This window comes from Nocardia arseniciresistens (assembly GCF_046764875.1).
Classification (GTDB): Bacteria; Actinomycetota; Actinomycetes; order Mycobacteriales; family Mycobacteriaceae; genus Nocardia; species Nocardia arseniciresistens.
In genome coordinates this window covers 55,643-101,314 of sequence record NZ_JBKORD010000027.1, presented here as the reverse complement: position 1 = coordinate 101,314, position 45,672 = coordinate 55,643, and the positions used below count along the sequence as shown (strand labels likewise).

45 protein-coding genes and 1 pseudogene (1 of these 46 running past the window's edge) are annotated in these 45,672 nt (G+C 63.9%); 12 read left to right on the top strand and 34 right to left on the bottom strand.

Annotated features, from left to right (window positions below):
- Nucleotides 1–127 precede the first annotated feature (127 nt).
- From ACLMAJ_RS35775 to ACLMAJ_RS35760, 4 genes are all read right to left on the bottom strand, one after another.
- Entirely contained in the window at nt 128–1,288 is a 1,161-nt protein-coding gene (locus tag ACLMAJ_RS35775) for a lipase family protein (protein ID WP_412018336.1), read from the bottom strand.
- Between the two features lie 411 nt (nt 1,289–1,699).
- Nucleotides 1,700–2,071, bottom strand: coding sequence for an alpha/beta hydrolase (locus tag ACLMAJ_RS35770; protein WP_412018335.1), 372 nt, complete (start codon nt 2,069–2,071; stop codon nt 1,700–1,702).
- Nucleotides 2,008–2,715: an alpha/beta hydrolase fold domain-containing protein gene (locus tag ACLMAJ_RS35765; protein WP_412018328.1), complete on the bottom strand. Its 708-nt coding sequence runs from the start codon at nt 2,713–2,715 to the stop codon at nt 2,008–2,010. The genes ACLMAJ_RS35770 and ACLMAJ_RS35765 overlap by 64 nt, the downstream gene beginning before the upstream one ends.
- On the bottom strand, nt 2,712–3,029 hold the full coding sequence (locus tag ACLMAJ_RS35760; RefSeq protein WP_412018327.1) for a hypothetical protein: 318 nt from the start codon (nt 3,027–3,029) through the stop codon (nt 2,712–2,714). The genes ACLMAJ_RS35765 and ACLMAJ_RS35760 overlap by 4 nt, the downstream gene beginning before the upstream one ends.
- 123 nt (nt 3,030–3,152) lie before the next feature.
- On the opposite strand from ACLMAJ_RS35760, the gene ACLMAJ_RS35755 reads away from it, so the two are divergent.
- The 3 genes from ACLMAJ_RS35755 (at nt 3,153) to ACLMAJ_RS35745 (ending at nt 9,004) form a co-directional block, all read left to right on the top strand.
- Complete coding sequence (locus ACLMAJ_RS35755; RefSeq protein WP_412018325.1) at nt 3,153–5,468, top strand: ATP-binding protein; 2,316 nt, start codon at nt 3,153–3,155, stop codon at nt 5,466–5,468.
- 170 nt (nt 5,469–5,638) lie between these two features.
- Nucleotides 5,639–6,424 carry a Zn-ribbon domain-containing OB-fold protein gene (locus ACLMAJ_RS35750; RefSeq protein WP_412018323.1) on the top strand — a complete coding sequence of 262 codons (786 nt, stop codon included), beginning with the start codon at nt 5,639–5,641 and terminating at the stop codon, nt 6,422–6,424.
- A 222-nt stretch (nt 6,425–6,646) separates the two neighbouring features.
- Nucleotides 6,647–9,004 carry an arylsulfatase gene (locus ACLMAJ_RS35745; RefSeq protein WP_412018322.1) on the top strand — a complete coding sequence of 786 codons (2,358 nt, stop codon included), beginning with the start codon at nt 6,647–6,649 and terminating at the stop codon, nt 9,002–9,004.
- A gap of 42 nt (nt 9,005–9,046) precedes the next feature.
- Here ACLMAJ_RS35745 and ACLMAJ_RS35740 read toward each other — a convergent pair whose 3' ends face one another.
- From ACLMAJ_RS35740 to ACLMAJ_RS35730, 3 genes are read right to left on the bottom strand one after another with little or no spacing between them, the layout of a single operon-like run.
- Nucleotides 9,047–9,982 (bottom strand): formylglycine-generating enzyme family protein, encoded by a 936-nt coding sequence (locus tag ACLMAJ_RS35740; protein WP_412018321.1) that lies wholly within the window; start codon nt 9,980–9,982, stop codon nt 9,047–9,049.
- 5 nt (nt 9,983–9,987) lie between these two features.
- Nucleotides 9,988–10,716 (bottom strand): PDC sensor domain-containing protein, encoded by a 729-nt coding sequence (locus ACLMAJ_RS35735; protein ID WP_412018320.1) that lies wholly within the window; start codon nt 10,714–10,716, stop codon nt 9,988–9,990.
- Nucleotides 10,713–11,441, bottom strand: coding sequence for a FadR/GntR family transcriptional regulator (locus ACLMAJ_RS35730; protein WP_412018319.1), 729 nt, complete (start codon nt 11,439–11,441; stop codon nt 10,713–10,715). The genes ACLMAJ_RS35735 and ACLMAJ_RS35730 overlap by 4 nt, the downstream gene beginning before the upstream one ends.
- 431 nt (nt 11,442–11,872) lie before the next feature.
- On the opposite strand from ACLMAJ_RS35730, the gene ACLMAJ_RS35725 reads away from it, so the two are divergent.
- Both ACLMAJ_RS35725 and ACLMAJ_RS35720 read left to right on the top strand, forming a co-directional pair.
- Entirely contained in the window at nt 11,873–12,127 is a 255-nt protein-coding gene (locus tag ACLMAJ_RS35725; RefSeq protein WP_412018318.1) for a hypothetical protein, read from the top strand.
- A gap of 375 nt (nt 12,128–12,502) precedes the next feature.
- Nucleotides 12,503–14,449, top strand: coding sequence for a glycoside hydrolase family 15 protein (locus ACLMAJ_RS35720; RefSeq protein WP_412018317.1), 1,947 nt, complete (start codon nt 12,503–12,505; stop codon nt 14,447–14,449).
- A 159-nt stretch (nt 14,450–14,608) separates the two neighbouring features.
- Here ACLMAJ_RS35720 and ACLMAJ_RS35715 read toward each other — a convergent pair whose 3' ends face one another.
- Entirely contained in the window at nt 14,609–15,418 is an 810-nt protein-coding gene (locus ACLMAJ_RS35715; protein WP_412018334.1) for an MspA family porin, read from the bottom strand.
- Between ACLMAJ_RS35715 and ACLMAJ_RS35710 the strand changes: the two genes are divergently transcribed.
- A complete protein-coding gene (locus ACLMAJ_RS35710; RefSeq protein WP_412018338.1) occupies nt 15,314–15,664 on the top strand; it encodes a hypothetical protein in 351 nt (116 codons plus the stop codon). The two genes, ACLMAJ_RS35715 and ACLMAJ_RS35710, sit on opposite strands and share 105 nt — an antisense overlap.
- A 452-nt stretch (nt 15,665–16,116) precedes the next feature.
- Here ACLMAJ_RS35710 and ACLMAJ_RS35705 read toward each other — a convergent pair whose 3' ends face one another.
- Entirely contained in the window at nt 16,117–16,317 is a 201-nt protein-coding gene (locus ACLMAJ_RS35705) for a response regulator transcription factor (RefSeq protein WP_412018316.1), read from the bottom strand.
- Nucleotides 16,318–16,322: 5 nt separating this feature from the next.
- Nucleotides 16,323–17,475 (bottom strand): annotated as a pseudogene (locus tag ACLMAJ_RS35700) (ATP-binding protein); the annotation flags it as partial.
- 249 nt (nt 17,476–17,724) lie between these two features.
- On the opposite strand from ACLMAJ_RS35700, the gene ACLMAJ_RS35695 reads away from it, so the two are divergent.
- Together ACLMAJ_RS35695 and ACLMAJ_RS35690 are read left to right on the top strand one after the other, a co-directional pair.
- Nucleotides 17,725–18,519, top strand: coding sequence for a Zn-ribbon domain-containing OB-fold protein (locus ACLMAJ_RS35695; RefSeq protein WP_412018315.1), 795 nt, complete (start codon nt 17,725–17,727; stop codon nt 18,517–18,519).
- A gap of 455 nt (nt 18,520–18,974) precedes the next feature.
- Nucleotides 18,975–19,331, top strand: coding sequence for a hypothetical protein (locus tag ACLMAJ_RS35690; protein ID WP_412018314.1), 357 nt, complete (start codon nt 18,975–18,977; stop codon nt 19,329–19,331).
- 131 nt (nt 19,332–19,462) lie between these two features.
- Here ACLMAJ_RS35690 and ACLMAJ_RS35685 read toward each other — a convergent pair whose 3' ends face one another.
- The 19 genes from ACLMAJ_RS35685 to ACLMAJ_RS35595 all read right to left on the bottom strand — a co-directional run bounded on the left by ACLMAJ_RS35685 (nt 19,463) and on the right by ACLMAJ_RS35595 (nt 36,217).
- Entirely contained in the window at nt 19,463–19,912 is a 450-nt protein-coding gene (locus tag ACLMAJ_RS35685; protein ID WP_412018313.1) for a hypothetical protein, read from the bottom strand.
- A gap of 530 nt (nt 19,913–20,442) precedes the next feature.
- The gene (locus tag ACLMAJ_RS35680) at nt 20,443–21,183 is read right to left on the bottom strand and encodes a DUF6390 family protein (RefSeq protein ID WP_412018312.1); all 741 of its coding nucleotides are present in this window, start codon (nt 21,181–21,183) and stop codon (nt 20,443–20,445) included.
- The gene (nicT, locus tag ACLMAJ_RS35675) at nt 21,183–22,250 is read right to left on the bottom strand and encodes a Nickel transporter NicT (RefSeq protein ID WP_412018333.1); all 1,068 of its coding nucleotides are present in this window, start codon (nt 22,248–22,250) and stop codon (nt 21,183–21,185) included. The genes ACLMAJ_RS35680 and nicT overlap by 1 nt, the downstream gene beginning before the upstream one ends.
- A gap of 98 nt (nt 22,251–22,348) precedes the next feature.
- Nucleotides 22,349–23,434: a hydrogenase expression/formation protein HypE gene (hypE, locus tag ACLMAJ_RS35670; protein ID WP_412018311.1), complete on the bottom strand. Its 1,086-nt coding sequence runs from the start codon at nt 23,432–23,434 to the stop codon at nt 22,349–22,351.
- Nucleotides 23,427–24,539, bottom strand: coding sequence for a hydrogenase formation protein HypD (gene hypD, locus ACLMAJ_RS35665; protein ID WP_412018310.1), 1,113 nt, complete (start codon nt 24,537–24,539; stop codon nt 23,427–23,429). The genes hypE and hypD overlap by 8 nt, the downstream gene beginning before the upstream one ends.
- Nucleotides 24,536–24,877, bottom strand: a complete 342-nt coding sequence (locus ACLMAJ_RS35660; RefSeq protein ID WP_412018309.1) for a HypC/HybG/HupF family hydrogenase formation chaperone — start codon at nt 24,875–24,877, stop codon at nt 24,536–24,538. The genes hypD and ACLMAJ_RS35660 overlap by 4 nt, the downstream gene beginning before the upstream one ends.
- A gap of 18 nt (nt 24,878–24,895) precedes the next feature.
- The gene (gene hypF, locus ACLMAJ_RS35655; RefSeq protein ID WP_412018308.1) at nt 24,896–27,223 is read right to left on the bottom strand and encodes a carbamoyltransferase HypF; all 2,328 of its coding nucleotides are present in this window, start codon (nt 27,221–27,223) and stop codon (nt 24,896–24,898) included.
- The gene (locus tag ACLMAJ_RS35650) at nt 27,220–27,462 is read right to left on the bottom strand and encodes a HypC/HybG/HupF family hydrogenase formation chaperone (RefSeq protein ID WP_412018307.1); all 243 of its coding nucleotides are present in this window, start codon (nt 27,460–27,462) and stop codon (nt 27,220–27,222) included. The genes hypF and ACLMAJ_RS35650 overlap by 4 nt, the downstream gene beginning before the upstream one ends.
- Before the next feature lie 4 nt (nt 27,463–27,466).
- Entirely contained in the window at nt 27,467–27,943 is a 477-nt protein-coding gene (locus ACLMAJ_RS35645; RefSeq protein ID WP_412018306.1) for a hydrogenase maturation protease, read from the bottom strand.
- Between the two features lies 1 nt (nt 27,944).
- Nucleotides 27,945–28,064 carry a DUF6893 family small protein gene (locus ACLMAJ_RS35640; RefSeq protein WP_412018305.1) on the bottom strand — a complete coding sequence of 40 codons (120 nt, stop codon included), beginning with the start codon at nt 28,062–28,064 and terminating at the stop codon, nt 27,945–27,947.
- Nucleotides 28,065–28,081: 17 nt separating this feature from the next.
- Complete coding sequence (locus tag ACLMAJ_RS35635; RefSeq protein WP_412018332.1) at nt 28,082–29,401, bottom strand: hypothetical protein; 1,320 nt, start codon at nt 29,399–29,401, stop codon at nt 28,082–28,084.
- Nucleotides 29,402–29,409: 8 nt separating this feature from the next.
- Entirely contained in the window at nt 29,410–30,060 is a 651-nt protein-coding gene (locus tag ACLMAJ_RS35630) for a DUF6084 family protein (RefSeq protein WP_412018304.1), read from the bottom strand.
- Nucleotides 30,057–30,692 (bottom strand): DUF5947 family protein, encoded by a 636-nt coding sequence (locus ACLMAJ_RS35625; protein WP_412018303.1) that lies wholly within the window; start codon nt 30,690–30,692, stop codon nt 30,057–30,059. Before ACLMAJ_RS35625 ends, ACLMAJ_RS35630 begins: the two co-directional genes overlap by 4 nt.
- Entirely contained in the window at nt 30,689–31,624 is a 936-nt protein-coding gene (locus tag ACLMAJ_RS35620; protein ID WP_412018331.1) for a NifU family protein, read from the bottom strand. The genes ACLMAJ_RS35625 and ACLMAJ_RS35620 overlap by 4 nt, the downstream gene beginning before the upstream one ends.
- 32 nt (nt 31,625–31,656) lie before the next feature.
- The gene (locus tag ACLMAJ_RS35615) at nt 31,657–33,453 is read right to left on the bottom strand and encodes a nickel-dependent hydrogenase large subunit (RefSeq protein WP_412018302.1); all 1,797 of its coding nucleotides are present in this window, start codon (nt 33,451–33,453) and stop codon (nt 31,657–31,659) included.
- Nucleotides 33,454–33,464: 11 nt separating this feature from the next.
- Nucleotides 33,465–34,520, bottom strand: coding sequence for an NADH-quinone oxidoreductase subunit B family protein (locus ACLMAJ_RS35610; RefSeq protein ID WP_412018301.1), 1,056 nt, complete (start codon nt 34,518–34,520; stop codon nt 33,465–33,467).
- A gap of 88 nt (nt 34,521–34,608) precedes the next feature.
- Nucleotides 34,609–35,445 (bottom strand): hydrogenase nickel incorporation protein HypB, encoded by an 837-nt coding sequence (gene hypB, locus ACLMAJ_RS35605; protein WP_412018300.1) that lies wholly within the window; start codon nt 35,443–35,445, stop codon nt 34,609–34,611.
- On the bottom strand, nt 35,403–35,777 hold the full coding sequence (hypA, locus tag ACLMAJ_RS35600) for a hydrogenase maturation nickel metallochaperone HypA (RefSeq protein ID WP_412018299.1): 375 nt from the start codon (nt 35,775–35,777) through the stop codon (nt 35,403–35,405). The genes hypB and hypA overlap by 43 nt, the downstream gene beginning before the upstream one ends.
- A 155-nt stretch (nt 35,778–35,932) precedes the next feature.
- The gene (locus ACLMAJ_RS35595; protein WP_412018298.1) at nt 35,933–36,217 is read right to left on the bottom strand and encodes a serine hydrolase; all 285 of its coding nucleotides are present in this window, start codon (nt 36,215–36,217) and stop codon (nt 35,933–35,935) included.
- A gap of 115 nt (nt 36,218–36,332) precedes the next feature.
- Between ACLMAJ_RS35595 and ACLMAJ_RS35590 the strand changes: the two genes are divergently transcribed.
- Complete coding sequence (locus tag ACLMAJ_RS35590; protein ID WP_412018297.1) at nt 36,333–38,294, top strand: flavin-containing monooxygenase; 1,962 nt, start codon at nt 36,333–36,335, stop codon at nt 38,292–38,294.
- A gap of 178 nt (nt 38,295–38,472) precedes the next feature.
- Here ACLMAJ_RS35590 and ACLMAJ_RS35585 read toward each other — a convergent pair whose 3' ends face one another.
- Nucleotides 38,473–38,988: a flavin reductase family protein gene (locus ACLMAJ_RS35585; RefSeq protein WP_412018296.1), complete on the bottom strand. Its 516-nt coding sequence runs from the start codon at nt 38,986–38,988 to the stop codon at nt 38,473–38,475.
- 327 nt (nt 38,989–39,315) lie between these two features.
- Between ACLMAJ_RS35585 and ACLMAJ_RS35580 the strand changes: the two genes are divergently transcribed.
- From ACLMAJ_RS35580 to ACLMAJ_RS35570, 3 genes are read left to right on the top strand one after another with little or no spacing between them, the layout of a single operon-like run.
- The gene (locus tag ACLMAJ_RS35580; protein WP_412018295.1) at nt 39,316–39,804 is read left to right on the top strand and encodes a nuclear transport factor 2 family protein; all 489 of its coding nucleotides are present in this window, start codon (nt 39,316–39,318) and stop codon (nt 39,802–39,804) included.
- Nucleotides 39,801–40,667: an enoyl-CoA hydratase-related protein gene (locus tag ACLMAJ_RS35575; protein WP_412018294.1), complete on the top strand. Its 867-nt coding sequence runs from the start codon at nt 39,801–39,803 to the stop codon at nt 40,665–40,667. Before ACLMAJ_RS35580 ends, ACLMAJ_RS35575 begins: the two co-directional genes overlap by 4 nt.
- Before the next feature lie 13 nt (nt 40,668–40,680).
- Nucleotides 40,681–41,457: an enoyl-CoA hydratase-related protein gene (locus ACLMAJ_RS35570; RefSeq protein ID WP_412018293.1), complete on the top strand. Its 777-nt coding sequence runs from the start codon at nt 40,681–40,683 to the stop codon at nt 41,455–41,457.
- Between the two features lie 31 nt (nt 41,458–41,488).
- Here the strand turns inward: ACLMAJ_RS35570 and ACLMAJ_RS35565 are convergent, their stop codons facing one another.
- From ACLMAJ_RS35565 to ACLMAJ_RS35550, 4 genes are all read right to left on the bottom strand, one after another.
- Nucleotides 41,489–42,169 (bottom strand): TetR/AcrR family transcriptional regulator, encoded by a 681-nt coding sequence (locus ACLMAJ_RS35565; protein ID WP_412018292.1) that lies wholly within the window; start codon nt 42,167–42,169, stop codon nt 41,489–41,491.
- Between the two features lie 88 nt (nt 42,170–42,257).
- A complete protein-coding gene (locus ACLMAJ_RS35560; protein ID WP_412018291.1) occupies nt 42,258–42,941 on the bottom strand; it encodes a carboxymuconolactone decarboxylase family protein in 684 nt (227 codons plus the stop codon).
- The gene (locus ACLMAJ_RS35555; RefSeq protein ID WP_412018290.1) at nt 42,938–44,602 is read right to left on the bottom strand and encodes a class I adenylate-forming enzyme family protein; all 1,665 of its coding nucleotides are present in this window, start codon (nt 44,600–44,602) and stop codon (nt 42,938–42,940) included. Before ACLMAJ_RS35555 ends, ACLMAJ_RS35560 begins: the two co-directional genes overlap by 4 nt.
- 4 nt (nt 44,603–44,606) lie before the next feature.
- Nucleotides 44,607–45,672: the 3' portion of a 3,4-dihydroxy-2-butanone-4-phosphate synthase gene (locus tag ACLMAJ_RS35550; protein WP_412018289.1), read on the bottom strand. The gene runs 83 nt beyond the window's last position; only the last 1,066 of its 1,149 coding nucleotides appear in the window; the start codon falls outside the window, past its right edge; its stop codon occupies nt 44,607–44,609.

Below are 45,672 nucleotides of genomic sequence, written 5' to 3'. Positions count from 1 at the left end.
GTTTCTTTGTTTTTTCACTGGGTGGGCGGGGGGCCCCCGCCTGGCGCCCCCCCCCCCGTTGGGGGGGGCCGCGCGACCGTCGACATAGCGGAGGGTATGTGGGACCCCTGACGATCCCCGTCGGATCTCAGCAGTTGGCGGGCGCGGGCTCGCCGCGAACCCGGCCGTCGAGCCACTGCAGTACCGCGGGGGCGCCCTCTACTGCCGCGGTCAAGTGTTCAGGCGCGGACACCCGCAGCGTCTCCAACCGCACCCCCGCCGCGCACCAGCGGCGGTCGGTGTTGTCGATGGCGTCGACAGGAATCAGCGGGTCGCTCGGCGAATGCCATTCGAACATCGGTATTTCCGGCACCCCGGAGTAGAGCTCCAGACTGTTCTCCTCCACCACCGACCGGGCCGCGGGAATGTCGAAAACCGACATGGTGGTGGCCACCTCGCGAGCGCTGCCGTTGGCGCCGATGGCGAGGATATTGTTGGTGCAGCTGTTGGCCATGGCGTCTCGGATCGCAAGGCCACGCGGGCTGAGATACGAGCTGACCGGCAGTCGATCCGGGTACTCCCGCTCCAGGCCGACCGCCGCTGCCATGGCCAGCCCGAAGGCCGGGTGCGGTTCGTAGCCCAGCGCCTGCGCCATCGTCACCAGGTTCGCCGGGAAGCCGCCGATGGCCGCGCCCACGAGCTGCAGCTCACTTGCGTACGACGGCTGCAGAGCTGCCGCCCATGCCGTGGCCAGGCCGCCACCGGAGTAGCCGGCCATCGCCACTGGGCCGTGCTGCACGGCGAGTTCGGGCAGCCGTTTCACCGCCCGGATGCCGTCCAATACGATATGGCCACCCAAACGCGCGGCTCCGAGGGCGAACTGCGGGCCGAGATGATCCGGCAGCGCGATGCTCCACCCCTGCTGCAGCACCGCGTTCAACATCGGCGTCGTCGCCGTCAGATTCAGATCGCCGTCGTACAGCGTGTGCGATACCGCGCAGCCGGTGCCGAGCGCATTGATGAAATGCTGATACGACAGCAACGGTGCGTCCGGCCGATGACCGGCGGGGGTAAGGACCGTTGTGGTCGCCGCGATCGGCGCACCATGTGAGTCGGTGGACCGGAACTTGACCAATGTGACGGTGGCGCCGGGGAAGAGGGGCAGCGGCGGCATTCCCCGCACGCCGAGCACGTCACCGGGTCCGTGCGCCGCCAGATCCGCCGGGGCGGCGTAGAACGGGTCGGGATCGGGATTCGGATACAGCGGCTCCGCGGTTGCCGCAGTCGCCAGCGTCAGCGCGAGCGCCACACCACCGAATGCACCGAGGACACGGGCGCAACCGCTGCGCCTGCTGCCGAAGGTAAGAAGATAGGGACGAGTCAAGACCTTGACCTCCACGAGTTGTGCGTGACATTCGTCGAGCAGTCAGGCTGAATTCAAGCGCTACTGCTAGCAAACCTCCAGCGACACGCCGAAGAGAGAGCAGAAGATATCGAAAAGAATGACACTGTGTATCCGATCTGCCCCTCGGCCGATGGCACTGTCGTCGAGCATTTCAGGGCAACACGGCAGATACGACACAACTCGGTGATGAAATCCTCGCAGCTCGGATCACCGCCACGCGGACGACCAAGCCGAGCGAGCACAGTGACCGTGGTAAGCCATCCAGCGGCACCAGGATCCGCACGAAACCAGCAATAAGCTCGGCGCGGGCGTGCCTCAGGACGCAGAGTCCAGGCGTACGGCGCTCACTTGGCGGTGGAACTGCCCCAGGTCGCGGATCGCGGCTCTGGCATCGGAGAGGAGATCCGCGGCGACATGGTGCACGTGCGGCGCACGGTCCCAGACCTGCAGCCGGACCGGGACATTCGCTTGGACGCAGCGCCGGGCCAGCATCACGGCGTCGGGCAGCAGGCATTCGGTGGAGCCGACCTGGATCAAGACCGGTGGCAGACCGGTGAAGTCGTGGTTGACCGGCGACGATGTCGGGTCGAGTTCGCCGTCGCGGGCAACGCCGTGCCGCGCGATCAAATCCAGGGCCCGAGTGGGTATGTAGGAATCGCGGTGTCGGTTGGGATGGGCGTTGCGGATCTTCGAGTCGAAGTCCGCCCACGGTGCGATCGCGGAAAACCGCCTGGCATCGGCAACCCACGTTCCCGGATTGCCAGCGCCAGCCGGAAGGCGAGCCCGCCGCCGGCCGAATCACCGGAGACGATGATGCGCTCAGGCCGGAATCCCTGCTCGAGCAGGTATTCATACGACGCGACGGCGTCATCGAGCGTCTCGGTGAAATGCGCGCTGGGTAACTGTCGGTAGTCGACGTTCAGTGCGGGCATCCAGCTGGCACGACCGATTTTGGCGACGAGGCGCCGATGAGTATTCAGTCCGCCGCCGATGTATCCGCCGCCGTGGAAGTACAGCAGTGCCGAATCTTGTTGTTGTCGCGGGTCGGCCAGCTCGTCGTGCCACAACCATTCGGCGCGGAAATTCTTCAACTGAACGGTCCGGCGTTCGGTGCCGTTCGGAGGGACGAGCGCGGCGGCCGGTAGGTCGATGAGACGGCTGAGCCAAAGCAGTTGCTCGAGCTGACTGTAACCACCGATCCGCGTCAGGACAGCCAACCCGAGCCCGACCGTGCCACGCAACAGTGGATGGGCGAGCCTGGTTCCGATACTTGCAGAATTGGATCGCTCTACGATCGACGGCGATGCTTCCGGCCACGCAATGGCTGTCATGCCCATTGCCATCGGATGCCACTACTCGGGCATGGCGGAATGAGAGTGGTCCAGAAGTCGTGGCGCACCGCGTCCCACAGCTTGGTCAGTCCTGGATGTAGTTCTCGTGCTTGCACCAGATCCGGATAGGCGGCGGGGCCGAACGATAGAACCGGTAAGGCGTCGGATGCGTTGTGCACATCGACGATCGAAATCAGATGATTCTGAATCAATCGCCACGTCACGCGCAATCCGTCGAATTCGGTCCGACGTACGTCATTCAACGCCGACCCCCGGTTGTCGTAGGCGTAGCTCGTGCCTTTGGCGACACCCATCGATCAGGCACGCTCGGTGAGATGTCATTGCCCGAGCCTCACAGGTCCCGCGCGTGCGGACATGGGTAAAAACACCCATTCGTGCACCCATATCCGCAGTTCGCGCACGCTAGATTGGATCTCATGGGGCGACGTAAGCCCACTCATGTGGTCGGTAACCTGCCATTCGCGGTGACCAGTTTCGTCGGACGGCAACGGGAGATCCGTGAGGTCCGGGAGCTACTCGCCACGGCACGGTTGGTCACGCTCACCGGTGTGGGCGGTGTCGGAAAGACTCGGCTCGCCAGCGAGGTCGCAGCCGTTTCCGGCCGGTCATTTCCGGACGGGGCGTGGCTGGTGGACCTATCCGGCGTCGGCGATGCCGATCTGGTGGCACGGGCGGTCCTGAGCAGCCTGGCAATTGTCGACGTATCGAACCGAACCGTCGAGGAGCAGCTCGTCGAGCACTTCGCCGATCTGCAGGCGTTGGTCGTGCTGGACAACTGCGAACACCTGGTTGATATGTGCGGGGCGCTGTGCAACCTGCTGCTGAGATCCTGCGCCGAGCTACGGATTCTGACCACCAGTCGCGAATTGCTCGGCGTCGCGGGCGAGCACGTGTACACGGTCCCGACGCTGTCGATGCCCAGCCCGTACGATCCGGTCACGCTCGGGTCGCTGGCTGCCTACGATGCGCCGACCATGCTGGTGGAGCGGGCTCGGGCGGTGCGCCCGGACTTGACGCTGACCGAGCGTGATGCGGATGTGGTGGCGCGAGTATGCGAGCGTCTGGATGGGATTCCGCTCGCCATCGAGCTCGCCGCGTCCCGGCTGCGGTCGCTGTCGCTGCCTGCGGTCCTGGACCGACTCAAGGACCGGTTTGTGCTGTTGGCCGGCGGTATGCGAGGCGCTGCGCCGCGGCAGCGGACACTGTGGGCCCTGATCGACTGGAGCTACGAGCTGTGCCGGCCACCTGAACGGCTGCTGTGGGCGCGACTGTCGGTGTTCGCGGGCGGATTCACCCTCGCTGCGGCCGAGGGCGTGTGCGCTGGTCCCGACCTGCCGCGTGAGCACATTCTGGACCTGATCGACCATCTGGTCGCGCAGTCGATCCTGGCGCCCGTGCCGACCGACGGTCCGCCGCGGTACCGGATGCTGGAAACCATCCGTGAATACGGGTGGCATCGGCTGACCGAGCGGGACGAGACCGACGCCCTGCGCAAGCGGCAATGCGACCACTACCTCGCGCTCGCCGAGCGGATCGCCGGAGCCTGGAACGGACCCGGCCAAGCCGCCGGACTCACCGAGTTGCGCGCCGAGCGCGACAACCTCCGAACGGCGCTGGACTGGGCGACGAGCACACCGGCGGCCGACCGTGAAGCACTGGCGCTGGTCACCGCCATGCGCTATCACTGGTGCGCCGACGGGTTCCTCGGTGAGGGACGGCGGTGGACCGATAGGGCGCTGCGTGTCGCCGACCGATCCGGCCCGCACCGGATCTCCGCACTATGGGTTGCGGGGTGGGTGCGGCTGCTGCTCGGCGACCTCGAAGCGGCCACCGCGGCGCTCGACAGATGCGCGGCGGATGCGACGGCGCTTGGCGACCGCCACGCGCTGGGCTGGGTGAGTTGTCTGCGCGGCACGGCGGAGTTGCTCCCTGGGCATCTCGCACCGGCCATCGCGGCCTTTGAGCAGACTGTCGAGGACTATTCGGACGACGATGATGTGGTCGGCATGACACTGTTTCAGCTCGCCATGGCACAAGCGCACGCCGGTGACCGCAGCGCGGAGGCGACGGCCCGCCGGGGTATCGAACTGGCCGACCGGCGGGGTGAGCGGTGGACCAAATCCTATTCACTCTGGACACTCGGCTACAGCCAGTACATCCATGGCGAATACGACAATGCGGTCGAGTCGACGCGCGCCGCACTCGAGATCCAGCGCGAATTCAATGACCATGTCGGCGCGGCGCTGATGATGGAGTTACTGGCCTGGATCGCCGCCGCCCGCGGCGAATACCGGCATGCGGCGCGGCTGATGGGCGCGATCGGGTCGGTGTGGCGGCGCATCGGCGCATCGCTCGCGGCGTTCGGACCACATCTGGGAGCACAGCACTCAGCCTGCGAGAACACTCTCGCACAGTCGCTGCGGCAGGCAGTGCAAAGCGCGGAAAGAGCGCACGGTGCGGCGCTGGACCATGCCCAGGCGATCCGCTACGCACTCGACCCCAGCCCGATCGCCCAAGAGCCGGCAGAGCAACCGGACACCATGCTCACGGCCCGCGAACGGCAGGTAGCCGAGCTCGTCGCACAGGGTCTCAGCAATCGGCAGATCGCCCAACGGCTCGTGGTGTCGCCGCGCACCATCGATCGTCACCTGCAGAATATTCTCTGCAAACTCGACTACTCGTCGCGGGCACAGATAGCCGCCTGGACCGCGCGTTCACATTTATTGCAATAGCACTGTCGACCGCACAGACCCGGGCCCGCGATGTCTGTCCGATTGGTCCTAATGGCTAGGACGGATCGGCAGAAATGGGTATGCCCGTGGGTAGTTTTACCGTCGTGGTCGGGCACCGAAAACGCGACGCTTGGTGAGGAAGCACAACTAGCTATCACACCGAGGTCTCCATGTCCGAGCACATATACGAGTCCAATGGCAGCACCATCGCCACCAAAACCGTAATGATGATTCGGCGTTGTGGACGCTGTGACAAGTTGTTCGCGCCACTCATCGCCGAGTGTTCGTCGTGCCGGTCCTGGGATCTCGACTGGTCGCCGTCGTCCGGTCTCGGTTCGATCGTGTCGTGGCGGCTGGTAAACCGTAGTGTGAGCGGTCCGCACGCCCAGGTGGTGCCATTGACGATCGCCATCGTGGAACTCGACGAGGGCCCGTGGGTGTACGCGACAATCGAAGGGGTTGTCGCACCGATTTCGGACGGGCCGGTCCGGGTGCGATTCGAGCCGCGTCCTCGGGTGGATCGGTTTCCGGTGTTCGCTGTCTGCCCCGCGCCGCCGGATTCGGAAGGCGCCCGTCCCGCGCCACAGTGCGACAGCGCTTCGAACGATGAGCGGTCGACGCCTCGTCCCGATGTCGAACATCGCTACGACGCGTGGTGGGTACGGACATCGCTTCGCCAATGCGAACTTATGGAGGGCGCGCGGGTCCTCGACACTGCTGCGAAGTCGTTGATCGGTTTCGCAATCCGATGGGCGCCATTCGGCGGCGCCACGACTGGCGAACTGCTCGTTACCTTTGGTGTGACCCGTGGGCGGTTCCTGCAAATGCTGGACGAGGCGCTGCACCCCCAGCAGACCGATAGCGACAATATGCGCGGGCTGAAGCGTCACTTGCAGAACGCCCTGGCACAGGCGTGGCAGGGCAGCACAACCGCGCTCCCGGCCAGTAGCGCCTGATGTAGATACCCACAACTCGCGATGCTGCCAGTGCCCACGCTGAGCCTGCTCGAGGCGATCTGGTTCGTCGATCGGCACGTGATCAGTCATCGGGAGTCGCCTCCAGCAGCCTTCGAGGTAAGTCTTGCTACGCACGTTTACCTGCACTAACAGCCCTGTTCAAGTGGGTTTGGTGGTGGTGTAGTGGATGACGAGGGGGACCCCCTGTACGAGGAGCAAGCAATGGCCAAGCCATTCAGAGGTCTCGTCAATCTCGACATTCGCGACTCGATCCCCGATTGGGGTCCGTACGAGCAACCGAAGGCGCCACCGGGGTCGCCGAACGTGCTGTACATCGTGCTCGACGACGTAGGTTTCGGGGCCATGGGCTGCTACGGCGGCCCGATCGACACCCCGAACATCGACCGGATCGCGGCCAACGGTCTGCGCTACGGCCAGTGGCACACCACGGCACTGTGCTCCCCGACCCGATCCTGCCTGCTGACCGGCCGTAACCACACCGCCAACGGCATGGCATGCATCAGCGAGGCGGCGGTCGGCTTCCCCGGCGCGAACGGGCACATCCCGCCGGAATGCGCCACCCTCGCCGAGGTCCTGGTCGAGCAAGGCTTTTCCACCGCGATGGTCGGCAAATGGCATCTGTGTGCCGAGGACGAGATGAATTTGGCGTCCACCAAAAGGAATTGGCCGATCGGCCGCGGATTCGAGCGCTTCTACGGCTTCCTCGGCGCCGAGACGAACCAGTGGTACCCCGACCTGGTCCATGACAACCATCCCGTCGAGCAGCCCGCCACCCCGGAGCAGGGCTACCACTTCAGTGTCGACATCACCGACAAGGCCCTCGACTACATCGGCGACGTCAAGGCGATCGCCCCGGACCGGCCGGTGTTCCTGTACTACGCGCCGGGCTGCGCCCACGCCCCGCACCAGGTGCCCCGCGAGTGGGCAGACCGCTACCGCGGCCGGTTCGACACCGGCTACGAGGCGATGCGGGAGCAGATCCTGGCCCGGCAGAAGGAAATGGGTCTGGTCCCCGCCGACACCGAATTGCCGCCGCTGAACCCGATCGGCACCCCCGATACCCGCACCGGACCCGATGGGAAACCCTTCCCGGAATTGGACTACACCAAACCGTGGGACACCCTCTCCGACGACGAGAAACGGCTGTTCGCCCGGATGGCCGAGGTGTACGCAGGATTCGTCTCGCACTGCGACGACCAGATCGGTCGGCTGCTGGACTATCTCGAGGACATCGAGGAGCTCGACAACACCATCATCGTGGTGGTCTCCGACAACGGCGCCAGCGGTGAAGGCGGGCCCACCGGGTCGGTCAACGAGAACAAGTTCGCCAACGGTGTACCGGACGATCTGGCGGAAAATCTCGCCAAACTGGACGAGCTTGGTGGCACCAAGACCTACAACCACTACCCGAACGGGTGGGCGATGGCCTTCAACACACCTTTCAAGATGTGGAAACGCTACTCGTTCAACGGCGGCACCGCCGACCCGTGCATCTTCTCGTGGCCCGCAGGGATCGCGGCGCGGGGCGAGACCCGAGACCAGTATCACCACGCGATCGACGTAGTCCCGACGTTGTTGGACTGCATCGGCATCGAACTTCCGGACACGGTCAAGGGGTACACCCAACACCCCGTGCAGGGTGTGAGCATGCGCTACAGCTTCGACGCCGCCAACATTCCCACTGCCAAGCGCACCCAGTTCTATTCGATGCTCGGCACCCGAGGTATCTGGCACGACGGCTGGAAGGCTGTCACCACCCACCCCGCGATCAGCGGCTGGGGCCACTTCCCCGAGGACACCTGGGAGCTCTACCACTGCCAGGTGGACCGATCGGAGCTTCGCGATCTCGCCGCCGAGGAGCCCGTGCGGCTCGCCGAGCTGGTCGGGTTGTGGTTCCACGAGGCAGGTGCGAACCAGGCGTTGCCGCTCGACGACCGTGCCGCCGTCGAGATCGTCACCACCCCGCGTCCGCAGCTCGCGCCGCCCCGCAACCGATACGTCTACCGTCCCGGTGGAGCCGAGGTGCCCGAGTCGGTAGCGGTCAATATCCGCAATCGCTCGTACTCGATCGGCGCGCTTGTCGACATCCCCGAACCGGGCGCGGCCGGGGTGCTGTTCTCCCATGGCGGCCGGTTCGGCGGGCACGCCCTCTATGTCAAGGACAATCGGCTGCACTATGTCTACAACTTCCTCGGCAGCGAGGAACAGAAGATCAGCGCGTCCGAGGACCTGCCGACCGGGCAGAAGCTGATCCTGGCAGCCTCTTTCGAGAAGGACGGTGAGGACCCGCCCGGCACCGCTCATGGCGTCATGAGCCTGTACTACGGTGGCCGCAAGGTCGGTGCGGGACGCATCAAAACCCAGGCCGGTAGGTTCAGCCTCGCCGGCGAGGGTCTGCACGCCGGCCGCGACAGCGGGGAATCGGTCACCGACGACTACCCAGGATCCGCTCCGTGGGCGTTCACCGGTGGCACATTGCACCGGGTGGCCGTGGATGTCAGCGGCGAACCCTACGTCGACCTCGAACGCGAAGCCGTCGCCATGCTCTCCCGCGAATGACCGCTGGTGCCCGATTGAACCTATGTAGAAAGGTTTCCGCCATTACGGTCTGATGATGCATCGGAAACCGATGTGACAGGTGGAGGTCTCCTCGGTCTGGCCCTGACGTGCGGCGGGTCTATATCGCAGGCAGTAGTTCGGCGCGCACAGGTACGAGCCGCCTTTGATCACCCGGCGTGCGTACGGCTCGCCGGGCTCAGGCGTTGGCGCAACTACCTTGCGTGGGTCGGCGGGTATGCAGCAGGCGGTCGGTTCCACGGTCTTGCCCGCCTCGGAGTGGTCGGCGGTGTAGTAGTCAACCGTCCACTCCCACACGTTGCCCGCCATATCGCTGAGTAGATAGCCGTTCGGCGGGAACCTGCCCACTCGCGACGTGCCTATGGCGCCGTCCCCATTGAGGTTCTCCCAGGGAAACCGGCCCTGCCAGACGTTGGCGGCGCGCCTGCCGCCAGGTTCGTGCGTTGCGCCCCACACGAACGGTTGCCGGTCCAGGCCACCCCGGGCGGCGAATTCCCACTCCGCTTCGGTCGGCAGTTCCTTGCCGGCCCACTGGACGAAGGCCGAGGCGTCGAACCAGGACACTTGGGTGACCGGATGGTGTTGCCGTCCATCGAGATTGCTGCCGGGTCCCTGCGGATGGCGCCAATCCGCACCCGGCGTAAACGACCACCAGCGCCGGTAGTCGTCGAGCGGCACCGGTCCCGGGGTGGGGGTGAATACCAAAGAACCGGGCACCAGCAACGACGGGTCTGCTTCCGGGTGCCGCGCCGGATCCGGCGGTGTCTCTGCGGTGGTGACGTGTCCGGTGTCCTTCATGAACCGCCGAAACTCCGCCACTGTTACCGGATGGGTATCCACCCAGAAGCCATCCACAGTGGCCTGACGAACGGGACTTTCTTCCGGATAGAAGTTTTGGGAACCCATCCAGAACGTCCCGCCCGGGATCCACTCCATGTTCTTCGGAGCCGTACCTGTCATGGAATTCAGCGTTGCATAGATCCCAGCGGACGCAACGACCAAGGCATCGCCTCGATCGGGATTGTCGGAACAGATTTGTCCATCCGGCTCGTCTTGGATCCGGTCGTGAAATCGGGATCGGTCCCCATAATGACGCGGCCTTCGCCGTTGACCAACACCACCCGCTGAATGGATGCCTGGAATCGCGGAAGCAAGACCTCCTCGATCGCGGCAACCGGCACATCGGCACCGGCGATTCCGAGGAATGTTCCCGATGTGGTCGTGACCGGTATCGAGAATGTGCAGACGTACTGATCGCCGCACGCGTAATCGAGGTGCGGCCCCTGCACCCATCGCCGATCCTGCTCGCGCGGAATCGAGAACCAGTCCATTTTGGTGTAGTCGTAGAAGTATTCGCTATCGGGATTCAATTCCAGCATCAAGCGTTGCGCGTCCGGAAGCCACCATTCCAGGTGTCGGGGGCGATCCGCGAGCACGCCGTCGGCCATCACTACGCCTGCGCCGCTGAACAGCTTTCCGCGCCGTTCGAGCTCGCCGGCAATGGTCTCGCGCAGCGGGGCCAGATCCGACGACTGGGGAGCGGACCGCAGCTTCTCGGTGAGATCACCCCACAGGGTTGTGAGCGCGGTCCCGATGATCGCCAGCGACAAGTAGATCTCGTCGGCCAGTTTTGCGACGGAATCCGCGAGCGACTCGACAGTTGCCGGGGCCGGGAAGTTATCGGTGTCGCTCATCGATCACTGAGCTCCAAGCGTAGGGCGACGAGGCGGCGGATGCGTGATTCTGTACGCGATTCTGCCAGTTCTCTCGCCTTGGCATCGTCTTCCCGTTCGATCGCGTCCACCAGGTCACGATGGGCAGCCGCCTCAGCCGCCGGGGCCAGTTTCAGCCGCGGCAGCCAGAGCAAGGCGGAGAGCTCGGCCTGCAGACCGACCTCGGCACGGGTCAGCCGGGGGGACTGCGCGCACACCGCCATCTCGATATGAAAGCGGCTGTCGGCGCGGCGTGCTGCGACGAGTTCGGTGCTGTCCTTCAGTCGGTCACTCAGGGCGCGGAGCCGGATTATGTCGGCCCGCACCCCGCGGCGCGCGGCAAAAACAGCAATCGCTCCGGTGACGGCGAAGTGCTCGTCCCCCAGATCGCGCAGTTCCTGGATGCTCATCTGTTGCAACCGCGCCAGCGAGGTGTTCTCGAAGACCTCCGCCGAAGCGCTGATGAAGCTGCCGCCCCCGCGCCCGCGCTTGGTGTGCACGATGCCCTGCTGCCGAAGTATGACCAGCGCCTCCCGCAGGGTCATTGTCGATATACCCAACTGGTTGGCGAGGTCGGTCTCGCTCGGCAACTGCTGGCCGTCGACCATCACACCGAGGCTGATCGCAGCAGACAACCGCTGCACCACGGCATCAGCTTTCGGACCGCTGCCCTCGAGCGGTGACAGTACCGCGCCGAGGGCGCTCAATCCGGCCCTTTCCTGGTGGGGCAATGCGACTCCTCGGATGGCGGGGACATGACATGATTCTAGCCAGCTAACACTTGAACTATGAACTCTAAAGTTAGAGTTTCTCACGTGACCTGCCTCACTCGGCGGTACTTAATGCACTTAACGCGATCTTCACTGCGGAGCTCTTGAACTATGAACTCTAATGTCTTATGTTCAAGAGGTGTGAATTACCCCACCCAGATACCTTGACGCGCAGACGTCACGATCGAAGCAGGAATCACCCATGTCCGAGAACCCGACCTGGCCTAGCGGGCACCTCCAGCGGTGCATCCGCAGCCGTGCCGAGTTGCCATCCGAGAGGGTGGCACACAGCCGGGCGCGGCCGGTTGGCAATGGTCGCCGCGTGCACAAGGTAAGCGTGCGGCGACGAGGTATCGAAAGTGGATGATATGCGTCGAACGGAAGTCGACGGACTGCGTGTGACTTGGCGCTTGGTTCAGCATCATCTGATCGCAATTGTCTCCGTGGACAACGCATCCGACGCCTCGCCGGTAGCATCCTTCAGCCCCAGCAACTACCCGGATCTTGCCCTGGCGCGAGAACTCCTTCCGGAACTGGCGAGGCTGTGGGATGCGGTCCGCCACGAATTCTGGACGAAACTGATTCCGCCGCTGCCTCTGGCCGAGCAGCGGGTATTGGCATAGCGTCGCCGAGGGCCGACCGCCCCGGTGCATGCGCAGCCCTGGACGTAGGGCGCATCCTCAGCGAGTAGTCGATCGCGCGGCGGCGTAATAGTTCGCAGATTGCTCAGCCCCGCCATTCAACGCCGGATTCGGCACCAGTGGCGGCGAATCGTGTCGGCCCCGCAGTTTGTTTGCTTCCGGGTCGATATCACTCATCACATCGCGGCGCCCACCACCTTGCCGACACGACCGAAAAGGTGGTGGGCTGTTCAGTGACGCCACATCACTCATGTCCCGATCCGCCCACGGTCCGGTTGAGAAAGAAGGCCGCTCACCAGGCAATCGCGCGGAACGGCCAGCCAGATATCAGCGCCGAGATGACGATGGGAGCAGGACATGGACGACGAGATCGAACACACGCCGCGGCTTACGGCTTTCCCGCGCATCGACGACTACGGTTTCATCTCCGACTGCGAGGTCACTGCACTTATCGCCCCCAACGGAGCCATCGAGTGGATGTGTCTACCTCGCATGGACTCCCCCAGCGTCTTCGCAGCCATACTCGATCGTTCCGCTGGCTCGTTTCGGTTCGCCCCCGCCGACTTCACGGTGCCCACCGATCGCCGCTACGTCCCTGGCACGTTGGTCATGGAGACGAGTTGGCGCAGTGGCGAAGGGTGGGCGACGGTTCGCGATGTGCTGCTGGTCGGGCCCTGGCGGCACCAGAAACCCGGCCGTAGCGCCCATCGTCGAACCCCTACCGACTACGACGCCGAGCACATTCTGCTGCGGACAGTGCACTGCGAGAACGGGCAGATCCAGTTCGGGCTCGACTGCCAGCCTTCCTTCGACTACGGCAGGCATCGTGCTCAATGGGAGTACCTCGACAGTTACCACCTCGCGCAGGCCAGCGCTGACGGGATCGATCTACAGCTGACGCTGAGCACCGACATGCGCTTGGGGCTGGAAGGGACGCACGCGCTTGCCCGCACCCTGCTGAAGGCGGGTGACACACGCTTTTGCGCGCTCTCCTGGGGTAGTCGCGACGCGCCCCGCACCGTTGAGGAGGCCGATGAACGGCTGCTACGGACAATCCACCATTGGCGCCACTGGCTGGCCGGCGGGCGGTTTCCGGACCATCCGTGGGCCGCCCAGCTCACCCGCAGCGCGCTGACCCTCAAGGGTCTGACCTTCGCACCCACCGGCGCCATCAGCGCCGCCGCGACCACGTCATTACCCGAAACCCCAGGCGGACAACGTAATTGGGACTACCGCTACTCATGGATACGCGACTCCGCCTTCGCGCTCTGGGGCCTGTACACACTGGGCTTCAGCTGGGAGGCGAACGAATTCTTCTCGTACATCATCAACTTGACCGAAGACGTCCGAGACATGCAGATTGTCTACGGCATCGGCGGCGAAACCAACCTCACCGAGCAGACCCTCACTCACCTGCGCGGCTACGAAAATGCCAGCCCCGTGCGCATCGGCAACGGCGCGTATCAGCAACGCCAGCACGACGTGTGGGGCGCTGCGCTGGACGCGGTCTATCTCTACGCGCGCAACCAAGACCAAATCGACGCACGAGCCTGGTCGCTGCTGGGCCGCGCGGTCAAAAGCGCCCTCACCTACTGGCGCGAGCCCGACCATGGCATCTGGGAAGTACGCGGAGAGCCCCAACACTTCACCTCCAGCAAAGTCATGTGTTGGGTCGCCGCCGATCGCGGCGCCCGGCTGGCCCGCATCCACCAGGACTTCGAACGCGCGCATCGCTGGCAACAGGCCGCAGATGAAATCCACGCCGACATATGCTCCCGCGCGGTCGACTCCCGGCGGGTGTTCACCCAGTACTACGGCAGCACGGCGCTGGATGCTTCGACCTTGCTCATCCCACTGGTTCGCTTCCTGCCTCCCGACGACGATCGGGTACGCAACACAGTGTTGGCCATCGCCGACGAACTGACAGAGGACGGCCTCGTATTGCGGTACCGCGTCAGTGAAACCGACGATGGATGCGCAGGAGAGGAAGGAGCTTTCACGATCTGCTCGTTCTGGCTGGTTTCGGCGCTATCGGAGATCGGCGAAAAGAAGCGCGCCAAACAACTGTGCGAGAAACTGCTTGCCTACGCCAGCCCCCTGGGCCTCTACGCCGAGGAGATCGACCCCCGAACCGGCCGACACTGGGGCAACTACCCCCAGGCGTTCACCCACCTCGCCCTGATCAACGCCGCAATGCACGTCATCCAGGACGAACAGGCCATCCTGCGACAGGCACTCGGCGGGGAATCAGTCGCCCCACGACTGGACGATGCATCGTTCACACCGGGATACCTGCACCGCTGACCCCGACGCCGGCGAGAACGACGAAAGCCCGACGGATATCGACCTGCGCGCCGGGAGCGCACTGGTCCGCGCCACCCTCACCGAGACATCGGCAACAGCAGGCACCAGCCGACCAGCTCGAATTCCTCGCACGCGTCCTCGAGCCTTCGTTTCCTGGAATCAGAAGGTGAACTGGCTGCCGTAAGCAGAGGTCTGCACCGTCCCCACCGCGGTACTCACCGTGGCGGTGATGAAGGGGACAGCCGATACCGGTGCGGCACACTGGCCGACGTTCAACGCCGCGTTGTTGAAAATGAAGTGGTACGGGAACGCTGTCCTGTCGTCCAGGTTTGCCGTCACTGTCGTGACGGTGGTGATCTGGCCCGGTGCCAAGGTGGCTTCCAGGACCTCGGTCAAGCCCAGGGCGCCTCCGACAGTCGGTCCGAGGCTCGCGGAGGGCGGGCTGGCCGATGTACTCGGGGTATCTGTGGCGGCACTCGGGGAAGTGGTGGCGGCACTCTGAGAGGTAGTAGCGGCACTCTGGGAAGTGGTAGCGACACCCTGAGAGGTAGTAGCGGCACTCTGAGAGGTGTTAACGACACTCCGGGAAGTGGGGGCGACACTTTGGGAAGTGGGGGCGACACTTTGGGAAGTGGTCGCGGCACTTTGGGAAGTGGTCGCGGCACTTTGGGAAGTGGTCGCGGCACTCTGGGAAGTGGTCGCGGCACTCTGGGAAGTGGTCGCGGCACTCTGGGAAGTGGTCGCGGCACTCTGGGAAGTGGTGGCCACCCTCGGCGTTGTGGGCCCCGGCGTGAGCGGCACACTCGGCAGGCTGACGGCAGCGTTCGACGCGATGAAATCGGGAGAAATACTCGCCAACAGCCCTTGATTGGGATCGATTCCGACGGTGAAGCCGTTATCCAAACTGAGCGCGCACCCGAGGAGGAACCCCGCGACAGCCTGGCCGGACATTATTCCATCGCCCTCCACGGTCAGCGAGTAGTCGCCGGAAAGCTGCGCGGCATGCGCGAAGGTCATGAGGAAGTTAGGCATCCGATCGCCCGGTGGGTCCACTTTGATGTTGTCCACCGAAGTCAGCAGATGAATCCCGGCACCGGATACGTCCGCACCAGGCGGTTGGGCATGGCTCAGCTCAGCGCCCGGCCAGAGAACCAAAGTCAGGACGGCCGCGACCACACCGGTCGCGACAACGACGAATCGAGTTCGCATATTTGATCCCGTTTCGAATCGGATGTACATCAGCGAAAACGTCTGAATAGACCCACATAGTTAATGCGTGGCAAGCATAGTGGGATTCCAGCCCGACGCATCGAGGTTGCGGGGTGTGTCGCGCATCAACTGGGCACAGCCACAGATTTGCCGGGCGCACACAGCATTCGACGATTCTCCCCATTCCGGCTGCAAATTACGAGTCATCATCGCTTCCCGACGTGGAACTGCCGACCCGAGTCTCTGATGACCGGCCCAGAACACCCGCAGCGGCACTTCAAGCGGATCGACCAGACAAACCCGCACCCCTGACGCGAAAACCAATATCTACCAGCGGGTTACGCCCTACTGCCGCACGAGGCCGAAACGCTATACGTTGCAATGGAAACGGAAGTGAGCCAAGAGCCGTTGTTCCCGGTGTCCCGGGTGCAATGGCGGAGGGTCGCCGGTCGGACCGGTCAATGATTGTGTCGTTCGGCGTCTTCTGCGATCCAGGCCGCGATCTGTGCGCGGGAGGTGAATCCGAGTTTGGTGAGAATGTGCTCGACGTGGCCGGCGGCGGTACGTGGGGAGATCACCAGTTCGGCGGCAATCTGATTGTTGGTGAGGCCTCGGGTGATGAGGTCCGCGACCTGGCGCTCACGCTTGGTCAGAGCCACACCTGGACCCGACGTGCGCGCGGTGATCCGAAGCCACCGGCGAACACCGACAGCCGGGCCCACAGCCGCTGCTCGGCTGCGCTGCACAACCTATAGCTCCAGTCGATACACCACCGCAGTGTTTGCTGCCGCGTCGGCGCGCTGCGGCTTGCACGGGTCAGCAGCGTATACCGATCGTCTAGGCGCCGCAGAATCTGCTCGGGCGACATCGTGCGCATCCGCGCAGCTGCCAGCTCGATCGCCAACGGTAATCCGTCCAGCCGGGCGCAGATCCGGACGGCGGTTGCCTTGTTGTCGTCGGAGAGTTCGAGACCCGGCACCACCGCGGTCGCGCGCTCGGCGAACAAGGTCACCGCGTCATATTTGGGCAGTCCCCGGTGCGACGGCACCCGATCCGGATCCGGCACCGGCAGCGGCGACACCAGCAGCACCACCTCCCCCGCGATATCCAATGGCTCGCGACTGGTGACCAGAATCCGCAAATTCGGACAGTCCCGCAACCAGGTCTCGACCAGCCCCGCCACCGCCGACACCAACTGCTCGCAGTTGTCCAACACCAGCAGCGACTTTGCGTGGACAGAAATTCGACCACCGTCTCACCCAGCGGCCGCGCCGGATCATCACGCAATCCCAGGGTCGCCGCCACCGCGTTGACCAGCAGCGACGGGTCTGAGGCATCGGCAAGCTCGACCAACCACAGCCCGTTGGTGAACTCCCTGCGCGCGCCTGCCGCCGCCCTCAACGCCAGCCGCGTCTTGCCGACCCCGCCGATCCCGGTCAATGTCACCAGCCGCGCCGAGGACAGCAGATTCTTCACCTCCGCCAACTCGGTGCGGCGATCGGCGAAGCTGGTCAACTCGAGCGGCAAAATGCCGGCATTCCGCGAAGCCGCTGGGAGCGGCGGACACCACCCCGGCGTTGCAGGCTTGCGATCCCGACGCTCGCGGGCCGGTTCGGCGTGCAACGCCATCTCGTCGACGGTGAACCCGTGGCGGCACTGTGCCTGCTGGATCGTCTCCCCAGGGCAGCCGGCTGCTGCTGCTGCTGAGGATCGCGCTTCATCGCGGCCGCGACCACCGCGGACACATCCTGGGCGATCCCGTGCTCGCGCAGGTCCGGCACCGGTTGGGTGGTGACCCGCACGAACTGGGTCACCACGCAGCATATCCCCTTGGATCTCGACGACTGAGCTAACGGGAAGGCGCTTCGGATCAGGCATGCGGGCATGAAACTACGACGCCGTCCAGGCTGCGCTACACCTTGATATCGCACACCGCGGACGGCTGATTTCAATACTGTCGCTCGGCAGAAGTAGGTACATCCCGGGTAGTTCTACCGTCGTGGTCGGGCGCCGGGGAGCAGAGGCTTGGTGGGGACAGCATTCATAGCTATCACGCTGAGGTTTCCATGTCCGAGCACCCATACGCGTCCAGCGACAACCCCGTAAGCGCCGAATCCGCATTGATGGTTCGGCGTTGCGGGCGCTGCAACAGGTTGTTTTCGCCGTTGACCGCCGAGTGTTCGTGGTGCGGGGCCTGTGATCTCGAGTGGGCGCCATCATCTGGTCTCGGTTCGATCGTGTCGTGGCGGCTCGTACACCGCAGTCTGAACCGTCCGCACGCCCAGGTTTCGCCATTGACCATCGCCATCGTGGAACTCGACGAGGGTCCATGGATGTATACGACAATCGAAGGGGACCTCCCACCGATCGCGGATCAGCCGATCCGCGTGCGGTTCGAGTCACGTCTTCGGATGGACCGATTCCCAGTGTTCGCCATCTGCCCCGCGACGCCCGATGCGGACGACGACGTTTGTCCCGCGCCGCAGCGTGGGAGTGCTTCGAACCACATGCGGTCGACGCGCCGTCCCGGTGTTGAGCATTGCTGCGACGCATCGTGGGTGCGGACATCGCTTCGCCAGTGTGAACTTATGGAGGACGCGAAGTCTCTCGACGCGGCAGCGAAGTCCCTGATCAGTTTCGCGATCCGTTGGGCGCCGTTCGGCGGCGCCACCGCCGGCGAGCTGCTCGTGACCTTTGGCGTCACCCGTCGACAGTTCCTGCAGATGGTGGAGGAGGCGCTGCATCCACGACGGGCGGACAGCCTCGAGGTGCGCGGGCTGAAGCGCCACTTGCGGGACTCGCTGACGCAGACGTGGCGGTTGAACTCCACCGCGTTTTCGGCCGGGGATGCTATCGGCTAGACACCGAGAACATGCGACTCGGGCGGCGGTCGTTACGCCGTCCGCATTCCTCGGCCCATGTGCCGAGATGCCGGGTGTGATCCCGCGAATTCTGCGCACCGGAGTATAACAGTTTCATAAATCACAACTATGGAATTCATACTTTTCGCTCTGCTGGCAGCCGGTATATACGGCCACATTCCCCCGGTTGAATCTCGTTGGTTCATATTCGTCACGAATCAGCATCGCCCACATGTTCGATTATCCGTATTGCGATCGGGGTTTCGTCCAACCGCTACATCTGAGAGGCTTTCTGTAACTGGAGTTATCTACAACGATCGCTAACGGTTGTGATGCTCGACCGGGTACCCCGATCGCCTACGTCACGATAGGGAATTCCGCCGACCACGGCCACATGAACAACCATGCCCGCAAGTCCACCCCGCACGACCGGAGCGGCCCGCTTGGAGTACATCATGGTCACAAGAGCTTTCAGCCATTCACTCGACGCCTTCACCGCCATCGGCGGACGCAACCGAGCCAGCGCCCACACTCGACTGCCACAGCAACGCAGAATCGATGACGACCTGGCACCACTCGGAATACCAGCTCTTGCACTGGGAGTGATGCTGACCGTCGCCGGGTTGACGGTCCTGCCCCTGATGACAGAGTGGGCCATCGACTACGGCCACGTCACGGTCTACACCGCCTACATCCTGTACCTGACCCTCACGGTAGCGCTGAGCGTGTGGGGTGTACGCCGGATCCGCGACCACCGCAGATCCATCTACTACACAAGCAATGCAACGCAGAGCACCAACACTCGAAGATGAAAAGACACTTCGACCGGCAGCATTCCTACCACCGACGGCACAGCGGCGGCGAAGACTCAACCTGGTGGTCTGCGAAAGTGGCACACGCGATCGGCGTCCCGTGGCGGGTCCGGTCACAAGCGTTCTGCCGTTTATGCGCCGTTGTTGCGGGCTTCGACGGCCTTGACGGTGTTTTCCAGCGCATGTTTCAAGACGCCCTTGCCGACGGTTCCGACCACAGCGCCGAGCACCCGTCCCTTGAAGTTCTTGCCCTCGCGCACAATGACAACATCCACATCGGTCGTCCCATCGGGCCGACGGGCGAAGGTGTATGTGTGGCCTGAATGCCCACCCCACACGTTGGAGTCGGTGGTCGTCATGACGACGCGGTTGGGGTCTGACCAGTCGTAGTGCAGGCGTTCCCAGATGCCGCGCGAACCTTCAGTGACGTCGGCCTCCCCGAGGCCCTTGGCGTGCACCTCGAGGTATTCGTCGGTGCTGTTGCCGAACAGTTGTGAGCGACCGGGCCCGAAGTCGGTGAGCGCCGCGACGAACTCCTCGGGCGTCGAGTTCGTCGTCTCCTTGAAGTGAATGGTGGACATTTTTACTCCTTTGCCCGTCAGCGGGGATATCCTTCAGCGTCGAATGAGCTGCGGTTCGCCATGCGGTTCTGGACCTGCCAACGCGGACTTTCCAGATGCGGTCGGTGAATTCTGAGCCGCCGCCACCTACACCGGGCAGCCAGCTATTCGACCGACATTCTTCGAAGGTATCTGGCACCTGCATAGCAATCGTATAGCGGGACCGGGCATCGTAACCGCCGATTCTGCGGGCAGGTACAACAGCAAATGTCCGTTCCTCATGTGAGAACCCCGGCCGCCGCCGAGCTGAGCGGAAACGGTTCTGCAGAACTACCTCTATCGCGCCGCCGACTGCGGCAGACAATCTACATTGCGAATGTCGGCCCATGCCGAAGACCGGGCGCTCCTGGAGCGTCCGGTTCGCCATTCGGCAAGGCACCGAAGCCACGCCACACGCTCCGGTTCCGGACCCGAGCACCGGCCCGCACACGTTCGAGGCACCGCGACGTGGCGTAGGAGGCCGAAGGGGGGCGAGGTCACAGTTCTTCCGACTACGGATCCCCGCGCGCGGCGAGCCGAAGGTTGGTCGCTTTCAACTGACGTGCGGTACTCACCTCCAAGTCCCGCACTTGTCCCTGTAACAGGCGACCACACAGGCGACCCCAGTGCACACCGACCTCATCCCCCACCGCGACGTCGGGTACGGAGCTGTACCCGTCGGCCCAGAGATCCGCTCGCCGGATCGACGGCGCGGAGAGCTCGAGCACCTGCCCGTTCCACACCAGGCTTCGACAGCGGAGCGCGACGCCGGCCTCATCACGGGAAACCACTGTCCCCCAATTGATCCGGCAGTTGTCCAGCACACTCACCGGGTGGTCGTCGAACCCGCGACCCAACAGTCTGGACCACGGATACACACCGAACACATGGAAGCAATGGCTGGCGGCGGCCTCGGTGGACAGTTCGGGAGTGAGGTGCGTCCAATAGGCGCCTGCCACCGGACCGATGACCGCGAGCAACTCGGACATGAAGTCGTCCGGGTCCAGATCCGCGCCGACTCCCCCACCGAGCCAATACGATTCGACGAGCCGTCGATCCAGCGGATCGTCGATCCCGGTCAGCCGGGCCATCACTCGAAGATACGGCCATACGCCGGAGAACCGGGGCGCGACCGCCCGAATATCGGCACTCGAGCCGCTGCGTAACGCCGCTGCCTCGGCGGGGCCACAGTAGCCGAGCCGGTTGGGCGCGTAGGTATACCGCGCGAACATGTCGGTACCCGCGGTGTCCATCACCCCTGCGGTTCCGTAGTCAGGTCGGACTGCCAACGATGCTCGACGTCGCCGATGCGCCACACGGCAATGGCCGCGATCCAGGTCAGCGCGAACAATGCGACGATAATGAAGCCCATCGCCCCGAGATCGAGGTTCCCGACCCAGGCCAGCGGACCCGTCGTGACATCGAATTTCTCGGTGAGGATCGAAATCACCTCCTGCGCACCGATCAGCAGGGCGACCGCCACCGACAGTCCCGTCACGACGATGTTGTAGTAGATCTTGCGGACCGGCCGCGCGAACGCCCAGCCGTACGCATAGTTCATGAATGTCCCATCCAAGGCGTCGAACAATGACATGCCCGCCGAAAAGAGGACGGGCAGTACCAGAATCGAGTACCACGGCAGATCGGTCGCCGCGGCCCCGCCCGCGATCACCAGCAGGCTCACCTCGGTGACGGTGTCGAAACCGAGACCGAAGAGCAGTCCGACCGGATACATCTGCCACGGCTTACGCACGGCCCGCATCATCGGCCCGAAGAGCCGGTTCAGCGCGCCACGGGATTCGAGCTGCGCCTCGAGCTGCGCCTCGTCGTAACTGCCACGGCGCATGCCGCGGAACACCCGCCAGATCCCGATGAGCGACACCAGGTTCAGCAGCCCGATCAGGATCAGGAAGGTACCCGAGATGCCGGTGCCGAACACACCGGTCCACTGTTGCAAGCCGGAGTTCTCGTTCTGAATATTGGCCGCGAGCGCCTTCACACCCGCCGCGAGCAACGCGACGAGGACGAACACGATCGTGGAATGCCCGAGCGAGAACCAGAATCCGACCGACAGTGGTTTCTGCTTCTCCGCCACCAGCTTTCGCGTGGTGTTGTCGATCGCGGCAATGTGATCGGCATCGAAGGCATGCCGCATACCGAGGGTATAGGCGGTGACGCCGAGCCCGACGCCGAAGACCGTGCCCTCCACCACGTAATTGTTGGGGACGACCAGGAAGAACAACGTCGCCCAGCCGACGACGTGCAGGGTCGTGACCGTGACGACCATCCCGGCGATACTCGCCCGCTGATGCCGGTCCAGACCTGCCCATGCGTTCCGTAGCGCCCTCGGCGAGTTGGTAACCGAAATGATGACGTGGACCTCACTAACTTCCCGACGGCGACAGGTCGCCGCCCACCTCAGCAAATCCGCGGTAGCTGCTCCCCTGCGGGCAGTGCGACGACCCGAGTACCACCCAACGCGGTACGCGCGACCACCATGCCGGGATGTTCCGCGACGCAGCACCCGATCGCCTCGGCCCGCGCACCGAGAGGATGGTCGCGCATCGCGGCAAGTACTCGATCCGCGTCTTGCGGCGCGACGAACGCGACCAGCTTGCCCTCGTTGGCCACATACATCGGATCGAGCCCGAGCAGCCCGCAGGCATCCCGCACTTCGGCAGGCACCGGGAGCTTCCGTTCATCCAGTGACACACCGACTTTCGCGACGCCGGCGATCTCGTTGAGCGTCGCGGCCACGCCGCCGCGGGTCGGGTCACGCAGCACATGCACATCCGCACCTGTTGCGAGCATCACCGCGACCAGACCGTTGAGCGCCGCGGTATCACTGACCACCGTAGTCCCGAATTCGAGCCCTTCGCGACAGCTCATCACCGCGACTCCGTGTACGCCGATGTCGCCGCTGACGATCACGACATCGCCAGGTGCTGCGCGCTGCGGCCGAATGTCCACACCGTCGTCGACAACGCCGATTCCCGCGGTATTGATGAAGATTCCGTCACCGTGCCCGGAATCCACCACCTTGGTGTCCCCGGTGACGAGCTTGACTCCCGCCGCGAGCGCCGCGGTGCCCAACGCCTTGGCGATGTGTGCGATATCGGCGAGCGCGGTGCCCTCCTCCAGAATGAACGCGGTCGAGAGCACCATCGGACGCGCGCCCGACATCGCCAGGTCGTTGACGGTGCCGTTGACGGCGAGGTCGCCGATGGAGCCGCCGGGAAACACCAGCGGCTTCACCACGAACGAATCGGTCGAGAACGCCAGCCGGGCGCCGCCGAGCGTTATCACCGCGGAGTCACCCATGTCGGCTTCGGCGGCCGCGCCGAAAGCGGGCAGGAACAGATGCTCGATCAACTCACCGGACATGGCGCCGCCGCCCCCATGTCCCATCACGATATTCGGCGAGTCCCGCAGCGGCATCGGGCACACCCAATTCTCCATGTCGATCGTCGGAGCCACCGAGGGCATTCCGATATCGTCAGGCATGAGCCACCTCCGCGGGCTGGTCCAGCCGCCGGTACAGGTAGTAGGCGGCGCACGCACCTTCCGAGGAAACCATGGTAGCGCCCAACGGATTTCGCGGCGTGCATTCCTTGCCGAACGCGGCGCATTCGTGTGGCTTGATCAAGCCCTGAAGTACCTCGCCGGAGCGGCAGATAGACGATTCCTCCGTACGCAGGTCTGCCACCGCGAACCGCTGCTCCGCGTCGTAGTCCCGGTAGCGTTCCGAGAGTCGCCACCCGCTCTGCGGGATCATGCCGATTCCGCGCCAGGCGCGGTCGGTCACCTCGAAAACGTCCTGCAGCATCGCTCTCGCGGCAGGATTTCCCTCGGCCATCACCGCGCGCGGATACGCGTTCTCCAGCTCGTGCTTTCCTGTCTCCAGCTGGGTCACGGTGCGCCGAATCCCCTCGAGGATATCCAGTGGCTCGAAGCCCGTGACGACCATCGGCACCCGATACTTCTCGGCCAGTGGCGGATACTCCTTGGTGCCCATCACGCTGCACACGTGCCCGGCCGCGAGAAACCCCTGCACGCGGCAGCTCGGCGACTCCATGATCGCGGCGATCGCGGGCGGCACCAGCACGTGCGAGACCAGCAGCGAGAAGTTCTCGATACCGAGCCGCTTCGCTTGATAGACGGTCATGGCGTTGGCAGGCGCGGTGGTCTCGAAGCCGATGCCGAAGAACACCACCTGGCGATCCGGGTTCTCCCTGGCGATATTGAGCGCGTCCAGCGGCGAATAGACCACTCGGACATCGCCACCCTCGCTCTTGACATGGAAGAGGTCCTTCTTACTGCCCGGTACCCGCAGCATGTCGCCGAAGGAACAGAAGATCACGCCGGGTCGTGCGGCGATCTCCAGTGCTTTGTCGATCACCTCGAGTGGCGTCACGCAGACCGGGCAGCCAGGTCCGTGGATCATCTCGATCTCATCGGGAAGCAGCTGGTCGATGCCGTGGCGGATGATCGAATGGGTTTGACCACCACAGACTTCCATGATCGCCCAGCGCTGGGTGGTGACCCCGCGGATCTTGTCGAGCAGGTTCTTGGCCAGCTCCGGGTTGCTGAACTCATCGAGATACTTCATGGCGCCACCTCGCTGTCGTGTTGCGGCTGTGTCGGTTCGGCTGCTTCAGCCGTGGGATCGGCGAGACCCGCCTGTTTGGCGGCCAGTGCGAAACCGTCGCCGAATTCCTCTTTCAGCACCCCGAGGTGCTCGAATTCGGCCAATGTCCGCAGCGCGGATTCCTCGTCGAGGCGCTGAATGGCGAAGCCGACGTGGACAACCACGTAGTCACCGATCGCAGCGTCCGGAATGTATTGCAGGCACACATCTTTGTGCACGCCGCCGAAGTCGACGACGGACATCAGCGTGCCGTCTCGCTCCTGGAGGCTGAGCACCTTCCCTGGGACTGCCAGGCACATCGTTGGCTCTCCTTTCGCTCAGCCCGCGCCCGCGGCGAGTAACTGCCCGAACGCGAGACCACCATCGTTCGGCGGTAGCCGACGATGACAGAGGACGTGGAATCCATTTTCCCGCAGTAACATTCGCGACTGCGACAACAACAAGGCGTTCTGGAAGACCCCGCCCGACAGGGCGACGGTCGTTGATTCGCTCGCACAGGCGAGCGCCAGTTCGAGGGCAAGATGTGCGACCGCCCGATGGAATCGCGCGCCGATCACCGCGGGTGCGACGCCCGCGGCGGCATCGGCCACCACCGCGGCGACGACCGGTGCCGGATCTATCGAGACCGGATCCACCTGGCGATCCAAGACGAAGCGGTAGCAGGCACCGGACGCATCGATATCGCGGGAAACGCCCTCGAGTTCGATCGCCGCCTGTGCTTCGTAGTCGGCGATATGCCGCACACCCGCCAACGACGACACGGCATCGAACAGTCGACCCATGCTCGACGTCGGCACACAACCGAGTCCGGTATCGAATTGGTGCGCAAGGACCCGCTTTTCGTCGGCAGGGCAGGCGGCAACCGACGCGATCGACGGCGACCATTCCAAGCCCGCCGCCCACAGGTGGGCCAGCGCCATCCGATACGGACGACGCACGCTCGCATCGCCGCCGGCCAGTGGCACATATTTCAGGTGCGCAAGCCGCCGGAAGCCCTTATAGCCTGCCAGCAGCACCTCACCACCCCAGACCGCACCGTCCGGACCGAACCCGGTGCCGTCGAAGGCTAGACCGACGACGGTGGCCGATTCGCCGAGGCCGTGCTCACCCATCACCGCGGCGATGTGCGCATGGTGGTGCTGGACCGTACGGACCGGCCGGTCGCCCGCATGCTGCCGCGCCCACGCGGTGGAACGGTAGAGCGGGTGCGCGTCGACCGCGAGCTGCGTCGGACGGACACCGGTGAGCTCCTCCAGGTGCTGTTCGGCATCATCGAAGGCCCGCAGGGTCGCCAGGTCGTCCATATCGCCGATGTGCTGGCTGAGCCACGCGTAGCGACCATCGGCCACCGCGCAGGTGTTCTTGAGGTCCCCGCCGACCGCCAACGTGGGTGGCACGGGGACGGGCAGTGTCAACGGCAGCGGCGCGTAGCCACGGGAGCGCCGGACCGGCATTTCGATCCCATCGACTATGCGCACCACCGAGTCGTCGCACGGTACGAGAATGCGACGGTCGTGCGACAGCCAGCCATCGGCAAGATCGGCGAGCCGTTCGCGCGCGTCGACATCGTCGTAGCAGATCGGTTCGCCACCGAGATTGCCCGAGGTCATCACCAGCGCCTCGGGACCGGAGCGGTCGCCGGGCAGACCGAAGAGCAGCACATGCAGCGGGGTGTAGGCGATCATGACACCCAGGTCCGGGTTGCGCGGCGCCACGGATTCGGCGAGTGCGCGATCGCCACGGGCCAACAACACGATTGGACGTTGCGGGCCTGTCAACAGAACAGCACCGGTCTCGTCGACCCGCACGACCGAGCGTGCGACAGTCAGGTTGGCGACCATCACGGCAAAAGGCTTGTCGCCGCGGCGCTTCCTCGTACGCAACTCGGCCACCGCGGCCTCGTCGGCGGCATCGCAGGCGAGGTGGTAGCCCCCAACACCTTTCACCGCGAGGATCCCGCCGTCGCGGAGCAATTGCCTGGCGGCGGCCACCGGATCGTCCACGTCGATGCCTCGGCTCGCCTCGTCCGTTTTCCCTTGCGGCAGTGTGCCATCCGAGCCACGGCCGCGGAAAGCGAGCGTGGGACCGCAGTCGGGGCACGCGATCGGCTGCGCGTGGAAACGCCGATCGGCCGGGTCGGCGTATTCGCGGGCACAGCACTCGCACATCGCGAAGTCGGCCATCGAGGTTCGTTCACGGTCATAGGGCAGACCGGCGATGATGGTGAATCGCGGACCACAGTTGGTGCAGTTGATGAATGGATGGCGGTAACGGCGATTATGCGGATCGCACAGCTCATCGGCGCAGTCCACGCACATGGCGACATCAGGAGAGGCCAGGGTGCGCCCGCCACCGTCGCGGGTGGTGTCGGCGATGTGGAAGCCGGTGCCGCCCTGCACCGCGATCGCGACCTCCTGCACCGATTCGACCACCGCGAGCGGCGGTGGCCGCTGCCGCACCCGGCGCGCGAACTCATCGAGATCGGCCTGCGCGCCTTCGACTTCGACGATGACGCCCGCGCTGCCGTTCGACACACTGCCCGACAACGCCAATTCGGCCGCGGTGGTGTACACGAACGGCCGGAACCCGACGCCCTGCACCACGCCGCGCACAATCAGCCGCCGCCGCGCCCGACCGCCGGTCATGGCCCGTCACCGCTGCCGAGCAGGCGCAGTCCTGCCATCGCCCGCACCGCGCCTTCTTCATCGGTCTTCTCCACGACGAAGCCCATATGAATGATCACCCAGTCACCGGGTTGCGCCGGATTATCTTCCAGCAGACCGATATTGACCTTTCGCTTCTCCCCGGAGACATCGACCAACGCAATCTGGTTGTGGTAGCCGTCGAGGATCTCGACGACGCGTCCCGGTATGCCGAGGCACATTGGTTCACACCTCCTGGTGGGTGGTCAGCAGGTCCGCAACGACCCGATCGACAGCGTCGACAGCCGCGGGCACCGCGGCGGCGACCGGCCCTGACAGGCCGATACCTTCATCGACGCACGCGACTCGGCAGCCGATGACAACGGTCGGCGGCAACCTCGCGCCCAGCGCACGCACGCTCGCGAACACGGCCTCCGGATTCATCGCGTGCGCATCGAGCTGCGCGGCGCCCGATCCGCCCGTCTCGGCGCGGAACACGACGACCTCTCCCGGTGCGCCACGATTCGGTATCGCATCGATCAGCACGAGCGCGTCCCACGAGTCCAGTAGGTCGTAGGCGAGGTGCATACCGCGAATTCCGTAGTCGACCACGCGCACCGCACTGTCGGGATGCTGCGGCAGCCGCCGCACCACCTCCGGTCCGAATCCATCGTCGCCGAGAAAGATGTTGCCTATCCCGGCGACAAGCACTCGCGCAGCCATCTCACATGTGTCGGATCTTCAGGTAGCGCCGAAGATCCGGTATCGACCGGATGCCGGTGTAGATGCCTACCACAACCACCACCCCGACGGCGACGGTCGCAATCACTCCTATCGCTTCCATGACGAACCTTCCTTTCACTATTCCGGCCTGTTGAGGGGTTCGATTTCGTCCGGCGCGAAGTACAGGTAGCGGCCGTACCATTCGTGCAAGTCGGCAGCTGGATCGTCCTCGATGACGACACCGACGTGGGCTTGACCGTCGACGTCTTCATGTACCGAGGTGACGCGGGCGAGCTTGCCGTCGAAGAACAGATCCTGAGCGTCCGCGCGCCGCGAGGGGTGCAGCCGGACCGTGCTGCCTTTGCTCACCAGCACGCCCTGCACAGATACGGCGTCGGACTCCGGCGCGACGGCATTGTCCGCCAGCGGATCCCACCAATCGACGCCGTCGGGGATCTCCGGAACCAACCGTGGTCGGTCCAGGTGGGGATCGCGCAGCACACCGTGCAGTTGTTGCATGGCCTCCGGGGTCATGCCCTCACAGCGGTCGATGATCTGTGCGGCGCGCGCGTCGGTGGCGCGGGCCTGAGCCTTCTCCTCGTCGGTCATGGTCATCACACGCAGCGTGAGGATTTCGTCGATCTCGGTGGAGTCGAACAGCGGTCCTTCACTCTGCTCGGCGATCTCCGGATGGTCGTAGAGGATGATCGGCGAGATCAGCAGCAGGCTTTCGTCACCGGGCGGGCCCGCGAGCACCGGGAAGCAGCGGTGCTGTGTGCAGCGCGCGACGGCATCGACCGCGTCCGGCGGTGGGTCCAACAGCGAGACGAATTGCGCGCCTTCGGCTTCCACGATGACGTGCACGCCGATCAATGATCGGGCGATAGCATCGTCCTTGTCCGTCGCGGCCGCGCCGACATTGCGGACTTCGATGGTCAGGCGGCGATATCCGCCGTCCTGCTCGATCGAGACGACCAGTTCCCCGTCCACCGACAGTCGCGTGCGCACCAACCGTCCCGCGGGATACCCATCGGCGTCGGTCAGCTCCTCGACCTCGACACCGCCGGGAATTCGCACCGCTTGCGTTGTGCCCGCCAACGGTACCGGGCCGACGGCGAATTCTCGCTCGACTGCCTCGTCCCAGGTGATCCACGAATCCGATCCGACGGTCAGCTCCGGTACGGCATTACCCTCGCGATCCTCGACGACGCGGTGCTGCAACTGCAGCAGTCGAACGGTCAGCGTGATCGCGGCGTCCTTGCCCGTGGTGAGCAGGCATTGTGCCGCAAGACGCGAATCCTCGCCGACACCGGCATCGCCGGCGCCCTCGGGTCCGAGCACCCCGAACTGCCAGCGCGACTGGTTCTTTCGTGAGCTCGCCCGATACGGGTAGAGCAGATAGCCCTCGTAGAGCACGGCATCGGCGACCGCGCGGGCGCGCGCCGCTCCCGCGGACACGTTGGCGCTCATGGGCTCTCCTCGGAGGAAGCGGCCAGCAATGTGGTGACCGCGTCGTCGAATCCGAGCAGGCCGTGACCGGATTTGTACGTGGCGAGCGCGTCCAGTGTTTCCCTGCTCAGACGCACCCACCCGGAGTTCGGAAAGTGCGCGGCCACCAGGTCGCGCCAGACCGAAATCGGCATATCGAACTTGTCCTCGCGATCCCACGGAATCTGCTGGATCGAGAAACCGGTCTGGCCCTTGCTGAATACGGTGCCGCTGAACAGGAATATCAACGGCACGGTGCCGCCACGCAGCGCATGCAGATACTTGGATCCGGTCACCTCGAAGTCGTAGGTGACCGGCATGGGTAGGTCGACCTCGGTGCCACCGCTGAATCCTTGAATCATGGTGGCGCAGTGCATCCAGAGAAATGACCGCTGCGTGTCCTTCCATCGTTCGCGCGGACCGAACAAATCCGCCAGGCCCGCGCTCTCCTCCTCGGTGTAGGAGCGACGGTAGGGTTCGATGCGCACCTGCGCCCGCAGCGCGATCGCATGTACCGGATCTTCTCCCAGTGCGGCGATGCCGACACGGGCGGACAGGATCGGCGCCACCGCGTACGGCTCCGGCTTCATCTCGAGAACCGCGAAGGTCGTCGAGTAGGCGGGGCTCATCGCACGCCGCCGGGCCGCGCACGGGCGGACATCGCGGTGAAGAACTCGTCCATATACCGGCGTACATCCTGGCCCCCGTCGAAACCGCGCCACAGCATTCGCATCCGGCCGACGAATTCGTAGCAGGCGTCGATCGGCAGCAACAGACAGACGGCGTCGGCGGTGCCGCGTTCGGGCACCCGAATCAGCAACGCCTCGACATCGGCCGATAGCACGTCGATCTCCGGATGCCGATCCAGCACCGAGCGCCACTGTTGCAGTGGCAGTTCCGATTCCGTCGCACCGGCGGGACCCGGGTAGAACGCGACGGTCTTGCCGAGCGCGGAATTGTGGAAGAAGAACGCAAGTCCTACCGGGATCTCCAGCCCGTCCCACTCACCCTGGCTGATTGTGAAGTCCGGAAAAGACAGGTAGCGGTCGGGCACAGCGCGATAGCGCAGCGCGGCGTTCTGATCGATGAACAGCAGATAGCAGGCGCGACAGACGCACATCAACTGCCTGCCTTCGATATTCACCACATGCTGGTGGGCGTCGGCGATCGGCTCGGCACACATTTCACAACGTTCACCTGCCCGCACCTCCGGTTTCCGGTTGGCGGTGATGCGCTGCAACACATGAAACGGTGTCGTCACCCGCGCACCCCCACCGGTACCGCCACCGACAGCTCACCGGAGCGCACCAACACGGGCAACGGTTCGAGATGCCCGTCGCCGTCCACCCGCGCGCCTGCGTGCACGACGTCGAAATGGGCCAGGCAGGTCGGACACCGCAGCACCGCGTCGCCGACGGGGAACCCGACCCGACGCTGCACTGCCGCGCCCGCGAGCGATTTCTCGCATGCCGGGCAGTGATCCCGGTAGGCGAAAAGGTCGTCACCGACCCGGCAGGCCAGGATAGATATCCCCGAGACGGCGAATCCGCCGACCTCGCCGGATTGCAGTTCAGCCAGTTCCGGCACCGCGATCCAACTACCCGAATGCGGCTCGTGTGCGTGCACCCTGGCGAACAACGAGTCGGCTGAAATCAGGCTCGACGTCGAATCCTGCTGTGCGGCAACAATTTCAATAGCCTCTACCTCTGGCGCGGCCGCGTGTATCGCATCCTCGACCGCGAGCTCCAACGTTACCGACGACGACGGGCAAGTGCGACAACTGCCCCTGAACTCGAGCCGCACGATTCCGTCCACGACACCCACCAGCTCGACGTCGCCGCCGTGCGACCCGAGATATGGCCGCACGCTGTCCAACGCGGCCAGCACCCTGGTCTGCACGTCGTGCGGATGCAGGCCGTGCACCAGCAGCAGGCTGGCGACCAGATCATCACGTGCCAGCAGGTCGACGGCGTGGCCGTCGACCAACTGCAAGACCCGAGCCAATGCCGCACCGTACAGATCGGCGACCTCGCGAACCAACTGCTCGGCGCGTTCTCGGGCCACGGCGCCGCCTGCGGAGCTCGCATCGAGCAAAGACTCGATGCGCTCGCCTGCCTCCCGCCAGCGGGCCGATTCCACCGAACCTGTTTCCTGCACCGCAGCGTCGTCCCGTTCCTCCGGGCGATCCTCCACTGTCATCTCCTGTCGCCCGGGCCCGGCCCGGCTCACTCCGCGGTCAGCGTCTGTGTCGGTGAGTGCAGCTTCTCCAGCGTCTTGCCGTCGCCCAGATACATGTGCACACCACAGGGCAGACATGGATCGAAACTGCGGACTGTGCGCATGATGTCGATGCCCTTGAAATGCTCCCGATCGTTCTCCTCGAAGATCGGTTGTCCCTGCACCGCGTCCTCATAGGGGCCCGGCGTGCCATAGCTATCGCGCGGGCTGGCGTTCCACGGCGTCGGCGGATACGGGTGGTAGTTGGCGATCTTGCCGTCCCGGATCACCATGTGATGCGAGAGCACTCCACGCACCGCCTCGGTGAAGCCACAGCCGATGCCCTCGTCGGGCACCTCGAACTTCTCCCACGTCTTGGTGCGGCCCGCACGAATTTCTGCCAATGCCTGCTCGGCGAAATGCAGTGCGCTCGCCGCCGCATAGGCCTGGAAGTAGGTGCGTGCCCGGTTGCGTTCAATGGTGTTGCTGCCGTGGGCAGGGATCTTCCATTCGAGACTCACCGGGCCCTTCAGCGCGGTCTTCGGCAGGTTGATCTGCACACTCTGCCCGGTCGACTTCACGTACCCGATGTCGACCAGTCCGGCCAGCGCCGTCGACCACAGCCGGGCCAGCGGTCCACCGCCGGTGTCCAACGCCAGGTGCTCCTTGCCGTCGAACCAGCGTGGCGACATGACCCAGCTGTACTTGTCGTCCATGTCGCGTTTTTGCGGCTTGGGATTGGTGTGCTGGTTCCACGGGTGCCTGCGATCGACCGGGTTGCCGAGCGGATCGGTCTTCACAAACATGTCCTGGTCGGTCCAGTCATCGTAATACGAACTGCCCAAAAGGATTCGGAGGCCGAGATTGATGTCGACCAGGGAGGTGGTGATCAGCTTTCCGTCCACCACGACGCCCGGGGTGACGAACATCTTGCGACCCCACTCCTCCATATCCTTGTAGGCGAAGTTGCAGACTTCCGGATCCTGGAACGATCCCCAGCAGCCGAGCAGAGTGCGGCGCAGGCCGACCTGGTCGTATCCGGGGAGCGCCTCGTAGAAGAAGTCGAACAGGTCATCGTGCATCGGCACGACCTTCTTCATGAACTCGACGTAGCGCATCAGCCGGGACATGTAGTCGGTCATCAGCTGGATCGTCGCGACCGTGCCGACACCACCGGGATACAGCGTCGACGGATGCACATGTCTGCCTTCCATCAGGCAGAACATCTCGCGGGTGTACCGGCTGACCTGCAAAGCTTCGCGGTAGAACTCGCCGGTGAACGGATTGAGTGCGCGCATGATGTCGGCGATGGTGCGATATCCGTGCTCGTTGGAATGTGGTGAGAGCGTCTTCTCCGCCATCGCGAGCACACCGGGATTGGTTTCGGCGATCATCTTTTCGCAGAAATCGACCCCGACCAGGTTCTCCTGGAAGATGTTGTGGTCGAACATGTACTCGGCGGCTTCGCCGAGGTTGACGATCCATTCGCCCAGCGCCGGCGGCTTCACCCCGTACGCCATGTTCTGGCAATAGCAGGAGCACGTCGCGTGGTTATCACCGCAGATGCCGCAGATACGGCTTGTTATGAAGTGCGCGTCACGAGGATCCTTGCCGCGCATGAAGATCGAATAACCGCGGAAGATGGACGAGGTGCTATGACACTCGACCACCTCTCGATTCTCGAAATCGATCTTGGTGTAAATGCCTAGGCTGCCGACGATTCGAGTGATCGGATCCCACGCCATTTCGACGAGACTGTCGGGGTCGATCTTTCTGTGCGACGGCTCCGGAATGATCTGTGTCATCGAACATTCTCCTACCAGGTGCGCGACGCGCCGGATTCCAGCTTTTCGCCCTTGTGCCGCCAGCGCGGCTCTTTGTCGAGAGTATGTCCAGTGATGTTCCGCAGGCTGCGGATCACCGACCCGTATAGACCAGAGGCGGTAGAGGAAAGCTTGCCGCCGGGTGGTTCATCCATGAATGGCATGAACTTGTCGGGGAATCCCGGCATGGTGCAGCCGATGCAGATGCCGCCGACATTCGGACAACCACCGACGCCGTTGATCCAGCCGCGTTTGGGTACGTTGCATTTCACGACCGGGCCCCAGCACCCCAGTTTCACAATGCATTTCGGCGATCCGTACTCGGTGGCGAAGTCACCTTGCTCGTAATAGCCCGCGCGGTCGCAGCCTTCGTGAACGGTTGCGCCGAACAGCCATTTCGGGCGCAGCGACTCGTCGAGCGGGATCATCGGCGCTTGGCCTGTCGCCATGTAGAGCAGGTAGGTGAGGGTTTCCGACAGATTGTCCGGTTGGATCGGGCAACCAGGTACGCAGACGATGGGGATATCTGCCTTACTCTTCCATTCCCAACCGAGATAATCCGGAACACCCATGGCGCCGGTCGGGTTACCCGCCATCGCATGGATGCCACCATAAGTAGCGCACGTGCCGACCGCGACAACGGCCGTCGCTTTCGGCGCCAGGCGGTCGAGCCATTCGCTCGTCGTCATCGGCTGACCGGTAGCAGGGTTATTGCCGAACCCGCACCAATAGCCCTCTTTGTGTAATTGCTCGTTCGGTATCGAACCTTCCACGACGAGAACGAACGGCTCCAGTTCACCACGATCGGCTTTGAAGAACCATTCGAGGAAGTCATCGGCGCCACCGGCTGGGCCACATTCGAAATCAATGAGTGGCCAGTGCACAGCGATCTTCGGCAAGCCAGGGAGCGCCCCGAGTGCGATCTCTTCGATGCTCGGCTGAGTGGCCGCAGTCAATGCCACCGAGTCACCGTCACAACTGAGGCCGGCGTTGATCCATAGAACGTGGATCAACGTTTCTTCGGCTCGGACTGCTTCCTGAGTTGGCACAAGCGCCACCTTCCGGAGTCCGGACACCCGATGATGTTCTCGCCCATTTTGAAGAACATCACCTGAATGTGACCCTGATCACAAGATTCTAGGCCCGCCCGACTACATGATCAAGGCCGGCCGACGCGACAGCCGCACGCTCCATCGCAAGCCAGTCGTACCAGCGGGCGATACCGTCTCCGGTCGTCACCGACATCGGAAGAATTTCGACGCCGGGGTTCACCGAATGCGCATATTCGCGGCATTTGTCCAGGTCGAAGTCCACATACGGTAATAAGTCGATCTTATTCACAATGACAAGACCCGCGGCCGCGAACATGTGCGGGTACTTGAGCGGTTTGTCGGTCCCTTCGGTCACCGAGACGACCACGACCTTGCTGCGCTCGCCGAGATCGAACAATGCTGGGCAGACCAGGTTGCCGACATTTTCGACGAACAACAGAGTGCCGGGCGCGGGTGCCAGGGTATCGAGTGCGCGGCGCATCATCTCGGCGTCGAGGTGGCAACCGGCACCGGTATTGATCTGCACCACGGCGCAGCCGGTCGCTCTTATTCGCTCGGCGTCCAGCAAGGTCTCCTGGTCACCCTCGATGACGGCGATCGGCACGTCGCCGCTCAACTCCCCGATAGTGCGCTCGAGCAACGTCGTCTTGCCCGCGCCCGGCGAACTGGTCATGTTGAACGCCACGATATTTCTTTGCTCGATCCAGTCCCGATTATGGCGAGCAAGTAGGTCGTTCTTGGCCAGGATCTTCTGCTCGAGGGTGACCGTCTCGGTCACCGGCAGGTGCACATGGTCGGCACTGTGATCATGATGGTGGTGCTCATGGCCGTGTCCATCCCCTTGATCGTGATCGTGATCGTGATCGTGCGGGACGGTGATCATGGCCGCTGTGTCGTTGCCACATCCGCAGGTTGCGCACATTCTTCGCTCACCTCCATAGACCGGATTCGCAGTTCCCGCCCAGATATCACATCGACGTCGGCACTTCCGCAATGGCACAACACGATCAGGTCGGTCAGCGTGAAGTCCGCACCACAGGACCGGCAGATCACCCGGCCCGGCACCTGCTCGATCTCCAGGTGCGCTCCTTCCGCAACCGTGCCTTCGGCGGCCAGCTCGAAACAGAACTCCATGGCATCGGGGACCACCGCGCACAGCGCGCCTACCGCAACGGTGACGCTGTGCACCTTCCTACCGGCCGCGTGCTCACACACGGCATCGATAACACTCTGGGTGATCGCCATTTCGTGCACGACTGCCTCGACTCGATGAGAGAGCGGACCGATAACGTTACTCCTGCGCGAAAGCCACCTCCAGCTGTTCACGATCTTGCGCCCATCAATGGGTGAGGGCACCGTAGACGGCCATCAGGATGGCGAGGGCTCGGGTATAGCCAGGAAACCGCAGGTTATCGAGTGATTGCCCGCCTCGGCGCCCGGCTCCCATTCCGGAGCCTGTCCGGCCGGCCGCGCGACAACCGTCGGCCAGGCGTACAGGTCCGTGACCGCGACCGGATTCCCGGCCAATAGACCGCGACCGGCGCGTTCAGATCGAGTTCGCCACGGTCGGCGAGGATGAGCGCGCACAACGCCACCATCGTCTTGGTCGTCGACCAGACGTTGACGATGGTGTCCGCCTTCCGCCTACCGCCGCAATCTACACCTGCGTTGACAACAATGACTCGGGCTGCCACGATTCCGGAGACGGCTATCAACGTCTGCGTTGATTCAGAGGCAATGCTCCGCCCGCCGCGGCGACGTTCGATGCACGAGTTCGGTCCCGCAGATCGATCCGAGAGGTACAGATAAATGCCAGACGAGAACAGCAGTCCGCTCGCCACAGACGAAGCCGGCGACGGCTACTTCAATCCGGACCGATTGACCGAGCAGGAAGTGCGGGCCGCGGTGGCCATCGCGAACGTGCCGGCATTGCTCATGGTCGTCTATCAGACGACCGGAGACCCGAAGTGGCTCGACGAGCCCTACCGCCCGACCCGCGGGAAGGGTTTGGGTGACCATGATTCCGGGGGGTTGAATACGAAATTGCAGAACGAGATACGCGAACACGCGGTAGATGCGGTCCTGTCACTTCAAGCGGGTCACCCACCCGCCATCGCGGCACCGTCGCCCGAAGACACCGTCCGGATGATGACCGTGTGCATGGGTGAAACCGTCGGCGACGAGTACGGTCCGATGCTGTCCCAGGAGCTCGCGCGTCGCGTGGCTCCCGACACCCCCGAGATCGCGCTCGAGCCAGTGCGACCGCCGCGCGGTTTCAATGTCGTGCTGATCGGTACCGGAGTAGCGGGAATCGCGGCAGCCCAGCAGCTCGAGGACATGGGCGTGGACTACATCATCGTCGAGAAGCAACCCGAGGCCGGAGGCAACTGGTTCCAGAACACCTACCCGGGTGCGGGCGTCGACACCCCCAGCCACCTCTACTCGTTCTCGTTCGCAAAGAACGACTGGCACACGCACTTCGAGATGCGGAACGACCTACAGCTCTACTTCACACAAACGATGAAGGATCTCGGTGCGAACGAGCGGGTGCGCTACGACACCGAGGTTCTCAGCGCGGACTATGACGAAACCACCAGGCGGTGGAATGTCGCTGTACGCAACGGCGCGGGCGACGAAGAAGTCCTGAACGCCAGTGTGGTCCTCAGCGCCGTGGGCGTCCTCAATCGACCCAAGCTGCCCGATGTTCCGGGAATGGACACGTTCTCGGGCGTCCAGTTCCATTCCGCCGACTGGCCCGAGGGTCTGGATCTCGAGAACAAGCGCGTCGCCGTCGTAGGAACCGGGGCCAGCTCGATGCAGATCACACCGGCCATCGCGGATCGGGTCGAGCAACTGACTGTCTTCCAGCGATCCCCACAATGGGTCGCACCGTTCGAAAAGTTCCGAGCACCGATTCCATTCGCGCTGCGCCGGCTGATGCAGTCGTGCCCCGAATATCACAGTTGGTACTGGATTCGGCTGTTCTGGCAATTCGGCGACAAGGTCATCGAGTCACTTCGGGTCGACCCCGAGTGGGAGCATCCGGAGCGCGCGGTGAACGCGCGCAACGACGCGCATCGGGAGTACTTCACGCGCTACATCACCGCACAGCTCGGGGACCGTACCGACCTGTTGGACAAGGTACTTCCGGACTATCCACCGTTCGGCAAGCGCATCCTGCTGGACAACGGTTGGTTCGCGGCCCTGCGCAAGGACCATGTGCAGTTGGTGAACGACGGAGTGGACCGGGTGACCCCCACCGGCCTTGTCAGTAGTACCGGGTCCGAATTCGACGTCGATGTCATCATTTGGGCCACCGGCTTCGAAGCCGCGCGGTTCGTGTCGTCTCTCGATGTCCGTGGAATCGACGGACGCTCGCTGCGACAGGCGTGGAACGACGACGATCCGAGGGCATACCTCGGTGTGTCCGTTCCCGACTTTCCCAACTTCTTCATGTTGGGCGGCCCGAACTCGTTCCCCGGCAGCGGCAGCTTCCTGTTCTTCATGGAGGTGCAGATGCGTTACATCCGTGGGCTTCTCACGGAGATGTTCAAGAACGACATCACCGCGATAGATGCCACTGCCGAAGCGAACGACCGCTACAACGAACTCGTCGACGCCACCCACGCCAAGACGGTGTGGACCCACCGCGGAATGTCGACCTACTACCGCAACAGCCACGGACGAGTCGTGTTCGTGATGCCCTTCCTCAACGTCGAGTACTGGCAGATGACCCAACGAGCAGATCTCGAGAACTACACCACTCGCTGAGTGACACTCGGCGACGCAACAAGAGCGGGCCGGAACCCTCGCGGTTCCCGCCCGCTCTGGTTGCCACTCCGGATGTGTTCAGCTCGACTGCCTCGTCAGCGGCTCGGACGTGCGGTGAATCGGCATCGTCCGAGACCAACCCTCGTGCCGAGCCATTTCTGCACGTCAGGCGAACGGGTCAACCGAGGGCGTCGGCTGGACCGAAGGCGCGGTAGCCGCCTTGGAAGAAGATCAAGGGATCTTCGATCGCGTCGAGCTCCAGGGCGTCGACACGGCCGATGGCGATGTAGTGATCGCCTGCTTCGTGCACGGCATCGATCCGGCAATCGATCCAGGCGAGAGCGTCTGTGATGCGAGGCAAGCCCGTCGCCGTGGGTGACCACGAAATATCGGAGAACTTGTCGGGCCCCCTTCTCGACAGCGCTCTGCACACGGCATGTTGCCGCGAGCTGAGGACATTGACGCAGAACCTGCCGTTCTCACGCACGATCGGGAACGTCGTGGAGGAGCGGTCCGGCAGAAAGGCCACCAGCGGCGGGTCGAGCGAGACCGACGTGAACGAGCCGACGGCCATCCCGACCGGCTTGCCGTTGTCGTCGAGCGAGGTGATCGCCGTGACCCCCGTCGGAAAATGGCCCAGCACGTGCCGAAAACGGCTCCGTTCGATCGTTCGTGCCGGGTCGGGGATCGTCATCGAACACACCTTCCGAGAATGTATCTGCGGCCGCCGGTAGATGAACCACCGAACCTGTGACCTACGTCGCTCCCCTGCGTCTATAGTCACACCGCGAAAGCCAATTGTCAATGCACGTGTTGATTGAATCCACATGCACGTTGATTGCATTCATGCGCACAGCCTGCGCCGAGAGCCGCTTCCGCGCGGTTGACAACGGCGGATCACCCGCTCCATTATCTACACGTACGTTGACGGAACTATCGGCCGCCGCCCTTCTGACGCCTTCGACGGCAACCGTCGACACGGGTCGAGACCGTCGATACCGAAGACCTAGGAGATACGACCATGACAACTGCCCAGGACTCGACGACGCGCGAACTATCGGAGCTGTTGTCGATCAAGAAGATCGAACGCGTCCTCTTCGACTACGCCTATTACCTCGATATGAACCTTCCCGACGATCTCGCGGCATTGTTCACGGAAGACTGCTACGTCGCCTACGGCCCGAACTTCGGCGCCGAAGGGCGCAAGGCCTATCGCGAAACCCTCGACGGGATAGGGACATTCTTCAGCGCGACCAGCCACCACGTGTCCAACGTCGTCGTCGAGTTCACCGACGACCTGCGCTCGGCCAAGGTTCGATCGGTGCTGTACGCGTGGCACCGCTACACCAAAGAGGGTAAGGCAGACGGTCACTTCTTCGGCCAGTATCACGACGAGTTCGTCTTCGACGACGCCAGCGGTTGGCGCTTCACCCGGCGCGAACTCCGCGCATCGGGCGTTGTCGATTTTCATGTCAAGAAGCAGATTCCGATCGGCCGAGCGTCGGCATGACGTCCCCGACCGAGGTGGATTTCGCCGAATCTCCAACGAGCACTTTCGAGTACGAGAACCTCCAGGTCGAGCACAGGGGTCCGATCAGTTGGATCGTGCTCGACCGCCCGACGAAGGCGAACGCGCTCTCGAACGCACTCCTCGACGACTTCAGCGACGCGCTTGCCAGGCTGGCGCACGAGGGTGGCCCGGTGATCGGAATCCGCGGGCGCGGGCGCGGCTTCTCTGCCGGTTACGACATCGACCAGGTAGGCAAGGTGGTGTCCGAGCCGGATCCGGTCGCGGATCGAGAACGACTCGCGCGCAACGTGAATCGTTTTCTGGCCATCTGGGACCACCCCAAGCCTGTCATCACCGCCGTACACGGATACTGCATTGCCGGTGCGACGCAGATGTGCGTGTTCGCCGATCTGACGTTCGTGGCCGACGACGCGAAGATCGGCGAACCGGCGATACCTCTGGGTGGGGGTTACATCGCCCCGATCTGGGCACCACTGGTCGGACCCAAACGCGCGAAAGAGATGGCCTTCGTGGTCGGCAACACCATCGACGGATCGACTGCGGTCGAGTGGGGATGGGCGAACCATGCACTCCCTGAAAAGGAGTTGTTCACGGCCGTCGAAACCTTCGCGGCCAAGATTGCCCGGACGCCGTCGGATGTCCTGCGGATCAAGAAGCTCTCGATCAACCGCTCCATGGAAGCGATGGGCGTACGTACCGCCGCGCAGAGCGGAGCGGAGATGGACGCATTGCTACACCTGTCGCCGTCGGTGCGGCAGACACGAGCGTGGATCGCCGACGTCGGCCTCAAAGCCGCAGTGGCGCACTACAAGCGCCCTGTCGGTCCGGAAGAACTGCACTAGAGAAGGAAACTCGATGAGCTCAGGAATCGGATTCGCGATCGATGGACATCTCGCGCACGTCACCCTCGATCGGCCGAAGGCCCTCAACTCGATCAACTCCGAGATGGACCTCGCGCTGTTCGACGCGTGGACCGAGATCAACAACAATCCCGATATTTGGGTCGCTGTCTTGTCGGCCGCCGGCGAGAAGGCTTTCTGTGCCGGTGCGGACATCAGCGGTGGGGGCGACGGCGCCGGGCGCCGCATGGCCATGGGCGGCGGCCTCACCGGCGTAGGGGGGCCTCTGCTGACACTGCGCAAACCGCTCATCGCAGCGGTGCAAGGGTATGCCATTGGCGGCGGCTTCGAACTGGCGATGTGCGCCGACATCATCGTCGCAGCCGACACCACCCAGTTCGGCATTCCCGAGACCAAGGTCGGGATCATCGGTGAGGCCGGCATCATGCACCGGGCGATTCGTCAACTCCCCCATCACATCGCGTTGGCAATGATTCTGACCGGTGAACGCATCGACGTGCACCAGGCCGAGCGCTACGGTCTGGTGAACGAGGTGGTTCCGTACGAAAAGCTCGCGGATACCGCGACCGCGTGGGCCGAGCGAATCGCGTCCGCGTCACCTCTGGCCGTCCAGGCAGCCAAGGACGCCGTGCTTTCACGCGCAGGTTGGCCGCTCGACGCCGCGCTGGCGACGCGGTATGAGCCGATCGAGGCCTACGAGTACAGCGCCGACCGTCTGGAAGGACGTGCGGCTTTCGCGGAGAAGAGAACTGCCGTGTGGACAGGACGCTGACAGACTGAACCGACCGCCCCCGATAATGCAGTCACCGGGGGCGGTTGACTGCTCCGTCGAAAAAGATCGCGCAGAAGGCGTCGATAGTCTGTCGTGCGTCGGTCTTGCGCATACCTGGTTTGAGCCACCGGTGCGTCCAGTTGATCATTCCGAACAGTGCTTTCGCCATCAGCGCCACCGACACGTCGGGGCGAAACGCACCCTCGTCCACGCCTTGCTGTAGGACATCGGTGACGATCTTTTCGAACCGCTTCGTCTTGCGCGCCATGTCTCTGGCCCACGCCGTGTTATCCAGGCTCAGCTTCGTCATGTCTTCCTGGATGTAGAGGTACACGTAGGGATAGTTGTCCTCGTAGGACATCAACTGTTGCTCGACGAGGCCCCGGAGCTTGTCGGGTGCCGACAGGTCGGAGGCAACGATCTCGGAGGCAACCGCGATGTTCTCGTTCAGTACACCGATGAGAATGTCGTGGAACAGCGCTTGGAAAAGTTCCTTCTTGCTTGCGAAGTAGTAGTAGATCGACGCGCGATCCGTCCCGAATCGCTCAGCGATGTCGTTGAGGGTCGCCGCCTCGAATCCTTTCTCCTTGAACACCTCGGCGGCAAGCCCCATGAGCTCGGTTCGCTTCGCCTGGTACCCGGGGCTGTTCTCGTTTTGAGCACTGCTTCTACGCTTGCTCATACCGCTGCCGGTCGTCGAGGAAGTAGCCACGACAGGCGATCTTACAGCCGAAAATCGTCGACCACATCAACGTTGACGTAAACTACCTGTGCGTTGACACTGTGGCGGCGCTGAGGGGTCAGCGCACTCCTCGATGCATCGGGGTCTTCTCGGCGATGCACAACGCGTCGCGCACGATGCGGGCGCCGGCCCCGAGCTCCACCGCGTTGGCCAGGTGGAGTCTGAATCCGGGCAGGTACCGGTGACCGGGTGTTGCGTCACACGCCAACGACACGAGTTCTTTGGTCAGCGCCGGTACGGTTCTGCTCTTCCACGGGACCGAACAGAACTCGAAGAACGCCCCGAAGGCATGGGGCGACATCCGCAGCAGCGCGTCGAAAAAGCCCGGGACCTCCACTTCCACTCTGGCCCAATAGGGATCATCTCCGACATAGCGGGCCCACAGCTCGCGATCGACCGTTGCCGGGGCGGTCGAGTCGGCCGGGTCGAGCTCCGCGGCAATACGTGCCAGTTGTCTCGACGACTCGAAGAATGTGTGCACACCGATCGCGGCCACCACGGTGAGCACCTCCTGGACCTGAGCCGAGGTGGCGCCGGCGGCAAGAGCCACCCTGATGTACCGCTCGCTGCCCTCGACATCCATCGTGGTGGCGACGGCTCTGACGGAAAGGCCGATGAGCGCGGCGGTGAGGTCGTCCATGCCGTCACCGTCGGCCACGCCTCGAAGGGCGTCCGCCGCGACCGCTCGGATCTCGGCCGAGGTGACGGCGGTCGAGTCGCGGGCGGGCGGAACCTCGGTCATGAAGCAGGACTCATACTTTCGGACCTGTCGAGAAGGATCGCCTGCAACCCTCGTTTGTTGATCTTGGTGGCCGACATCGGCCATTCACCCGCCGCGACGAAGTAGATATCGCGCGGGATCTTGTAGCGACCGATCTTTCCCCGGCAGAACGACAACAGCTCGTCGGCGGTGAGCTGGTGACCCGCTCTGATCTCGACGAATGCTATCGGCACTTCGTCGAGGCGTTCGTCGGGACGACCGATGACCGCGGAGTTGAGCACAGCAGGATGTTCGCAAAGGAAGGACTCGATCTCGATGGCGGCGACGTTTTCGCCCCCGACCTTGAGCATGTCCTTGAGGCGGCCGTGGAACACCAGGCATCCCGATTCGGTCCGGCTGTACAAATCGCCGGTATGCAGCCAACCTTCCCCGTCCAGTGCTTCCGCTGTCTTCGCAGCATCTTTGTAGTAGCCGTCGGTGACACAGAATCCGCGCACGAGAATCTCACCGGGGATGCCGGCCGGTTGTTCCCGACGAGTAATGGGGTCGACAATTCGTACTTCGATACCGGGTGCCGGCTTACCCTGAGCGTTGGACCGGTCATCGAAGGTCTCGGTCTCGTCACTGAGAGCGTAGATTCCGCCCGTCTCGGTCATGCCGCACGCCGCGACGAGTTCGGCTTGCGGGAAGAGAGTCTGCGCCTCCGCGATCAACACTCGCGGACCGATAAGGAAGATGAAGCGTACCGAGTCCAGTACGGTCGCATCGAAACTCGGGTGGCTGGTCAGCATCTGCATGGGGCCGGGAAACCACGGCCATATCGTCGTGGGTTTCTCTCGTACCATGAGCTCGATGGCACGACCCGGCTCGAAATAGGTGTCGGTGAGGTACGTGCCGCATGCTCCCATAGCGCCGATGAGTGGCGCGAGGGCGGCGATGTGAAACATCGGCCCACCGCCCCAGCTGATGTGCGGCGTCTCGGTCACCAGCCGATGTCGTGCACGGAACACCGGGCCGCGGGTGATTGCCTCGTGAGTGAGCAGGCAACCCTTGGGATTCGCTGTGGTACCCGAGGTGTAGAGAATGGCGGCCACGTCTCGGACGCGGACCTGCATTCGCCGGCGTTCGACCGCGGCGACGTCGACGCGGTCGGCTGCGACATCGAATGTCGACCGGGAAACGAACCCTGCGCGGTCCTCGCCCTTCAGCAGGACGGCCGTCCGCAAGCGCGGCGCCTCGGGGAGGGAAAGTGGCCGACCGTGGGCCGACGCTTCCAGCGACGGCAGCGCCTCGTGCGTTACGTCGACGAAGTCGATGTAGTCGTTGTCGCCGGTGACGGTCAGTAGCGCCGTCAGATCCGCGTTCTCGACGATGAAGCCGAGTTCCGAGGATTTGTGCCTCGCGTTGAGAGGCACCACGACGCACCCTGCCAGTGCGGCGCCGAAGAACCCCTCCAGGAACTCGATTCCGTTGTGGGCCAACAAGCCCACGTGTTCCCCGGCTTCGATGCCGAGACCGATGAGGCCTCGTGCCACCCGCAGCGATCGCTCGTACACCTGCGCGTACGAATACCGACTGTCGGGGAAGACGATGAGATCGCGTTCAGGATGGTCGGCGGCTCCTCGGCCGAGAAGGTCCGCGAGCGGCGAGACCTCGCTCCAGTGCGCGTTGTTCGACATCATTGCCTCAATTGGTCGTTGTTCGGGCGGTGGAGTCGAGGATCTTCCGCGCCTGCCGTGCGTATTCGATGTTCGCCATGGGGAACCCGAGAGCTCGACCGCGCTGGTCACCGTGTCGGACCAGTCCAGTCACGACCGGCGCGTCGGAGGCAACCCGTCCACCACGCTCGACCACAGCGACGGTCGAGTACCCGAGGGCGCGAACGATCTCGGCCACGTCGGCGTCGACCGCGGATGCATGACGAGCACTCTCGGACAACGAGTGACTCGCTGAGTATCGCTCGACCACCACCGTCCCGTGTCCGTGCCGGACGACCGACCTCAAGGCCGTTGCCAGCGAGTCGGTCGAGGCAAGAGAACACACATCGGCGGAGTCCTCGCGATAACGAACGACGTGCGGTGCAGTGTGGTGGCCATTCACGTCGGTGACGGTGTAGGCCACGAAATCCACATCGGTGATGTCGCTGTGAAAGCCCCTCGCCGTATACGAGCCGAGACGCATGGATCCGTTGTGCCGGAATGTCGCACGCACATGAGCTTCGGTCGCTCTGCGGTACGACACGACATCGTCGAGATACAACCAGGCCAATCCGTGTCGATCTGCGAAGTCGTGGGCCTCCTGCGTGTCCGCCATTCGTGTTTCGTCTGTCACGGACACCAGAGCGGTGTAGGCGCCAGCGCTCATGGACCCGGCCAAGCGCGTCAAATCCGTCGCCGCCTCCGCCGCGCCCGCTTTGGTGAGCACTCCGCTCGATTCAGCTCGCACCGGCATAACGTGACCGGGGCGGGTGAACGTCGCTGGCAGACTGTGTGGATCGGCCAGAAGCCGAAGGGTGCGAGCTCGATCGATTGCCGAGATTCCGGTCCCCGAACCCTCAGCTGTATCGACCGACACCAAGTACTCGACGGTGCTGCTTCCGGTGCGTGTGCTCGACATCGGTGACAGACCGAGCCGGTCGGCTTCATCTCCGGTCACTGCGGCGCAGACCAAGCCCGAACCGTGCCGAATCATGAAAGCGATCGACGCGGTCGAGGACTTCTCTGCGGCGATCAGAACATAGCTGTCCTGATCG

What these genes read in the sequence shown, in the direction of transcription:
- ACLMAJ_RS35765 (WP_412018328.1), bottom strand. Translation starts at nt 2,715, where the DNA reads ATGACAGCCATTGCGTGGCCGGAAGCATCGCCGTCGATCGTAGAGCGA.
- ACLMAJ_RS35760 (WP_412018327.1), bottom strand. Translation starts at nt 3,029, where the DNA reads ATGGGTGTCGCCAAAGGCACGAGCTACGCCTACGACAACCGGGGGTCG.
- ACLMAJ_RS35755 (WP_412018325.1), top strand. Translation starts at nt 3,153, where the DNA reads ATGGGGCGACGTAAGCCCACTCATGTGGTCGGTAACCTGCCATTCGCG.
- ACLMAJ_RS35750 (WP_412018323.1), top strand. Translation starts at nt 5,639, where the DNA reads ATGTCCGAGCACATATACGAGTCCAATGGCAGCACCATCGCCACCAAA.
- ACLMAJ_RS35745 (WP_412018322.1), top strand. Translation starts at nt 6,647, where the DNA reads ATGGCCAAGCCATTCAGAGGTCTCGTCAATCTCGACATTCGCGACTCG.
- ACLMAJ_RS35740 (WP_412018321.1), bottom strand. Translation starts at nt 9,982, where the DNA reads ATGACAGGTACGGCTCCGAAGAACATGGAGTGGATCCCGGGCGGGACG.
- ACLMAJ_RS35735 (WP_412018320.1), bottom strand. Translation starts at nt 10,716, where the DNA reads ATGAGCGACACCGATAACTTCCCGGCCCCGGCAACTGTCGAGTCGCTC.
- ACLMAJ_RS35725 (WP_412018318.1), top strand. Translation starts at nt 11,873, where the DNA reads ATGCGTCGAACGGAAGTCGACGGACTGCGTGTGACTTGGCGCTTGGTT.
- ACLMAJ_RS35720 (WP_412018317.1), top strand. Translation starts at nt 12,503, where the DNA reads ATGGACGACGAGATCGAACACACGCCGCGGCTTACGGCTTTCCCGCGC.
- ACLMAJ_RS35695 (WP_412018315.1), top strand. Translation starts at nt 17,725, where the DNA reads ATGTCCGAGCACCCATACGCGTCCAGCGACAACCCCGTAAGCGCCGAA.
- ACLMAJ_RS35690 (WP_412018314.1), top strand. Translation starts at nt 18,975, where the DNA reads ATGGTCACAAGAGCTTTCAGCCATTCACTCGACGCCTTCACCGCCATC.
- ACLMAJ_RS35685 (WP_412018313.1), bottom strand. Translation starts at nt 19,912, where the DNA reads ATGTCCACCATTCACTTCAAGGAGACGACGAACTCGACGCCCGAGGAG.
- ACLMAJ_RS35680 (WP_412018312.1), bottom strand. Translation starts at nt 21,183, where the DNA reads ATGGACACCGCGGGTACCGACATGTTCGCGCGGTATACCTACGCGCCC.
- hypE (WP_412018311.1), bottom strand. Translation starts at nt 23,434, where the DNA reads ATGCCTGACGATATCGGAATGCCCTCGGTGGCTCCGACGATCGACATG.
- hypD (WP_412018310.1), bottom strand. Translation starts at nt 24,539, where the DNA reads ATGAAGTATCTCGATGAGTTCAGCAACCCGGAGCTGGCCAAGAACCTG.
- ACLMAJ_RS35660 (WP_412018309.1), bottom strand. Translation starts at nt 24,877, where the DNA reads ATGTGCCTGGCAGTCCCAGGGAAGGTGCTCAGCCTCCAGGAGCGAGAC.
- hypF (WP_412018308.1), bottom strand. Translation starts at nt 27,223, where the DNA reads ATGACCGGCGGTCGGGCGCGGCGGCGGCTGATTGTGCGCGGCGTGGTG.
- ACLMAJ_RS35650 (WP_412018307.1), bottom strand. Translation starts at nt 27,462, where the DNA reads ATGTGCCTCGGCATACCGGGACGCGTCGTCGAGATCCTCGACGGCTAC.
- ACLMAJ_RS35645 (WP_412018306.1), bottom strand. Translation starts at nt 27,943, where the DNA reads ATGGCTGCGCGAGTGCTTGTCGCCGGGATAGGCAACATCTTTCTCGGC.
- ACLMAJ_RS35640 (WP_412018305.1), bottom strand. Translation starts at nt 28,064, where the DNA reads ATGGAAGCGATAGGAGTGATTGCGACCGTCGCCGTCGGGGTGGTGGTT.
- ACLMAJ_RS35630 (WP_412018304.1), bottom strand. Translation starts at nt 30,060, where the DNA reads ATGAGCCCCGCCTACTCGACGACCTTCGCGGTTCTCGAGATGAAGCCG.
- ACLMAJ_RS35615 (WP_412018302.1), bottom strand. Translation starts at nt 33,453, where the DNA reads ATGACACAGATCATTCCGGAGCCGTCGCACAGAAAGATCGACCCCGAC.
- hypB (WP_412018300.1), bottom strand. Translation starts at nt 35,445, where the DNA reads ATGTGCGCAACCTGCGGATGTGGCAACGACACAGCGGCCATGATCACC.
- ACLMAJ_RS35590 (WP_412018297.1), top strand. Translation starts at nt 36,333, where the DNA reads ATGCCAGACGAGAACAGCAGTCCGCTCGCCACAGACGAAGCCGGCGAC.
- ACLMAJ_RS35585 (WP_412018296.1), bottom strand. Translation starts at nt 38,988, where the DNA reads ATGACGATCCCCGACCCGGCACGAACGATCGAACGGAGCCGTTTTCGG.
- ACLMAJ_RS35580 (WP_412018295.1), top strand. Translation starts at nt 39,316, where the DNA reads ATGACAACTGCCCAGGACTCGACGACGCGCGAACTATCGGAGCTGTTG.
- ACLMAJ_RS35575 (WP_412018294.1), top strand. Translation starts at nt 39,801, where the DNA reads ATGACGTCCCCGACCGAGGTGGATTTCGCCGAATCTCCAACGAGCACT.
- ACLMAJ_RS35570 (WP_412018293.1), top strand. Translation starts at nt 40,681, where the DNA reads ATGAGCTCAGGAATCGGATTCGCGATCGATGGACATCTCGCGCACGTC.
- ACLMAJ_RS35560 (WP_412018291.1), bottom strand. Translation starts at nt 42,941, where the DNA reads ATGACCGAGGTTCCGCCCGCCCGCGACTCGACCGCCGTCACCTCGGCC.
- ACLMAJ_RS35555 (WP_412018290.1), bottom strand. Translation starts at nt 44,602, where the DNA reads ATGATGTCGAACAACGCGCACTGGAGCGAGGTCTCGCCGCTCGCGGAC.